This window comes from Martinezella sp. CNPSo 3957 (assembly GCF_057784395.1).
In genome coordinates, this window is sequence record NZ_JBXSOU010000004.1 from 56,520 (window position 1) to 113,314 (window position 56,795).

A 56,795-nucleotide genomic window follows, 5' to 3' on the forward strand; every position below is an offset into this window, starting at 1 on the left:
CATCGTCACCGGTCTTGCCGCCGTCATTATCGGCGAGACAATCGTCGGCACCGGGTCGGTTGCACGCGCCACTCTGGGCTGCATCCTCGGCGCATTGATCTATCGGCTGGTCATCGCCCTGGCACTCGATGGGGGCGTGATCGGGATCCAGGCGCAGGATCTCAATCTGGTAACCGCACTGGTGGTCGCCGTTGCCGTGATGATTTCAAAAACGCGGCTGAAGAAGCTGCCCACCATCAGGCGTACCCGGCTGTCGGAGCCGTCGAAAGCAGAAGGAGCAGCCTCATGATGCTGAAACTCGATACGATCTCGGTCACGTTCAATCCTGGTACCGCTCTCGAAGTAGCCGCGCTCCGTGGCGCTTCGCTGGCTATTCCCCATGGCCAGTTCGTAACCGTGATCGGCAGCAATGGTGCAGGAAAATCCACGCTGCTTTCGGCCATTGCCGGCGCAATTTCGCCCGACAAAGGCCGGATCGTGATTGATGGCGTAGACGTCACACGACTGTCTGCACAGGCCCGGGCGCGATTCATCGGCCGCGTATTTCAGGACCCACGGATCGGAACCTGTGAGGCTCTGACCGTCGAGGAAAATCTTGCGCTTGCCTCCGCACGCGCCGGGCGACGTGGATTTTCCCTTGCGCTTGGCGGGAGACGTGGCCGCTCGCGATTTGAGGAACAGCTCGCCAGCCTTGGGCTCGGACTTGAAACGAAGCTTAGAGCGCGAATTGGCACACTTTCCGGCGGTCAGCGACAGGCGGTAAGCCTGCTGATGGCAACGTTGCTGCCAATGAAGATACTTCTTCTCGACGAACATACAGCCGCGCTGGACCCCAAGGCGGCAGCGCGCATCCTGGCACTTTCGGCGAAGATCAGCGAGCGCCAGCATCTCACCACGCTGATGGTGACGCATAGCATGCGACATGCTCTCGATTATGGCCAGCGCACCATCATGATGAGTGGCGGACGCATCGTGCTTGATGTTGCAGGCGATGAACGGGCAGGTTACGACGTTCCCGACCTGATCGCCCTGTTCGGGGCAGTGAGCGGCGGCGAGATCGCCGAGGACAGGCTTCTGCTTGCTTGATCGCTGCGCGGAGTGGCCGCTTGTTTTCACAGTTGCGCTGGAATATATCTGCAATATGCAATTAAAAAATGATCAACCTGAAAATGGGCTGGTGGAGGAACGCGAGGATGGGACGGCATTAAAGCCGGCCTTCCGGCTCGATCGCTGGATACCCTATCGAATGTTTCTGGTCGCAAGCAGCACCGCTGAGCTGCTCGCGTCCTATTACGGACCAAGATACGGTCTGTCGCAAGCCTCGTGGCGAATTCTCGCCATCGCCGGTGGCCGCCCCGGGCTTTCGAGCAAGGAAATCTGCCACGCAGGCGCGCTCGATCAATTTGCCGTCAGCCGCGGTATCGCGCAACTGGTTTCGCTGGGCTTTGCCCGACGCAACGCCGGCGCAGGCGACCGACGGTTTTCGGCCGTCGAACTCACATCCGAGGGCTACAAGGTGCTCGACGAGATCGTGTCGATCGGTCAGGCGATGGAGGCACGCATCCTCGAAAGCCTGTCTGAACACGAGCGCGAGATGCTCCATGCCATGCTCGATCGCATCGAGGATGCTTGCGCCGGAGCTGTCGCTCGTGGGTGGCAGGCCGTGGTTGGCGACGTCAGATCTGGAGGCTGATCCAATTCGGCATGCAAGCGGCCCGGCACATGGCTGAAACCAGCCGCTTGTTCTTCCCGACGTTTGCGGCATGCGCCGATGGCGAGTTCAGCCTTAGTTCGAGACTCGATCGGCTCCTTTTTCCACGTCCTCTACCGCTAACCTGGCGAGAGCAAGTATAGCTTCTCGCGTTTTGGCGGCGGCAATAAAACGGCCGTTATGGCAGAAGCTGGCTCCCTGGACCCCCGTTGCCACTTCCAAATCGCGCCCGCTCAACCCCGCCCAAGCCGCCGGAAGGTCTGCGCGCAGCTCGAACCCTTCCTCCGCGCGGCGAATTCCCGTCAGGCACCAATCGGCCTCGCGCGGATGGACCACGAACAGGAGGTGATCGGCACCTGCCTTCATGATGGCCGGACGAAACGGCATGCCCATCGGCAGCTCGAGAACACGGCCCTCCCCCGCGGACGCAATCGCCTTCAGAACCAGGGTTTCAGCGCGCAGTTTCGCGTGGATCCCGGCAATCTTTGCTTCGACAAAACTGCGGGCGATCGCAACCGCAGCATGGAAGGCCCGATCGGTCGCCTCCGGATCCGGATCGTCGAAGACGGGCTTCAATGTTTCGAGCAGGGACGGCAGGGTCAATCCCGCCAGCAGACCGACGCTATCCGGGCTGAGGGCGCCATTGTCGACCAGGTCGATCGGCAAGACGAAGCTGGCATCGAAGGCGGCATGCATCGTCTCGACGAAGGCGCCCGGAACAGAGAGAGCGGCCAGATAATCACGACCGAAATGTTTCCAGATCAAGCCGAACGAGCTGAAGGGCTGACCATCGTTGCGCTGCGGGGCGCCGCGCTGGTGATGATCGAAAATCCCGGCAGCGGCATCATAGGCGCCGCCGACATCATAGACGATGCGATCGGCGCCGGGGGTGATCCATTCCGGCGCCCTGCTGCGAACAAGCCGTGCTTCAGGGAAAATCTGCGTGAGAATGACGCTGGACAACACTTCGTCGGCATGAAAGCCGCCGGAATGCGTGACGAGGAAATTTGGAGCCATACGGCCATAGCCTTACTGTTCGCGAATTGGACAGCCCGGCAGATAACCAGTTCCGGCCGTTATCTCAACTGCTTATCGCGAAAGTGAAGGGATACCGGCAGGTGCTGCCATGTTGAACCGCAGAACCATGTGCAAGCGTGGATCGACACTTCAGGCAGCGCGAACCCGGTCGCGGCCGCTGAGCTTGGCAGCGTAGAGAGCCTGATCGGCGCGCCGATACAAATCTGGCGCACTGTCGGTTTCCAGGCAGGCAGCAATGCCGGCCGAGCAAGTGTAACCGAAATCCGGCGAGGCTGTGAGCGGTCGGGAAAACCGGATCGTCGTCAACATCCGTTCGATGAGCTCGATCGCATCTTGTTGCGCTGTTCCCGGCATCACGAGCACGAACTCCTCGCCGCCAACGCGCCCGAAACAGTCGGTCCGCCGCACATATTGATGAAGCCTATGCGCAAAATCCCGCAGGACGAGATCTCCGGCGTCGTGACCGTGCTTATCGTTGATCAGTTTGAAATTGTCGATATCGAATACGGCAAGGCATCCGATATCGCCACCCCTGGCGCCGGCCAGCATATCGTCTATTCGCGCCATGACGAAACGGCGATTGGCGATCCCTGTGAGCTCGTCTGTTTGAGAAGCTTTGATGGCCTGGTCGCGATCTTGCCGGACGCTTCGGCCTTCGGCACGCAATGTTGTTATATCGCTCGCAATACACAGCATCCAGCCATTCTTCTGCATGGTTTCGGTCATCCAAAGCCAGCGACCGTCCACCAAATCCGTCTCGAAGGCTCGATAGCCGATCTTGCCGCGACGTGACTGCGTCGACCGTAGCCATCCGTCGAAGTCGACTGTGCGAATGACCGTACCGCGCCCAAGTGTGAAGTTGCGCCGCATCAGATCCGGCCATAGCGGTGCTTCATCGGGATCGATAAAATAGGCTGATCGAAAGGCAGGGTTCGCATATCGCAACCGATCCTCGGCGTCATAAACCGCCATAAGCGTCGAACTGGTCGCACAAAGGTGCAGAAGCTGTTCGATCATTTCATCCATATCGGTTCCCGCTAATTCAGTAGCACAATACTTACCGCAGAATTGCCACGAGAAAAGGGGGAGACAGCTGGACGGAATTGGCTTGCCCTTCCATTGCTTTAGCACGCCGATCGATTGGTTGCTCGAAATCGCCGAATCATTGGAAGTACTTATGCGATTTCCGCACCAAGCATCTTTAAACCTATAGGCGCAATCCCTACGTGGTCTACCGTTATGTCTATCAAGGCAACACCGATGTGAGATTACTCACGACCACGCAGTTCCCCAGTGGGGACTGGCGATGCGTGGTCATTTTTCCAGACAATAAGCAGCCCAAACCTTCGACACGCCCTTGGCGCGTCGAGTGCTTAGGCGCGCAATCTCCCCGTCTTATCAATCAATACCAACCGGGCGGCTGTCGGGTGGATGAACCCGTGCGCCCATAGGAGAGAAGAGATGGAAGCCCTCACCAATCTCAGTCCGATGGAATGGCTGGCGATCGAGATCGCCGGCGCAGCAATCGTGCTCGCGATAGTTTTCCGATGGAGCGGCGTGATCCGCTATATTCCCAACGATAGGCTCGGCATCCTCGAAAAGCTGTGGAGTTTTCGCGGTTCCGTGAAGAACGGTTTCATTGCTTTGAATGGCGAGGCCGGTTTCCAGCCTGACGTCGTGCGCGGCGGCCTGCATTTTTTCATGCCGTTTCAGTATTCCCTGCATCGCGCCAATCTCGTGACCATTCCACAGGGTCAGATCGGTTACGTCTTTGCCCGTGACGGCAAGCCGCTGCCGCCCACCCAGACGCTTGCCTCAAACATGGAAGCCGATGACTTCCAGGACGTGCGCGACTTTCTCCTCAAAGGTGGACAGAAAGGCCCGCAGCGTAAAATCCTGCGCGAAGGCACCTATGCCATCAATCTTGCGCAGTTCATCGTGCTGACCGCACAATCGATCTATGCCGTCAACCTCAGTTCGTCGGAACAGAAACTGTTTGCCGACATGTCGACACAGATCACCGAGCGAGAGGGCTTCGAGCCCGTCGTCATTCATGACGCAGAGGACATGATCGGCATCGTGACCATCCATGACGGTCCGGCCCTGCCCGACGGCGAGATCATCGCACCGACGGTTGCCAACGATCCGACGGATGCGAACTTCCATAACAATTTCCAGGATCCGGAGAAATTTCTCAATGCCGGCGGCTATCGCGGCCGTCAATTGCAGGTGCTTGCCGACGGCAGCTACTTCCTAAACCGCATTTTCGCGACCGTCGAACTGGTCGACAAGACGATTATAGATGTTGGCACGGTCGGTGTTGTTGTCTCTTATACCGGCCGCCGCGGCGCGGACATTTCCGGCCAGTCCTATCGCCATGGCGAACTGGTGGAGACCGGCGCGCGCGGCGTCTGGTCGGCACCGCTTCTGCCCGGCAAATATGCATTCAACACCTATGCCGGTAGTATCGTCATCGTACCGACCACCAACTTCGTACTCAAATGGACAAAGGAACAATTCGGCGAGCACAGGCTGGATGAGAATCTGTCCGAAGTATCGCTGATCACCAAGGACGCGTTCGAACCCGTGCTGCCGCTCTCGGTCGTCGTACATATCGACTATATGAAGGCACCGCTCGTCGTGCAGCGCTTCGGCGATATCAAGCGCCTGGTGGAGCAGACGCTCGATCCCATGGTCTCGGCCTATTTCAAGAATATTGCCCAGACCAAGACCCTGATCGAGCTCCTGCAGGAACGCAGCGAAATCCAGCGCAAATCCGGGGAGGAAATGCGCGAGAAGTTCGCCTCCTACAGTCTCGAGCTGCAGGAAGTTCTGATCGGCACCCCGCGCGCCAGCAACGGCCAGAACAGCATAGAGCAAATCCTGATCCAGCTGCGCGAACGCCAGATCGCCGTTGAAAAGGTCGAGACCTATAAGCTGCAAGAAGTCGCGGCCGTCCAGGAGCGCACATTGCGCGAGAAGGAAGCGCTTGCCGAACAACAGGCTAAGATCACCACTTCTGCACTGACCATCGAGATCAGTGAAAACGAAGGTAAGGCGCAGCTCGCCCGCACCCGCCAGCAGGCGGAAACCATCCAGGTCACTGCCAAGGCTGAGGCCGAGAAGGTACGCCTTGCGGGCCTCGGCGAGGCCGACCGCATCAAGGCGATTGCGCTTGCCGATGCCGAGCGCATTAAGGCCACAGGCCTTGCCGATGCCGAAAAGGTGCGCGCCGTCGGTCTGGCGGAAGCAGAAGCCACCGAAAAGAAGGTCGCAGCCTTCGGCGGGCCGGATTATCAGCTGAATTCGCAGGTTCTTATGCGCTTCGCTGAAGCGATCGAGAACGGCAGGCTGCCTCTCGTGCCGCAGATCCAGGTCGGTGGTGGCGCCGGGGAAAAGGGTGCCGCCAACGGTCTTGTCGAAATGATGTTGTCGATGCTGGTCGCCGACCGGCTTGGGCGGCAGGAAGCGCCGGCTGCTGCCCCCACAGCGATCGCCCATGATTGATTGCGGATGGGCCGGCTATGCCGGCCCATCTTGTCCAGTGGCTTGCTCCCAGCCGCAACTCACTGCGGCTCGACCTCGCGTTAGCCGATTTCCCGGAAGGTAATCGAATAGCGAAGCCGATCAACCGGCGGGATGGAATGCTCCCATTCGCTTCGCGCAGGACCGGACAGCACGTAAGCGGAACCGGGTTCGCAGATTAGCGTGGCGCGCTGCCATTTATCCCCGGCACGGCGCCTCAGCCTGAACGTACAAGGCGATAGCAGGGAAATGCCGACAACCCGCCCGAACACCTTCTTGTCCCTATGCCAGCCGATCGGCGCACCCGGCGCGTATTCGCTGACAAGGGCTTGCTGCAGATCATCAGGCTCTATTCCCGCAAACTCAGCCGCGATGCTGCGCACGGGCAGAAGGAACGACGGAATTTCGCCGGTGCGCCTCGCACGCTGCGCCTCGTAATCGTATTTCCAGCCATAGGAGACGACGCGTCGTCTACCTTCGAAGCCATGAAAGTCGAACGGCTTCAGCGGCAATTGCGGTATCTCGCGAAGCAGATCCAACTGGATAGACTCCGGAACGATATCGGCTTGGTAGCGGAAACCCTCCGGCAACGGCGGTTCTACTGCCGCAAAAAGGTCTCCTTGCGCTGAAATGCCCATGGCCGCTCCTTCTGTTTAATGGACACTTGGAACTTTCGCGACCGCGGCGAAATCCTCCGCGACCAGTTCGCTGATCGCAATCAGGACCTCTTCGGCCGAGAAACCGGAGACAATCGTGCTCCGGATCAGCTCCTGCAGATCGAACTCGATAGCATCGCGGCAGTCTTCCAGCCGCTGCTCCGAAACCGTAATACTGTGCAGTTCTTCCATCATGTGATCCTTTCCTAGATGCTTGCGGTTGCTGCCGATGATTTACCGAGCAGCCGCCCGGCGCCTGGTGGAAGGAAGAAGCCCTTCGCGCTGCATCCTCTTGCGGACCGCCTTGCGCTGGCGGGCAATCGCTTGCGCCCTTTCGCGTACACGCCGCTCGGACGGCTTTTCGTAGGCTCGATGTTCCTTCATTTCCCGGAACAGACCTTCACGCTGCATCTTCTTTTTCAGTACCCGAATGGCCTGTTCGACATTGTTGTCTCTGACGATGACTTGCATTCTCATTCTCCTTGTTTTCGTTGATAATTTCGCTCAACCGAGCTGCTCGGCTATGATCGCCTTCAATTCGGCGCGCGTGAGCAGGCAGGGATATGGCTTCTGGTTTTTGTCCGGTCGTTCGATGCGTTCGCCGCGGTCGCGCGGCTCCATCGCCGCCGGAGCGACGGGGATATTTGCTTTGTTCAATTGAAATTCCTTACCGACCATTCGGCGAAATGACGGTCCGGCGCTATTGCGCACGGGAGCGCCGACGACTTCAGCCGTCCGCTGTGGCCAATTATGTGAGTGATGTCGGAAATATAAGGAGTGGCATATCGCATTACAAGGCGATATCCAGGCTGTGAAAGGCCTGGATCCAACACCATTGGAGCCGGAACATCGCACGCCGGGTCGAAGGGTGGATTAATCAGCTATTGACGTGCTTGATCGAGCCCGGTGTGAGAGGCCTGAATTTCGCCGGCTCGGCAACGAGGACGCAAACCTAGGTTGGTAGCCGAGAAAGCAAGAAGGCATGACCAAGTTCTGAAGACCGCCCTTCTATCGCTCACCAAGTGAAACGAGGACCGAAAGAGCCGTAGTAGCCCGGTGTCGAGCCGCTTGGAGCAAGCTCATTATCTCGTTGGACTCTCTCTGCCCATCGCCGACGCTCAGCCGCTTTTTTGGCAGCGGCAGGATCTGTCGATTTGCTTGCGGCTACGGAACCCGATTGACCGCCACTTTTATCTCCCGTCGAGCAGGACGCACAGAAAACAGCCGGAAAAATAATCAGAATGCCTAGGGCTATTGCCCTTTTGAGCCTGTAGTAGATCGGCTGCATAGACATTCTCAATACTCTCTGACCATTCGCGATAAGAAGAGACATTATTCGATTCCACATTGCATGGGAACTAAAGGCTATTCGCGTTTCCGCTACGACGATAACGGCCGTTCCTCCATCCGCGCATGGGAAAACGCCGAGTAACCTCAACTGTATCGGCGGATTTTCAGTCTTGCCATGCTGGTGCCGGATTCTTCTGATGTTTGGCTGCGCCGACATTAGAAGGGCTCACCATGGAATTGCTCAATCGCTACATCGATCTTCCGCTGCTTCGCGGCGGATCGGCAGCCATGCGGCTGTGGCACAAACAAACCGGTCTTTCTCCGCAGACGCTAAGCCCGTCATGGAGCCTTATCGTTGTTCTCGCCCTTATGGCGGCAAGCGGCCTGTTGCTGAATGGCCCGATTTACTCCTTCTCCATCGGCACGCTCTTCATGCTTTCCGTTCCGTCACTGCGATTTTTGATGCCTGGTCGAATGGGGCGCAATTACGATATACGATCCTATCAAGCGCTGGCGGCTACAGCCACGCGCAAGCGTGAGAGCGAATGGGCGACCCGACTGACCGTTTTGCTTACCGGCGTCATTTTCCCCTTCTGTGTCTACGCCGGCGACGAGGCAGCGGGCACCTTCCTGCTTGGCGCCAGCCTGTGGTTTGTGCTCACGGCTCCGGTAAAGATGTATCTGGATGCCGCCGAACCGCCGCCGCCGGACGCCGGCGGTAAGCAGGTTTGGTTGAAACAAGCCGTGACAACGGAGTAACGCCAGCCCTCATTCAAGGAACAAAGTGCACTTTGCTCCGTTCTTCATCCAGCAACCAATGGAGAGCGAAATGCTTTATTATGCACTGGTATTTCTCGTCGTAGCCTTGATTGCAGGAGCCCTCGGCTTCGGCGGCATAGCAGGCGCCTCTGCGTCTATCGCACAGGTCCTGTTCTTTATCTTTCTTATCTTCTTCGTCGTTTCGCTCGTCATGAATGTGATGAGACGCTGAAGGCGAAGATGAATGAGACCACGATCCGGATGCCGGCCCACCCGATCAACCATGACGGTGGGTCGGGCCGGCGCTCTTCCTTAATCAATTACGACAAATACTTTCCGTGACGGTCTCTTCCCGTTAGAGTTCGTAGCTGCGGCGAGAACTCGGAAGAGGTTCATTGGCAGGAGCGGCCTCAACCCTTTAGCACCCCTATTTCTCAGATCGCTGGAGAAGAATTCGCATCTCCTCGAAATGTCGCTTGCGATCTGCATCCCCGTCATTGGGCACATAGCATGTGCTGGAGACGCAAAACTTGACGAGGTTGTGAGGCTTGTCCGCCTTTTCGAACTCGCATTCGAAAGTGTCGCTCATCTCGGCTGCCGCAGTGCCGGGCCGGGTGGAGTAGGTCATACGAACGCCAGGCGGCTTGAGCTCCGGAAAGGACTGCACCGTTCCAATCGCAAGCCCGTCCGATAAAAAGAAATTCTTGGCGACGGTCTTGCATGTTGCTTCCAGATCGGGGGACTGGGCAAGAACGGCTGTTGGAAAGAGGATAATGCTGAATAAAACAGGAAATTTAAACACGATAGCCTCCTGTAAAGATCTCCCAGATCGAAGAGATCGCGATCAGCAAACGTCGGTGGAAACATAGAGTTCCATGAAGCTATGCCACGCCGTTCCCACGACTGGCATCAATGCGGGAAAGCCTTTCACTTCAACAGCACGGACGACGCGGGTGTACTGTTTTCCGTCGCTATATATCTACTCCGCGAACCTGATCTTCTGCCCATCAAGATAGCCATGCTCGTAAGCTTTCGCCTGTTCGCTATCCTCGGAATAGGGGTTCTTTTTATTTTCGGCATCGCATTTTCCATCCTTCACCCCCTTCTCGTAAGCCTCCTTTTCGCTCTCCGAAGCCGGAAGGCGAGGCGATGGCTCGGGGAAATATTGTATGGGGTTCGGGAGTCCAAGCGCAGGTGCGAAGACTGAGGCCGTAATCGGCGTTTGCGGGCACATAGTGAATTCCTCCTCTCATTGAAACGTCCTTTGCGATCGACGGTTCCCTCAAGCCTTTGAACCCTCGCGCTGCTTCTGTGGAGCATGTCCTCCAGGCGGCTGCATGCATGCTCATGATCAAGGGTGAAACTTTTTGAATTTTCGGCCGTTGTCCCGCTTATGACCGACGCAAAATCCAGTCCGAAATCGGTCGATGATGCCGGGCCGGCTGACGCCGAAAAATTGCATCAAGGGAAGAGTTCGACTGTCGAGGCCGAGCAGCCGCCTGATTTAGTAGAACCCGATCCGGATTTGACCCCCGAGCAAACAGAGCAGGCACGAAAGCGTTATCTACTTAGCCGTTTCTGGATCAGCGCCCGCGGTTATTGGAGCCGTCGCGGAGACCGTTTTGCCTGGCCATGCTCGATTGGCCTCCTTGCCCTGATTGGCCTGAATGTCTGTTTCCAGTATGGGATCAATATCTGGAACCGGTCGATTTTTGACGCGATCGAGCAACGCAACGCTCATGCCGTCTACGTCCTGACCGCGGTGTTTCCCCCGCTCGTGCTCGGCAGCGTCGCCCTCGTCACCATACAAGTCTATGTTCGTATGATGATCCAAAGACGCTGGCGCTTCTGGCTCACAACCGCTTTGATCGCCCGGTGGCTCGCCAACGGCCGCTATTATCAACTAAATCTGATCGGCGGCGACGACCACAAAAACCCCGAGGCCCGTCTCTCGGAGGATTTGCGGATCGCCACGGAATCCCCGGTCGATTTCATCGCTGGCGTCATTTCAGCATTTCTCTCGGCCTCGACCTTCATCGTGGTCCTCTGGACGATCGGCGGCGCCCTGACTTTCGAGATCGCCGGTTCAATCATTACGATTCCCGGCTTTCTCGTCGTCACGGCGGTCCTTTACGCCGTGATCACGTCTACCTCGATGGCGGTCATCGGCCGCCATTTCGTGAGGGTTTCCGAGGTCAAAAACCAGGTGGAAGCGGAGTTTCGCTACACGCTGACGCATGTCCGCGAAAACGGTGAGAGCATCGCATTGCTGGGCGGTGAAGAGGAAGAGCGCAACGACCTCGAGCGGACGTTCGGAAACGTGCTGAAACAGTGGGCGTTGCTTGCCCATCAATATATGCGCACGACCCTCGTGTCACAGGTCTCCATGTTGATTGCGCCTGTCGTGCCGGTCCTGCTTTGTGCGCCGAAATTTCTGGAAGGCAGCATGACGCTCGGTCAGGTCATGCAGGCTGCCTCTGCCTTCGCCATCGTTCAAAGCGCATTCGGATGGCTGGTCGACAACTATCCGCGCCTTGCCGACTGGAACGCCTCGGCGCATCGTGTCGCCTCGCTCATGACCTCGCTTGATGGGCTCGAGCGGGCCGAAAAGAACGATACGCTCGGACGAATCAAGCATGGAGAAACCGAAGACGAGACGATGTTGTCGCTCAACGACCTCTCCGTGACGCTCGACGACGGCACGTCCGTAGTCAAGGAAACGGAGGTGGAAATCGATCCGGGGGAACGCGTCTTGGTCGCCGGCGAATCCGGTTCGGGCAAAAGCACGCTGATACGGGCAATTTCCGGTCTGTGGCCTTGGGGTCATGGCGGTGTCAACGTCCACCCCGATAGCCGGTTGTTCATGTTGCCGCAGCGGCCTTACATACCGTCGGGCACGCTTCGCCGCGCCGTCGCCTATCCCCGCGCGGCCGACGACTGGACGCCGGACGAGATCAAGGCCGCCCTTGAAAAGGTCGGTCTCGGCTATCTCAACGAAAAGATCGAGGAGGACGCACCCTGGGACCAGACGTTGTCAGGCGGCGAAAAGCAGAGGCTCGCCTTCGCGCGTCTTCTGCTGCACGATCCCGATATCATCGTGCTGGATGAGGCAACCTCAGCCCTTGATGAGAAGAGCCAGGACAAGATGATGGAGATGATCATTCGCGAATTGCCGAAGGTCACCATTATCAGCGTCGCGCACAGAGCCGAGCTGGAAGCCTTCCACAGCCGCAAGATTACCCTGGAGCGGCGCCAAGGTGGCGCACGGCTGGTCAGCGACATCGAACTCACTCACCGCCACAGAAAAGGGAATCTGATTTTGCGCCTCTTGGACGACCGAAGACCTATATTCAAAGATAATTCGAACTCGGATCAGGGCGCACGATCCCCGCGCCGATAGCGGTTAGTGCAATTGCCGCGCACGCTTCGAACACACGCAAAGTGAAGCAAAAGCAAATGCACCACGTCTGCGCCATTCGACATTGAGATGTATTCCCTTATGCTGGAACGTGACATACTCAACGATTAGATGCAGTTGGAGCATGTTCGATGCAACGAGAAGCGATCTGGTCGCTGGTCTTGCTTATCCTTCTTGTCCTGGGCGCTTTCGTCGGCTCGATACTGCGCGCCAAATTGCCTGAGCCGCATCGCGGCAACGAGACAATGGACTTTCTTCGGGTGGTAACCGCACTGCTCGTGACTTTTGCAGCCCTTGTCATGAGTTTGTTGCTGGCATCGGAACTCAATGCCTTCACTGCCGCCTCCCACGATCGCAATCGTTATGCTGCGGGTCTCGCCGAGATGGACGGTTGCCTGAAAAATTACGGCTCGGCCCTCGACAATGAGAGGCAGCTATTGCGCAGCTATACCGCAGCCGTCATTGCCAGCACCTGGCCCGATGAAGCGCCTCCGCAGGGCGAGAAATATCCTGACATCTCGGACTTGCCTTTGACCGGCGAGGCGCCGGCCCTAGGATCGATGTTGAATAATGTCGGGCTTAACATTGACCGCCTGCAGCCCGCCGACCCCTTGCATCAGGCCCTTGCGACCCGCTGCAGTCAGCTTTTCAGCAATGTCATGGCCGCGCGATGGACCGTCATCGAAGATGCACATGGCTCGCTTTCTGCGCCATTTCTTGGCGTTCTCATCTTCTGGCTTATGCTGGTATTTTTGAGTTTCGGGCTTCAGGCTCCCAAAAACCCGCTCGCCGGCGCGATTGTCCTTGTGGCCATCGTCTCCGTCGCAAGCGTCATGTTCGTCATCCTGGATCTCGACCTTCCCTATGGCGGCTTTTTCGGTATTTCGAGCACATCCATGCGACACGCGCTGACCGACATGCAGCGCAACTAGAAATCGCAGTCTAGCATATATGTGGATCGTAGCGCTCCTGCGATGACCTCCCCTGGAGCAACACCCTCAGTCGCTTCACCTTCTGCTCAATTGCTGACATGATGGAAGGAGCTGTTTGCTGTCGTGGGCTTATCATGAACGGATCAACACCGGAAGGAAGCGGGATGCGCGCGCCGGCAGGCTCGGTTACCGGGCTTTGCTCGGCATCGGCAACCATGTTCGCAGTTGGGATGGCGTTCCTTGGCTACTGGGGCGTTTATGAGCAAGGGCGCTGGCATGTCTCGGATTATTTTGTGGTAGCCCTGGCACTCAGCGGCTTTGCGGCGCTGGGTTCCGTTCCTTGGATCGTAACGACTCCGGTGGCGCGCGAGGATGAAGAGAAGGTGGTCGGCGCACGGCGAGCGCTGGCGCTTGGAACTGCCTTGCTCTGGCTGTCGGTCTGTATCGCAGTATTTGCCTGAAAGCTCTAAATGCCCTGGTGACAGCCACGGTTGAACGCCCGGCGCGCGCTCAGGCGTTCTACACATTCCACCCTCTGACGTTTTCATTGGAGAAGCATCATGAATCTCGAACTCGACGGCAAATTAGCTCTGGTCACCGGCAGCACCGCCGGCATCGGTCACGCAATCGCGACAACTCTCTTGCGCGAGGGTGCCCACGTTATTGTCAATGGGCGGACCGAAGAAGCGGTCGATCGTGCGGTTGCCGAACTTGCTGCGATTGGAAGCGGCCGCGTGGAGGGATTTGCCGGCGATCTCGCAACCGAGCAGGCCGCTGATGAAATCGTAAGGCGCTTTCCGAATGTCGAGATCCTCGTCAACAATCTTGGGATATTCGAACCCAAGCCGTTCGAAGAGATCCCGGACGCTGACTGGCGTCGGTTCTTCGATGTCAACGTAATTTCTGGCGTTCGTCTTGCCCGCCTTTATCTGCCCTCGATGCGCCAGCGTAACTGGGGTCGTATCATCTTCATTTCGAGCGAAAGCGGCGTGCATATTCCCGCCGAGATGGTGCATTACGGCGTGACCAAGACGGCCCAGATTGCGGTGGCGCGCGGTATTGCGGAATCCGTTGCGGGCACCGGAATCACGGTCAACAGCGTCTTGCCAGGCCCAACGAAATCGCGCGGCGTCGTCGATTTCGTCGCCGCGCTGCCCGGCTCGGAAGGAAAGACTTTCGCGCAATTCGAGACCGAATTCTTCGAGAAAATCCGGCCGACTTCCCTGATCAAGCGCTTCACGCAGCCTGAGGAAATCGCGACCATGGTCGCCTATGTCGCAAGCCCGCTGTCTTCGGCTACCAATGGCGCAGCGCTTCGGGTCGATGGCGGAGTGGTGAAGAGCGCGTTCTGACCAGCGCGACCAAACGAACGAACTCCGGCGGCAAGATGCGCCAAGCGCAACCCATAAATGTCGCCGGATGCCACCAGATTACTCTTTTCCCACGGCGATGAGATGGGCCAGATTAAAATCATCGCCAACTCGCGGATTGAGCTCATGAACACAGAAGCATTCTTCACCAAAATCCGGACCTACACCCCTCTGTCTGAAAAAGCCGAGCTCGCCTGGTCATCACTCCTGCGGCCGAGACAGTACCGTAAGGAGGAGCCCTTCATTCGGGCGGGCGACGTACCGACGACCTATGCCTTCGTCGTCAAAGGCCTGCTGTGTCAGCGCTATGTCGGCCGCGACGGCAACATGATTATTAAATGCTTCTTTCCTGAGAACCGCATTGCCTCTTCGGTCAGCGCGACCCTGCTCGGCGAGCCCAGCCCTTTCGCGATTACGGCGATCGAGAACACCACCGTCCTCGAATATGACTTTGCGGCTTTTAGGTTGCTCGTCAGCGACTTTGCCGACATTGCCGCCTTTTATATCAGGTACATGGAGCGCCATTGGATTATCGACAAAGAACCGGGCGAGATTGCGTTCAGGCATGACGACGCGATGCAGCGCTATATCGATTTCATCCGCAAGGAGCCGGAACTGCATAAGCGTTTGAAGCAGCATCACATCGCCGCCTGGCTGGGCATCACCCCCGAAAGCCTCAGCCGGCTGCGAAAGACAATCGCTATCACAAGGCCAGACAGAGGCTGACGCGATTTCTTACCAAACATCAATTCTTTCACGGCCGGATTGCGGCATTTCTACCGGGCAAGCAACCACCGCAACGGTCACGGCGGGCGTCGACCAGCGGATATCGACCGCGGATGCGACCCTGTCCTGCCGTGAACAAAGGAAACCAAAAATGACCAAGATGATTTTCGTGAACCTGCCGGTGGCCGACCTGGCTCGGTCCAAGGCCTTCTACGAGGCTCTGGGATTTGCCAATAACGCCCAGTTCAGTGACGATAGCTCGGCCTGCATGGTGGTGAGCGAGACGATCAACGTCATGCTCCTCACTCACGAAAAGTGGCGCGGTTTCACCAGCCGCCCGATCCCGCCGGCAACCTCAAGCGAAGTGATGCTGGCTGTATCCTGCGAGAGCCGCAAGGCCGTCGACCAGATGAATGATGCCGCCGCGGCCCATGGCGGGCAAGCCGACATCAATCCAAGGCAGGATCTCGGCTTCCTTTACAATCGCAATCTCGCCGATCCGGACGGTCACGTCTGGGAAGCAGTATGGATGGATCCGAGCGCAATGTCCGCCGGTGACTGAAGCTCGGCAGGTCGCGCGGTAAAGCGGGCGGCTCCGAGCGTACCATTTAAATGACGAGAGCCAAATTGGGGCGCAAAGCTGTCCTTCAGCGATTGCGTCCCAAATATCTGAAAAACCGGGCGAGACCTGGAAAGGATGTGCCGTCGAAGCCGACCACGCGGTTCAGATACCGGCGTACCACTTATATCCGCGGTGGGGAAATGGTGATGAATGCTCGCCTTCCTTCAATTAATACGCTATGCGTAGCATATGACAAATGAAGTCGATCAAGAAGCCCTCTTTCTCCTGCGCGCTGTCCTGGCGCTCGGACGGAGGCTGCGCGGCGAGCGCCCGCAAGGCGCGCCGACGCTTGCTGCTATCAGTCTTCTGGGAACGCTCGGTCGCATTGGACCGATGCCCGCTGTGCAACTGGCGATCGAGGAACGCCTTCAGCCTCAATCTCTGACGCGGATCGTAGCCGGTCTTGAAGGCGACGGACTGATCGAACGCAGGAGAGATCCGGCTGACCAGCGAGCGTTGATCATCGCTCTGACAGAGAAGGGCAAGACGGTACTCGCAAATGATCTGCGCGCGCGACAGGCGTGGTTGCGCGAGGCGATGTTGCGCGTGCTTTCAGAAAGCGAGCGCACGGCTTTGATCGCGGCCACCGACATTATGCTCAAGCTCGCCTTTGATGATCAAGGCAGATTGGAGATCGACGCTCATGACGCATTGGATCGATAGCGCCATCTTCTGGCACATTTATCCCCTCGGTTTCGTCGGCGCCGAGCAGAGGGCTCATGCGGGCATTCATCATCGCCTGAGCCATATCGTCGATTGGCTCGACTATGCCGTCGCGCTGGGGGCATCCGGTCTGCTGTTGGGGCCGATCTTTGCCTCATCGACACACGGCTATGACACGATCGACCATTTTCGCATCGACCCCCGCCTTGGTGACGATTGCGATTTCGACCAGCTCATCATGGAGGCGCGACGACGTGGATTGAAAGTCATCCTTGATGGCGTCTTTAACCATGCCGGAAGGGATTTTCCGCTTTTCCGTGCCGCCATTGAGAATGGAACGGCCTCTCAGGAGGCGAGCTGGTTCCGCTTGCTCGGCGGCAAGGACGACACGGGCGGCCCTGCCTATGCGACGTTCGAGGGACATCATGCGCTGGTGGCGTTCAACCATGATTCTTTGGATGTTACCGCCTATGTGACAAGCGTTATGAACCACTGGCTGGACCGCGGCGCGTCAGGGTGGCGGCTTGACGCAGCCTATGCAGTATCTCGCCCATTCTGGAAAACGGTGTTGATGGATGTCCGCCAGCGCCATCCCCACGCTTACATATTCGGCGAGGTCATCCACGGCGACTACAATGGCTTCGTAGCGGCGACCGGCGTCGACGCAGTGACGCAGTACGAATTGTGGAAGGCGATCTGGAGTGCGATCAATGACTGCAACCTGTTCGAACTTCAGTGGGCGCTGGAGCGGCACAATGGGTTCCTGGAGCGTTTCGTACCACTCACCTTTGTCGGCAATCATGATGTCACGCGGCTGGCAAGCCGGTTGACTGATGAACGGCACATCGCTCACGCTCTTGCCATTCTTATGACAGTCGGCGGCACGCCGGCCATCTATGCCGGTGACGAGCAAGCTTTCCGAGGCGTCAAGGAAAACCGGGCCGGCGGCGATGATGCAATCCGGCCTGCCTTTCCCGCAAGGCCCGAGGAGCTCGCTCCATTCGGCTGGCCGATTTATCGACTTCATCAGCAGCTGATTGGGGTTCGCCGCCATCATCCCTGGCTCGTCAGAGCCAAAAGCCGAAAAATTCACCTCACCGCCCGGCAGGCCGTCTGGGCCATGGAAGCAAACAACCAGACGATCCTCGTCGCCCTTAATCTCCGTGATGGCGACGCTATTCTCCCTGCACCGGGGGCCAAAAACGTGCTTGCGGGAACCGCTGCAGCAATAACGACTGAGCTGGATCGATCGACTTCGATCCGGTTGCCTGGATACGGCTGGGCCGTGCTTTCGACGGAGAAACAATAATCATATCCTGAGTGCATCGGGCACATTTTCGGAACAAGCCACGCTTGGTGGAGAAAGTCGCGTCGGCTCTGTGCGCCGAGCGCTTCCGTGGTCGCTGTAACGACAGAGGCAATGCGTCGAGCGAGGCAATATGGTCGAGAGAGCCTAAGGACGCTTTCGAGATGTTGCGGCATCAATCATTGCCGCGTTTGAGCGCAAACTATCTTAATATACTGCTCGTCCCATTAATATAATCAGCTGTCAATTTGAAGAATTTCTTTCAAATCGGAAAAATTATTACTCCATTTCTGAGGGCGCTTGAGTATGCTAAGAGAGGTACTTTGGGGATGTTGCAGCAACTTGACCAATTAAAGAAGCAAGTTTGCACATTTCTTTTGGAGGAGGCCCGGAGTGTTGGATCCTTTGATACCGACAATATTTCACGAGCACTGGTGGCTCGATGCTGCGACGAAGGGACGAGCCGAGATATCCGAAGTGACCGAAGGCGGGCGGACAGTGGGCCGGCTGCCCTATCTCAAGGAAACGAGACTTGGTCTGCATAGCATCAATATGCCGACCCTCACCCACTTTCTCGGCCCGGGCATCAACGACGGTTCCGGCAGCGAGCCGAACCGCTTCGTGAAGCGTCAGGCGATCACACGTGAGCTCATCCGCAAGCTGCCGCAGTTCTCCTCATTCCGTCAGAAGCTGCACCACAACGTCAGAGACGTGCTTGCTTTTCAGGCCGAGAATTTCGAGGTAACGGCCCAGTTCACCTTCGAAGTCGGCCCGGCCCCTCTGGAAGTCATGTGGAAAGCCATGCGGGACAAGACACGAAATGTCATCCGTCGGGCAGAGGAGCGTTACGGCGTCTCGAACATCATGGACCCGCAGGCATTCTTCCGCTTTTCCATCGCCAATCTTAGGGCCAAAGGTGAGGAACCCAATATCGACTTCATCACCTGCATAGATGTCGTCACCAGGGCACTTGACCGCGGACGTGGTCATTTCTACGTCGCGGTGGACGACAAAGGGGATGTCAGGGCGGCTATATTTTGTGTCTGGGATGCCAGATCCTATTACTACATGTTATCGACCCGCACGGCCGACAGCGGCAATGGCGCGATCCCTCTGTTGATCTGGAGCGCCATCAAAAATGCCGCTTCGATGGGGCTGGTCTTCGACTTTGACGGTGTGGCGAATGCCGGTTCCATCCTGCTCTATTCCGGCTTCGGCGGCACCGTTTCTCCGCGCTACATTGTGATGAAGTCGAACACCCTCTACCAGACTTTGCGCAAGATCCGCCGCATCAACCCAAGAGTTTCGAACCATTTTCTTTGAGCACAGGGACAAGCACGCACCGTTCACGCTGCGTCGACCGAAAAGCACGGCAACAGGTAGGTGGGAACTGCATGGTGTCGTCGCGTCAGCTGGGCCAGTTCCTGCACTGAGGCGGTTGCGAGGATGCCGGTACGCACCAGCACGGAGGCCAGACCCATATCGCCCGCACCCTTGATGTCGTGCTCGATACTGTCCCCGATGCAGACGATCCTGCCGGGTTCGGCATTCATCCAACGGGATATAGCCAGCATGTAGATCTCGCGATATGGCTTGCCGATCCAGTGCACCTTACCGCCAAGCTCCTCATAGATTCTGGCGATCGCACCGGCGCCGGGCGCGGTCCTTCCGCCGGCAAGCTTATGAATATCGGGATTGGTGCAGAAACAGGGCGCGTGACGGCTTGCCGCTGGCGCCAGTTGCCGACGATAATCGTCGAGCTCAATCTTTTCCGCCTCGCTGCCGGAAATGATAATGAGATCGGCTTCATTCGACCGCGACACGTTGGTAAGCCCGAGACGATCAGCAAGGTCGTGATCGCCACCACTGGAAATCGTGAAGGCCTTCATGCCCTGTCCAATTTCAGGCGAGGCCGATAGAATCTCGAAGGCGACGTCGCCCGAGGTCACGAAATGCTCGAAAAGCGAGCGCTCGAAGCCAAGACGGACGAAGCGTTCTGTATTGTATTCGCCGCTTCTGCCCGAATTTGAAAGCACGATGACGTGTTTGCCATGATCCTTCAGCACGCGCAGCGCCGCAATTGCCCCATCATAGGCGCCTTCATCATCGCGCAGCACCCCGAACTGATCGATCAGGAAGTAGTCGTAATTGTCGATCAGTGCTGCAAGGGTGGTATATGGCGCAATTGTCACCGCTGTTTATCCTGCCATTGAAGAATGAGGGAGGCAGTACCGACGGCCGCTTCCGTCGAGTTCGACGTTGCAAAAGGCACGGCAAGGGCCGCCTGCCGCATCCGGGTCCATGCCGGGTTTTTCGCGCCGCCGCCGACAGTTCTGACCGATCGCAGCCGTGCAGCACTAAGTTCAGTCAGTCGTTCATAGCCGAGGCGCTCGATCTCGGTAATGCCCTCAAGCACGGCCTGAAAGAATATCGCCTCATCGGCAGGGCGCGGCTCTAGCCGGGGCGCATAATTCGGGTCGCTGATCGGAAAGCGTTCGCCGGCCTTCGGCAGCGGATAGAAATCGAGCCCCGTCGGCTGATCGGGGTCAACGCGCTTTGTCAATTCCTCGAGCCTGCTATCATCAAACAGCGATCGAATGACGCCGCCGCCGCTGTTGGAGGCGCCGCCGGGCAGCCAGAAATCCAGCACCCGGTGCGAATAGATGCCATATTGCGGCGCATTGATCGGCCGCTCCGACGCGAGTTTGAGAACGAGTGTGGAGCCGAGCGCGGTGACGCCATCGCCGATCTGCGAGGCCCCGGTTGCAAGAAAGGAGGCGCAACCATCCGTCGTCCCGGCGTGAAAGCGGCAGGCTCTGTCGACGCCAAGACTGCGAATAAAACCCGTCGCCACCGATAAAGGGGCTCCCGCCCGCTCAACGGCCGGCAGCAGCCGGCGGTCCAGTCCTGCCCATTCGATCCAGTCGGGCCACTCTTCGGCGACAAGATCGTACCCGGTTTTGAGCGCGTTGTTCTCATCGCTCGCACAGCCATCATGACCGAGCTTCATCAGAATCCAATCAGCCTGATGAACCACTCGCGAGACCTGAGGCTGGCGCGAGAGATGGATCGCCCTTGCGAGGGCGGAACTGGAACCGCGGGCGGGACTGTCGGCTGGCGCATGACGCGAAACGCTCTCGACGATTGATGGATCCGGGCAGGCATCATTGTACATCAGGGGCGCACCGACCGGCTCGCCCGCGCTGTCGATCGCAAGGACCGTTCCGGACGTTCCATCGACACCAATCGCGCGGATGCAGGAGAAACTTGTTTTTGCAGCAAGTTCCATCAAAGCGGCCGATGTCCGAGCCCACCAGCTCGACGGCGTTCGACCTTCATGCGCGTCCAAGAAAGGTGCGCTCGCGATCTCAACCAGATCGCCATTGTCAGCAAGAGCGGCGGCGCGAACGCCAGACGTTCCGATATCGATGCCGATGATGGTCGCAAGGGCAGAGGTTTGCCTGGATGTCACGACTTTGCCGCTCCACGATCGAGCGCCTGACGATATTGCTCGGCCTCCCAATTGGTGAGTTCGTACTCGTCTGCTTGCGAGAGGTAAACGACGTCGGCGCCATCAGGGATGCGGGATACGACCTCCGCCAGGCAGCGGACCATCACCTGGCCACCGGGGGTCAGCGTATTCGACACCAGAACGCCGGAACCGGGAACGATAATCATCTTCGGCGTACCGCCCTCAGTGCCGTCAAAGCCTTCGAGATAGGCCTGTAGCGATTGGCCGGCTTCCAGCAGCCCGATCTTCGTGCCGAGGAAGATCACATGGTCCGGATACATCGACCCGCCCGTGGCAATCCTGATGTTTTCAGGCGAGAGCGCCAGCTGATGGCTGGCTCCATCGGAGGCCGGCGCATAGCTGCTTCCCTCCGCGATGCGCTGCAATGCCCTGATATCCGGCTGGGAAACCTGCCTGACAGGCACCTCCAGCGCCGCGGTCACCCGTTTGATCCGGCCTGACACCTCCCCGACGGTTTCACCGGTGACAATGATACCGTGGTTGTAGAGGATGAGTACGTCAGGCTTGTCGGCAGCTGCATGATCAACTTCCCGCGCCAGCGGCGTTCCGGGACGCCGATAAGACGTCGTTGCCCATTTCATTCCGGTTGTGTCGAGCTTTGTCTTCAGGATCTCGTCACGTTGCGCCAGCACCGAAAGCGCGATCGCGTTGACGCAGTGGTAATGGGCAACGACCCGATTTGTCAGAGCCGCATGAAAACTCGTTTCGATGGAAGGCCGCAGGCCACTCGTATTCAAGGCGCCGATGACAAAATCGGTCGCCTTTTCGGCACGCGGATCCCCCTGCCGCAGCGCCTCGACCAGTGGCGTGACGCGCACGGGAACCATGATGTCACGGTCTCCGGCCTGGGCAAGCCAGGTACCCGAGGCCTTCACCCACATTATGTCGTCATCCTTCAGCGACGTGTTGCCGCCGGCACCCTGCGTCTTGAGAATGTCGGCGCCAATCTCTTTGGACAGAGTCAAAAACCGTTCGAACTCACCATCCGAGCCGCGTGGTGCCACCGTCAAGATCATCCTCCATCCTCATGATGCCCCTCACCCAACGGTGAGCAAACTTTATCTTCATGGTATGTATTAGATTGAATATCGTCAACGATGAAGTTTCTACGTCACGCATGCTTGCGAAATGCCAATCATTGTGATTACATTCAATCATCGGCAGGGAGAAGCCGGGAGGAAATTGCGTGAACGACGCCGACCGGCACAAAATCATCACGGACCTGCTTCGCGAGACGCCGTTTGCCTCGGTTCGAGACCTTCAAGACCGGCTGGGCGTTTCACCGGCGACCATTAGGCGCGATATCGACAAGCTCCACGAAACCGGTCGAGCCAAGAAGGTCTATGGCGGAATATCGGCTTTCGAAGTCGGCGGGCGCCTCGCAGCCCGCCCCTTCGACGAAAACCGCGATATCGCCGTCGAGGCCAAGCGCGCGATCGCCGAAAAGGCTGCATCGCTGGTGCGGGACGGCGATTCCATCATTGTGCATGCCGGGTCGACCTGCTTTGAGCTCGGAATGCGTCTGGCGCGGCGCAACTTGCGCGTCTACACCAACTCCATGCCGCTTGCCGCCTATCTCGGCGAACATGGTAGCTGCCATCTGAGCCTTGCCGGCGGTGAGCTCTATCGTGAACCGGGCATCATTCACGATCCGGCCGCCGGCGCGCCGAACTTTTTCGCCTCGCGCTTTTTCATCGGCACCCAAGGCATCGGCGCGCAAGGTCTTTTTGAATCCCATCCGCTACTCATCAAGGCGATCGGCGAACTCAGTACCTGCGCCGACGAGATCGTGCTTCTCGCCGACAGCCGGAAATTCTCCATCCAGCCGCGCAACCTCGTCCTGCCGCTCGCGCGCGTCGGCACGATCGTCACCGACGACGGCCTGTCCGATGCCAATGCCAACATGCTGGAAAATGCCGGCGTGACAATTCTGATTGCTAATGTCGGGGGTGTCGCGTGAGCACGCATCGGCCCATCGCCGTTTTCGACCTCGGCAAGACGAATTCGAAGCTGTTTGTCATCGACGGAAATGGCCTAGTCCTTGCCGAACGGCGAACGAAGCCGATCTGGCTGGATGATGGCGATCTTCGTGTTCTCGACGACGGCACGCTGTTTGCCTGGATGGAAAGCGAGCTTGCCCGCGCCGTCGAGACACATGGGGTCCGCCACGTCACCTTTTCTGCCCACGGGTGCACTTTTGCTTTGATCGGCGGCAATGCGCTGCGCCATCCGATCCTCGATTACGAGCAGGAGCCGCCGGCGGACATTGCCGCGCGGATCGACCTGTTCATCCCGAGTTTTTCGGAGACCTTTTCCCCTCGCCTGCCGCTCGGTTTCAATTATGGCCGGCATGTGCTCTGGCTTGCCGATCGCGACCCGGAAATGCTGGAAGAGACCGACGCCATCCTGGCCTATCCGCAGTTCTGGTCCTGGCGTTTCTCGGGCAAGGCGGTATCCGAAGTCTCCTATCTCGGCTGCCATTCGCACCTCTGGGCACCGCTTGCCGATGATTTCAGCAGCCTGGTGGATACCAAGGGCTGGCGGGCGAAGATGCCGAGCTTCGCAGTGGCCGGCTCGCGTCTCGGCACCTATCCGGTGACGCTCGGCAGCGGCGAACACGTCGATGTTGCCGTACATAACGGCGTGCACGACAGCAATTCCTCGCTCTTCTACTATCGCTCCCTCGGCTTTGAGGATTTCACGCTGATCTCCACCGGCACCTGGGTGATTATCTTCAATCAAGCCTGCCCGCTCGAAGCGCTGGATCAGCGCCGCGACATGCTTGCCAACGTCACGGTCGATCATGCACCGGCGGCAACCATCCGCTTCATGGGCGGTCGGGAATATGATGTCGCGAGCGAAGGCTGGACGAAGCCGATTTCGGTTGCCGCAATCGAAGCCGTCATCTCCAAAGGCAGCTTCGCCCTCCCCTCGTTTGCCCCCGGTGGTCCCTTCCCGCATTCCGAAGGCCGCTTTGTCGGGCCTGCGGTCTCGGGCGAAGAACAGGCTGCGGTTGCGCTGCTCTACGTGACGTTGATGACGGATCTGTCGCTCGATCTGATCCACTCGGAAAACGCCGTTGTCATCGATGGCGGCCTTGTCAAAGCGGAGCTCTATACACCGATGCTGGCAGCACTGCGCAACCAAATCGTTTTCACCAGCTCCAATCCGGAGGGCAGCGCCTTCGGGGCTGCCGCCCTCGTGTTGCGCCAGGCCGGCCTGCAACCGTTCCGCAACGAGACCGAAAAGGTTTGCCCGGCCCTCATCAACGGTCTCGACGCCTACAGGCGGGAATGGCGACGCCGTGTCGAGGCGATGCGCTCACAAGCGCCGGACGGGGCGGTGTCGAAGGAGATGATGCGATGAGCCCAGCTGCGGTAAGCGATCAGGTCGCCACCCCTGCTCTCGAAATGCAGAACATCAGCAAGACCTTCGGCAATGCGCGGGCGCTGACCAATGTGTCGTTGACCGTCTATCCGGGCGAGGTGCACGCGCTGATGGGCGAGAATGGCGCCGGCAAATCGACGCTGATGAAGGTGCTCTCCGGTGCCTATGTGGCCGATCCCGGCGGCAGCATCCTCGTCAGCGGTCGCCCTGTCATCGCCGGCGACCCGATCAAGGCAAGAGCCAATGGCATTGCCGTCATTTACCAGGAACTGTCGCTCGCACCCAATCTGACGGTGGCCCAGAACATGTTCCTGGGCGCCGAGCCATCGCATGTGGGTTTCGTCGATCGCGGCGATATCAGAAAGCGCGCCGAGCCAATCCTGAAACGTCTCGGCATCGCCTTTTCGCCGAACCAACTGGTTGCCAGTCTGTCGCTAGGCGAACGGCAGATGGTGGAAATCGCCCGGGCGCTGACGACGAATGCGCGCATCATCGTCATGGATGAGCCGACGACCTCGCTGACAAGCCGTGAAACCGAAAAACTCTTCGAGGTCATTGCCGGCCTGAAGGCCCATGGAATTGCGATCATCTATATCAGCCATCGCATGGAAGAGATCTACGCCCTGGCCGACCGGGTGAGCGTGTTGCGCGACAGCGCCTATGTCGGCACGCTGGAGCGCGACGAGCTTTCAGCCGAACGGCTGGTGTCCATGATGGTCGGTCGCGACCTTTCCTCCTTCTATAAGAAGGAGCACCGTGCCGGCGGGAGGGATCGCCAGGTGGTGCTCGCCGTCAAGAACATTGGCGACGGCCGCCGGGTGCATGACTGCTCCTTCGAGGCCTGCGCCGGCGAAGTGCTTGGCATAGCGGGTCTTGTCGGCTCCGGACGCACGGAACTTGCGCGGCTCATCTACGGCGCGGACCATAGGACCTCTGGAAGCGTTTCACTCGATGGCCGCGACCTCTCCTTGCGCGGGCCGCGGGCCGCGCTTGATGCCGGGATTGCCTATCTCACCGAAGACCGCAAGGGCCTCGGCCTGTTTCTGGATATGTCGATCAACGAAAACATCAACATTGGCGTGATTTCCGAGGATTCGCGATCTGGCGGCTTTCTCGATTTCGCCAAGGCGAAGAAGCGCGCCGACAGCGCCGTCTCGTCGTTGTCGATCCGCACCAGGAGCACGGCGATCAATGTCGGTGCGCTCTCGGGCGGCAATCAGCAGAAGGTGCTTCTTGCCCGCCTGCTCGAAACCAAGCCGCGGGTCATCATCCTCGACGAGCCGACACGCGGAGTCGATGTCGGCGCCAAGTCGGAGATCTATCGGATCATAGACGAATTGGCCCAGAGCGGCATCGCGATCGTCGTTATCTCCAGCGATCTGCCCGAAATCATCGGCATCGCCGACCGGGTGCTGGTCATGCGCGAAGGCCGCATTGCCGGCGAGATCGCCGGCTCGGAGGAACGGCCGATCAGCCAGGAGGCCATCATGGCCCTGTCGACCGGCGCCACCAAGCGAGGCGCATAGAGCGCGACAAGAAAGAGAACGGGAAATAAGGGCAATGCAGAGCGAACAGACAGCAACCGACAAGATGAAGCTGCGGTCCACACTGACCGCCCTCGGCATGCTTCCGGTCCTCATTCTTCTGGCGATCGGCTTTCATCTTATCAGTGGCCGCTTCCTCAGCGTCAACAACCTGTCGATCGTCATGCAGCAAGCATCCATCAACACGGTGCTGGCGGCCGGGATGACCTTCGTGATCCTGACTGGTGGCATCGACCTTTCCGTCGGCTCTATCCTTGCGGCATCGGCCATGATCGGCGTCATCGTCTCCCTCGTTCCGGATATCGGCATGCTCGGCATACCCGCGGCAATCGCCGTCGGTCTTGCCTGCGGCGTCATCAACGGCACAATCATCGCCTTCCTGAAGCTGCCCCCGTTTATCGTCACCCTCGGCTCGCTCACCGCCATGCGCGGGATCGCCCGCCTGCTCGGCAATGACACGACGGTCTTCAACCCGGACCTGCCGTTCGACTTCATCGGCAACGGCAACTTCCTCGGCGTGCCGTGGCTTGCGATCATTGCGCTGCTGACGATCCTGATTTCCTGGGTGATCCTGAAGCGCACGGTTCTTGGCACCTGGATCTATGCGGTCGGCGGCAATATGGAGGCAGCGCGCCTGACCGGCATCAAGGTGCCCCTGGTGCTGCTCTTCGTCTATTCGATGTCAGGCCTGCTTTCCGGCTTGGGCGGCGTGATGTCGGCAGCCCGCCTTTATGCGGCCAATGGCCTGCAGCTCGGCCAGGCATATGAGCTTGACGCGATCGCTGCCGTCATTCTCGGCGGCACCAGCTTCGTCGGCGGTGTCGGCTCGATCTGGGGCACATTGATCGGCGCGCTCATTATCGCCGTTCTTTCGAACGGCCTGATCCTCGTCGGGGTATCCGACATCTGGCAGTACATCATCAAGGGGCTTGTCATCATCGTGGCCGTGGCGCTCGACCGCTACCGGCTGAAAGGGCTTAGCCGCACCTGAGGATGTGCGGCTGGAGGAACCGGGATTACCGGACAACGGGGCGCAGGAAGCGCCATAAGGAGGAAAGAATGCGTATGATCACGAAACTGCTCGCCGTCACTGCGCTTGCGGCTGCCATAGCAATGCCGGCTGCCGCCAAAGATCTTCAGAAGATCGGCATTTCTGTCGGCCTACTCGGCAATCCGTTCTTCGTCGCCACCATCAAGGGTATCGAAGACAGCGCCAAGAAGATCAATCCGAACGTCCAGGTCACGTCCGTATCGGCCGACTATGATCTCAACAAGCAGGTCTCGCAGATCGACAGCTTCATCGCCGCCGGCGTCGATATCATCATGCTGAATGCCGTCGACGCCAAGGCGATCGCTCCCGCCGTCAAGAAAGCGCAGGCTGCAGGCGTCATCGTTGCTGCGTTTGACGTATCGGCTCCGGGCGCCGACGTCACCGTCATGACCAACAACATCAAGGCCGGCGAAGAGGCTTGCCAGTACATCGTCGACCAGCTGAAGGGCAAGGGCAACGTCGTCATCATCAACGGCCCGGCCTCCTCGTCGATCCTCGACCGCGTTCAGGGTTGCAAGAACGTCCTGGCGAAGAGCCCGGATATCAAGATCCTGTCCGACGATCAGAATGGCCAGGGTTCGCGCGACGGTGGCCTCGCCGTCATGCAGGGACTTCTGACGCGCTTCGACAAGATCGATGCCGTCTTCGCGATCAACGATCCGACGGGCATTGGCGCGGAACTGGCAGCCAAGCAGCTCAATCGCCATGAGTTCTTCATCACATCGGTCGATGGTGCTCCCGACATCGAAAAGTCGCTCGCAAGCGGCAAGTCGATGATCAAGGCATCGGCTTCGCAGGATCCCTATACGATGGCCGGAGACTCCCTGAAGATGGCGGTCGATGTCCTCAACGGCAAGAAGCCCGCCCAGCCCACCGTCCTCCTCGATCCCAAGCTGATCACGGCTGACAATCTCAAGGACTACAAGGGCTGGACGGCAGCTCGCTAAAATCTCCTCCCGAGCGGCCCGTTCCTTTTTTCTGCGGGGGCGGGCTGCGATCTTTGCCACCAATCGGAAAGCGGCGTCCCATGTCCAAAATCGGTGTTCACTCTTTCGTCTGGAGTGCCGGCTCCTCCAAGGAGGAGCTTGAAAAGGCTCTTACAAGATCGCACGAGCTCGGCTTCCAACTGATCGAGTTCTCCTATCTGGATCCGAAGCTGGTAGACGTGAAATGGCTCGCGTCCCGCATCGAAGAACTCGGCCTCGATGTCGCAATCAGCATGGGATTGCCGGCAGAAGGCGATATTTCCAGCGAGGATCCGACGATCGTTGCCAAGGGCAAGGACATTCTTGACCGGGCCGTAGCGCTGGTGCGCGATCTCGGCGGCACGAAACTAGCCGGTATCCTGAGCTCGGCGCACGGCAAGCAGGAGCATACGCCGACGAAAAGGGGGTGGGATACCAGTGTTTCGACCCTGTCCAAGGTCGCCGACCAGGCAAAGGCTTCCGGCGTCACCCTCAACCTCGAAATCGTCAACCGGTTCGAGAGCAATATGCTGAACACTGCCGCCCAGGGCATGGCCTATATTCGCGATACCGGCGCTTCCAACGTTTTCCTGCATCTCGACACGTTCCATATGAACATCGAGGAGGCCGATGTCGGGCTCGCCATCCGCCATGCTAGCGACAAGATCGGCTACGTCCATATCGGCGAAAGCCATCGCGGCTATCTCGGAACCGGCAATATCGATTTCGCCGCCATTTTCGATGCATTGGTCGCAATCGGCTGGAACGACTACGTAACCTTCGAATCCTTCTCGACCGCCATCGTCGACAAGGACCTATCGCTGAAGACTGCGATCTGGCGCAATCTCTGGGACGACAATGTTGCCCTTGCCAGACATGCACGGCAATTCATCGAGCTGGGATTGGAAACCGCCAGCCGCAAGGCGGATCTGGTGAAGCTGGCCCACCTTTCCCGCTGAGCCATTTCCGCGATAGTGGATCAAAGGTCACCCGACGATCGAGAGACACCAGCCCGGCATCGCGTCGGACGGCAAATTGCCTGGAGATCTACTTTGTCGCTCCAGCCGTGAGGCCTGTGATGAGTTTGCGCTGGAATAGCATGTAAGCGAGAATGAGCGGGCCGATAACGATGACAGCGCCCGCTGTCAGCACGGGCGTATTGACCGTATAACGTCCCTGGAAAAACAGCATGCCGATCGGCAGGGTGCGATAGTTGTCGTCATTGACCAGAACAAGTGGAATAAGAAATTCGTTCCATGTCCAGATAAACAGGAACAATGCCAGCGTCGACATCGACGGCAGCATCAAAGGCACGATAACTTTCGACAGAATATATCGTCTGGATGCTCCATCGAGGACGGCTGCCTCTATGATCTCCGATGGCAACTGCTGCATCGCACTTGCCATGAACATCGTCGCAAAAGGCAGCGACATGGCAATTTGCGGCAGGATCAATGCCGCATAGGTGTTGATGAGACCGACATAGCGCATCTCATAGTAGAGCGGAATGATAAAGGCTTCAGTCGGCACCATCATACCTATAGTCAAGAGAACGAAAATGGTGCGTCTGAAGGGAAAGCTCAGGAATGCGAAACTGAACCCCGTCAATGTCCCGAGTATGATGCTGACAATGACTACAGGGAAAACGATCAGAACCGAATTCAGGAAATAGACGTTAAAATGACCCTCGATCCAAGCATTCGCATAGTTCTCGAAATGCGGATAGGCGGGCAATACGAATGCGCCCTGGATAAGATCGGCACGGCTTTTCAGAGACGTCAGTATCAGAAGCGCGAAGGGAATAACCGTCAGGACGGCAAAGAGCCAAAGAATGATACGCGACGGCAATACGGCACCTGCCCCATGAAAATTTCGGCTCACGATGCACTCCCCTCATTCACTGGCCGCACCAGCCGATGAACGGCATAATTGATTGCGAAGACCAGAATCGCACCGATGATGGCGACGGCCGAGGCATAGCCATAACGGTTCAATTGGAAGCCAAGTTCATACATATAGATATTGGGAACGAGGGTCGCATTGGCCGGACCGCCTCTGGTCATCGTAAAGATCAGGTCAAAACTCTTGATCGAAGCGATGATGGTGAGAAGCAACGCGATGCGTATTTCCGGCAGCAGGAGCGGCAGCGTGATAAAGAAGAAAATCCTGCTTCCTGAAGCACCGTCCACCCTCGCCGCTTCAAACAGCGAGGGGTCAATCCGCTGAATACCGGAAAGAAACAGCACCATACAGAAACCGAAGAAATACCAGCTGGCGACGATGCCCACGGCCGGTAGGACAAAGGTGAAATCGCCAAGCCAGGGTAAAGCGATCGAACCCAGGCCAGCCAGTTTTAACGCCTGATTGATGGGGCCAAAAGCAGGATTGTAGAGCCAGTGCCAGATGATGCCGAGAACGGCGGTCGGCATGATATAGGGCAAAAACAGCAATGTGCGCAGCGCGAACTGCTCTCGCTGCCTGAGCGACCAGACCAATGCAGCAAGCAACAGGCCGACGACGATCGGGATGACACAGTAGAACACCATAAAGAGCGCATTGTTTTTCAATGCGACATAGAAAGTCTCATCCGAAAGCAATTTTGCATAATTGCCAAAGCCAATCCAATCGGGCGAACCGATCCCGTTCCATTCGGTGAAGCTGATACCGATTGCTGCGATAATGGGGCCGAGTACGAGAGCAAAATAGACCAGCAAACCAGGCAGAATATAAAAGAGATTTCTGCTGGCGTTGGCATCAAGTGGTGAACGTTTCATGCACCATCTCATGAATATGCCAGGGGTCGACTGGCGCCTCTCTGGCCGTGATCAGGATTGACGTAGCGAAGTTTCCCGCCGCTGCTTTTCATCAAATGGAGCAGCGGCAGGATTGCTGTGTCTGGCAATCACTTGCTCTTCATATAGGCGGCATAATCGGCATCGAGCTTGCCGATCAGCTCTTCAGGCGTTTGTTTGTTCGCAAACAGCAGGGGCGTATTTTCATCAAACGTCTTGAGCATGGTGGGGCTCGCCCAATCGGGATAATGCCCCAGTGCGTTATCATCGTTCAACGATTTCCAGATCGCGATGCCCTCCTTCAGAAGCGGGGAAGCGTTAACCCCGGCATCTTCCGGAACTGGAGTTGCTGGCAGATAGCCGGCTCGGGCCCAGGTCACGGATGCGTCCTTGGAGACCATGTAATTGATGTATTCGCCCGCGAGATCCTTCATTTTGTCGCTCTTGGCCAGGCTGGTGATCGCCCAGGCAAGGTCGACGCCGCCAACCGAAAGCGGATGCTTGATACCGGCGGGCGCCGGGATCGGCATGAAATGGATATCCGGATTGTTCTGCATATCGCCGAAGTACCAGGTTCCAGAAATCAGAAAGGCCCCTTGGCCGGCGACAAAAAGCTGAACGGCATCATCACCCGAGATGCCCTGGTAACCATCGGAGAAATAGCCGTTTGTTGCCCATTTCTGAGCAAGTCTCACCGATTCCAGATTGCCGGGCGTATTCCAGGTTCCGCCGCGACCGTAGATCAGGTCATCGAGCGCCTTTCGATCGGACGCATCGATATGCGCCTGGCTGATCCCAGCCAGCATATGGAGCGCCAGATGGCCCTTGGCCGTGCCGATCGTCAGCGGTGGGGTGCCTGCCGCCTTGACCTTATCGAGGGCTGCAAGGAAATCGTCGAAGTTCTTGATCGGCAGCTCGACTCCGGCGGCTTTCAAGACCTTTTCGTTGTAATAAAGACCGACGATTTCGGCGAGCGACGAGATACCGTAGGTCTCCCCGACACCGAACTCGCCCTTGCTCGACCAGCGGTCACGCGCAAGCAGGCTATCGGACTGGTTTTTATCCCATCCATATTTCTTGAGATAGGTATCGACAGGAACGAGAAGGTTTTCCTTCACCATCGCGCCCATGTCGCCGGCGCCCTGGTTGACCTTGGTCACTACTGGACCATCGCCGGATGAAACCGCAAGCTTTAGCGTAAGATTGAGATCCTGGAAGTCGCGCACGGTATGGTCGAGCTTAACCTCAGGATGCGCCTTCTGGAAATTGGCGTTGAGCTCAGTCATCACTGCAGCCCGCGACTCCGAGTCATGGTCGTCCCAGACGGTAAGCGTCTCGGCAAAGACGGCCGTCGACATGCCGAGCCCGACGAACGTGACGCCCGCCAAAACTCCTGCTTTCTTCAGCATTGATGCCATGTTGATGGAGATGAAATTGCTAAACATTGATTGGTTCCCTCTAGCTGCGTTTTGGCAGTTCCTATCGTTTCCAACCGGCCGGTCCTGCTGAGACGAGCCGAATGTCTTGCATCGTCAGGCCTTTACTGACCTGATGAATTTCCTTATCCTTTTCAAAAGATCAGCGGGCCTTCATCCCGCAGATGCAGTGCCTCAACCTTCCCAGTTTTACCGCTGCCTGATGTCAGCTCGCACCGTGCAGCGGCCAGCAAATCGATGGTGCGATGCCTCCCAAGATCGACAATTATCTCATCCGTCCGGCAACCGAGAACGACGTTGACGCCCTCTTCCATATTTGTCTGGTGACGGCTGACGCAGGAGCCGATGCGAGTGCGCTTTACAGCAATCCGCGCCTTCCCGGTTACGTATGGGCGGTGCCCTATCTCAAATTCGCTCCGGAATTCGCGTTCGTTCTTGCCAGCCATGACCGGGTCGTCGGCTATGTTGTCGGTACGCCGGATACCGCCAGCTTTGAGAAAACGCTCGGCAGAGATTGGTGGCCGCTTGTCCGCCGCGAGATCGCCGGTCTGATGCCCAGCACCGAAAAAGACGCTGATGTTCTGGAGCGAATAGCCAATCCTCACAGCGGCACGCCGGGCCTTGAAGAAACCTACCCCGCGCATCTCCACATCAATATTCTGCCCGAAGCGCAATCGGGCGGATGGGGACGCGTGATGATTAAGACCATGCTCAACAAGCTTTCGAGCCACGGCGTGCCCGCGGTCCATCTTGGCGTCAGTCCCGCAAACGAACGTGCCAAGGGTTTCTACAGGCATCTCGGCTTCGAAGAACTCAGCCATGACGGGCACCTTGCCTTCGTTATGAAATTGGACAAGCCGGCAATCTGAACAGAGATCTTGCCGGCCTCCCTTCATTATCTATTCTCCGCGTTGGCCGCTTCCAGGCCATATTTGAGGACAACAGCCGCCGGCATCGCGCTCCATCCCTGCAGCAGGGAACCGCGTCCATAGGGTGGCGAGAAATATTCGACAGCCCCGGCCCAACCATTTGCCAGGCAGGTTTCCCACCAGCGTATGAGGGCATAGCGTGCGCCACCGAGACCGTGGCGTATTCTCTCTTCCGCATAGACGCCATCCCAATAGGGCCAATCGGATCCATTATGATAGCGAAAGGGGAAAGCGGTTTTCGATCTCACGTCACTTGCCCGCTTGAACGGCGGATAGGCGCACAACATACCCCAATCGCCATAGGGCTGTCTGGTATTGTTTCGAGCTTCTAAGACCTCTTCCATGGCCTTGAGCAGGCCAGAGGCTCGTGTCTGCGAAATCGCCCCATAACGGGAGAGCGTCAGACTATCGAGGACAAGATGATCCTCGACAAATCCATCAGGAGTGACGAAATCGGCGTAACCATTTCTGCTGGGGACAAAAAGCCTATCCTCGATTTCGGCACGAGCGGTGGCCGCCACCTCGCGTGCCTTCTGCGCCAATGCGGGGTCATGTCCGGTTCCCAGCTTGGCCACGCCATCCAATGCGCCGACGAAAAGGCCGAGATTGTAGGAGACGAGGCCCTCCCGGTAGACATTGTCCGCCCAATCCCTGTCGTTTCGCGGCTTCAGCGGCAATACGCTGCCGGGGCCTGCAAGAGCCAGATATCGTTCAACGATAGCGGTCACAAGCGGCCAGTGCCGCACCGCCTCCGCCACATCCCCCGTCGTTTCCACATAGTCGGCGAGAAAGAGGATGAAGAAAAGCGGGCTGTCAAAATGATCGCTCCACCAATCATCGGGACGATTGTGATGCTCCGGAGCAGCCTTCCCGCGATATTTCTCGGGATTTCGTGTGGCATCAAGAACGAAGTTCTGCCAGGCGCGCGATTGCGCCGGTCCGGTCAAAATCACACCGCTCGGCGCCTCCCCGTCGGACTGGACTCCCTTGGCCAAGAGTCGAATTTCATCGCGTACCGCTTCCGGGGCAAGCTTCAACAGCATTTGCATCGTCCAGTAGCCATCGCGATAATAGGTGCGAGCAGGCGCACTGTAAGCCTGCCCCGCGGCCAGACCGGCAAACCTGCCATTCTCATCCAGGCGGATGCTGGAAAGTGCGGCGTGTGCTCCCTGCATCACCATGCTGCGCATTACGGGATCGGCCTTTGGCGTGAGGTCGCAGCGGGCTATATAACTCGCGGCTTCTGCGACGATAGCGTCGTTTGCAAGACCGAATGCAGCTTCTGCTTCCTCTTTCGAGGCTCCGGCAGCGATACGGATATCGCCATCATCGATCTCGATGATCATCGCACCCCAACCGGTCATGACGATACGGCGATTATTGCGTTTGGTGAGCTTGGGCTTCGGACTATCCTTGTCAATCTCATGCCACCAAGCGCAGCGACGAGCCGGATAAACGCCCTCCAGGTGGGCATTGCGGATCAGAAGGATGGGCCTTGATTGGGCGACAAAGATGCCACCCGCTTCGGCAATAATCCTGTTTGGCCCATAAATGTAAGGTCCGGCAAGCCTGGAAAAACGTATGCGCCCCAGACGACCACTTCCCCAAAGAGCGAGATCAAGATAGCCGTCGGGATGCGCATCCGCCTGCAGCCGAGGCGCCATGATCGGCAGAATGACCGGGTGGCTGGTTGTGATTTCGCCGTGGGACGTGGGAGTCATCATGGCAAATCAAGCACCTTTCACCGCGCGGTGTCGGACATGGGATGACGTATGAAAATCAGGCGGCAATACCAAGCAATCTTGCCGAAATGGAGCGCTATAAAGTCCGCGGCATAGGCGAAACGAGCTCTCTCATCCGTTGGCCTCGCTTTCATGACCCCTCCGCAATTTGCTTAGTCACTAGCACTGGGGAAGTCTACAAATCACGCGTCGAATTTGTCAATGACATGGACAAATTAAATGATTTCGCCCAGCCAACCGACTGAGATTTACTTGCTTTTTGTTCATTTTCCCTGGAAGCTGGCATTGCCGCAGCACGACATGGATGAATTAGGAAAAGGTCCCGAACTAATTAGAGGTAGAATGCGAGACCGCCCTCATGCCTAACGCGACACAGACACCGATCGCGCGAAAAATCTCGACGAACTCTGTCATTCGGACCATCCTTGCCAAAGGCCCCATTTCCCGCGCGGATATTGCCAAGCAAACCGGCTTATCCAAGCAAACCATTTCCGACGTCGTTCGCAGTTTGGAGAGCAAGGGGTGGCTGAAGCCGACCGGACATACCGATGGGCGTTTGGGGCGAACGGCGATAACCTATGAGCTCGATGCGAGCGCGGGCTTTGCCGCCTCTATCGATCTTGGCGGAACCAAAATTGCCGCCATCATCTGCGATCTCGTCGGAAATGTCGTGGCCGAAATCAAGGTGCCGACGAACGCGCGCGGCGGGCTCCATCTGGTCGATCAATTCCAGGCCATTATTGAGGATCTTGCCCATAGCGCCGGTATTGATCTTTCCAAATTGCGCCTCATCGTGCTGGCGACTCCGGGCATACTTGACCCGGCCACCGGACATATCAACGTTGCACCGAACATCCCGGGTGTGGAAACGATCGACTTGCGCCGGCTCCTGAGTGACAGGATGGCAACCCCGGTCATCATCGAAAATGACGTCAATCTTGCTGCGCAAGGAGAACGATGGCGAGGGCACGGCTCCACGTCGGATAATTTTGCCTTCGTGGCACTCGGAACCGGTATCGGCATGGGCATCATTGCCAATGGTCGCCTCATGCGCGGCGCGCGCGGCGGCGCCGGCGAGATAGCCTATCTGCCCCTCGGCGGGGAGCCATTTGATCCAGACGGCTTTACGCTTGGCACGCTGGAAAGCGCCGTCGGCAGTGCGGCAATGGTGCGGCGCTATTGCGGATATGGTGGGCAAGGCAAGGCAACGGTGGCAGATCTTTTTTCGGCGCTGGTGGCCGGCGAGCCCGCCGCTGTTGCAGTGATCGAAGAAACGGCGCGATTGATTGCGCTTGCCATTGCCGCAATCGGCGCAACGCTCGACCCCGAATTGGTGATCATGGGCGGCAGTATCGGCGCGCGGCCCGAACTTGTCGAAGCTATCAGCAGATATCTACCACGTTGCACGCCCTACCCGCCGCGAATCGAAATCAGTCAGTTTGGTAATCGGGCGGCACTCATCGGTGGCATCAGCATTGCCGTGGAGCACATGCACCACGAGCTGTTCGGTGTCGATTTGCAAGATGCGTGAAATAGACATCTTATAACACGGGTGACGCGGAAAAGCTGTCGATAGCAACCGTGTCTACGGATCGCTGACGACCGCTCAAACCTCGGCAGACGAGACACCTCCGGAGATGATCGCCGGTTTGCCGCTTTGCAATCTCGATTTCCCTATGCCACCGGGCTATCTTCCAAAGCCAGAAAGCCTCCCGATTGCCGTCGCCACAACCTTGCATAAAGGCCATCTTTGGCGATCAGCTCCTCATGCCTCCCCTCCTCGACGATCCGGCCCTCGTCGAGCACGATGAGCCGGTCGAGTTCGGCGATCGTTGAAAGGCGATGCGCGATGGCAAGCACTGTCTTGTCGCGCATCAGGCGATGAAGTTGGCCCTGGATCACCGCCTCCACCTCTGAATCGAGGGCTGAGGTGGCTTCGTCAAGCACGAGGATGGGAGCATCCTTGAGCAACACGCGAGCAATGGTGATGCGCTGGCGCTGGCCGCCGGAGAGCTTGACGCCGCGCTCGCCTACGCGCGAGTCATAGCCGGCGCGACCCTCCTGGTCGGAAAGTCCTATGATGAAATCATGGGCGGCCGCCTGCTGGGCCGCGGTCTCGATTTCTTCTCGGCCGACCCCCGTGCGGCCATAAGCGATGTTTTCATGGATTGAGCGATGAAGCAGCGAACTATCCTGCGTTACCACGCCGATATGCCGCCGCAGGCTGTCCTGGGTAACGCCTGCGATGTCCTGACCATCGATGAGGATTCGGCCTGACTGGATCGGATAGAGACGCAGCAACAGATTGACCAACGTCGATTTGCCCGCGCCGGAGGGACCGACAATACCGATCTTTTCACCGGGACGAATGACGAGCGACAGATCGGTAAAGACGGGCCTGGCGCCGCCATAGCGGAAATGGACGTGATCGAAAACGATCTCGCCTCTGGGAACCGCCAATGTGCCGGCGTCGGGCGCATCAAGGAGATCATGCGGCTTTGCAATGGTCAGCATGCTCTCCTGCACGGTACCGATATTGTCGAAAACATCGCGTATCAGGTACATCAGCCAGCCCGACATCTGGACAAGCCGCAACACCAAGGTGATGGCTGCCGCCCCGGCGCCGGCGGTCATGGCCCCGTGGCTCCACAAATAAAGTGTCAAACCGGCGGTGATGACGATCAGAACGCTATTGAGGATCTGAAGCACCAGGCTGGCACCGAGGATCAACCGCATCAGGTCGAGGAAACTATCGTTCCAGCGTTTCAGAGAGTCCCGAACGGCGGTACGCTCGAGATCGCCGCGGGCAAAGAGCTTCACGGTGAGAATATTCGTATAGGAATCGACGATACGGCCGGTGGTCGACGAGCGGCCAAGGGAATTGGCCTCCGAACGTTTCAGAGCCCGCGGCACGAAATATCTGAGAAGCACCGCATAGGCTACCAGCCAGATGATAACCGGCAGCATCAACCAGACATTGACGGAGCCGAAGAAGCCGATCGTGACCGAGGCGAAGATCAGAGCGTACCATAGGTCGCCAATCACGGCGATGACAGCCGAACGGATGGATTGTCCCGCCTGAATGACGCGTGCCGAGAGCCTGCCGGCGAAATCATTCTGAAAATAGCTCAGCGAATGGCCGAGCGTATAGATGTGATTGCGCCAGCGGATCTGATTGGTAAGCGGCGGCACCACGATCTGGTTGGTAACCACCTGCGTCACGAAAAACAGGATCGGCCGCAGCACCAGAATGACGAAGGCAGCGCCCGCAAGCGGCCAGCCATAATCCTGAAACACGGTCTGTGGCGAGTGCTTGTTGAGCAGGTCGACAAACCAGCCGACCATCAAATAAATAGCCGCTTCTATACCGCTGAAGGCGAGCTCGATCAGCATGATGGCGACGAGCCATCCTTTGACCACCTTGAGATGATGCCACATGAAGCGCCATACGCCCGTCGGCGGCGTCTCGTCCTCGTTGAACGGGGCGAAAATATCGATGCGGCTTTCCAGGAAGTGAAACAGGCGAGCAAACATCAAAATAAGACCTTGGCTGAAGACATCATCGGCTGAAAGCCGGCGAATTTGGGGAGAAGGTCTGGCACGGGCCGGTTTATGGCACGCCAACCGACAGGAACATCCCGTTCGTTGTCCGCGCTGGGCGTCCGCATGTAGGCATCGATCATCTCATTCGGTGACGTTTTCTTAAAGTCGACGATAAGACGCCGCGTGCCTATAGCATTCGCAGGCACCGGGAAATTTCTGCCAACAGGCGCAAACCGCCGGTCAGAACTCTCTACGATATTTGATAATTCAGGCAAACGACAACAGAGCGAAAGACGGTTGGGGCTATTTATACGCTGATTGCCGTACCGCGATTCGCGCTTCACTTGTGATAAAGACCTAGCCGGACGATCGGCCAGAAGCAAGTTACAAATCCCATAGCCGAGCAGTAACGGCCGAAGCCGCATCGTGCTCGGGCTTACGCTGCACACGCAAAGACGCGTCTACAGCTGACAGCGAATAGGACAGGCTTCTAAATGGCGTCAATTCAGCGCGAAGACATCGGCAAATAACCGAATGGGTGCGGAGCAGGCCTCAGCCAGCTTGCGACTTAGCATGCAAGCAGAGGCGCTCCCATTACCCATTCGCTTCCGGCCTAGTCAGCCACGGCGTTGACGACGCGGCAGAGATTGTCGCTCATGTTGGGGGCAACCTGCCCCTGCGGCACCATGAAAACCGCATCGACGCGACTGCCCTTGCCGGTTTTGCGGACGACGACGCGCAATGTCTGCGGGCGACCTGAGCCGGACGTCTCCTGCTGTGCCGTCAGCGTGCCGAGTTGCTTCTCGACATTCACATCCACAAAGCCTTCCGCAAGAACGGCTCTCGATACCTTGTCGAAGGCCGCGGCAGGGCTGATGGAGGGAAACTCCATCCAAGTCTTGTAGGTCACACCGGTGACGAGAGGAACGCCGCTGCTTTGATAATGCTGCGAACATACGCTGGCAGCTGCGGGTGTGAATGAAAGGGCGACGAAGGCAGAAGCACAGATGACCTTACGCAAGGTGAGTTTCCTCTTTTGACGAATATACTGATAGATACTTCGATGATGACTCAAGCCGCGGCAACGACTGAGTTTTGCGACTGCGCAGTGATCTGTCAGTCGATTCCGGATAGCGTTGGAAAGGCATGTCTTTCATCCAAATATGAAACCGGTCTTTCTCGGTAAAATTACGTGTCGAGGAATTGTAGATGAATTCGGATGATGTGTGCGCCATAAATGCAACCCTGGCCCTTCTGGCTGCAAGCATAGATAGACGAACCACAGCTTGTGGCAACAGGTTGGCTTGACGGAATAAGTGTTTATTTTGCGCGCCGTTCCTCCTGAGAAAACATCAGTTCAATGTAGGGGGCGGCAACCGTCAAACATGTATGGCCTGGCCGAGGGCAGCGAAGCTTGCCTCCTGCAGGGCTTCGCCGAGGCTCGGATGGGCATGGATCGTGCCGGCAACATCCTCAAGCAGAGCCCCCATCTCGACGGCAAGCCCGAAGGAAGCCGCGAGTTCCGATACGCCCGCACCTACCGCCTGAATACCCAGCACGATATTATTTTCTGCCCGGGCGACGATGCGGATAAAACCGTCTTCTCGCCCGAGCGTCATCGCTCGGCCGTTGGCACGGAAGGGGAATGTGCCGACCTTGTACTCGACACCAGACGAGCGCGCCTGATCCGGCGATTGGCCGACGCTGACAATTTCCGGATCTGTGAAGCAGATCGCAGCAATTGCGCGCTTATCCCATGTGCGGGATCGTCCGGCGACGATTTCGGCCACCATCTCGCCATGTGCCATGGCTCGATGCGCGAGCATCGGCTCGCCGGTAACGTCGCCGATGGCATAGACGCCGCGCATCGAAGTCCGGCAGCGGTCGTCGATGCGAAGATAGGGACCGTCCATCGCAAGCCCGAGTTCCTCGATCCCCCAGCCGGCAAGCGCCGGCCTGCGGCCGACCGTGACCAGAATCTTATCCGCAGGGATGACGCTTTCCGGCCCGGACGCGCTTTCCACGATCACACCGGGCCTATCCTTCGATTGCCCCCTGGCGACCGTTCCGGTGCGGACCTCGATGCCCAAATGCTTGAGCCGTGCGGCGACCGGCCGTGTCAGCTCTTCATCATACTGCGGTAGGATCCGTTCGGCCGCCTCGACCACAGTGACGGTGCTGCCAAGCTTGGCAAGCGCCGTGCCGATTTCCAGGCCGATATAACCGCCGCCGAGGATGGCGATACTTTTCGGTACCTCGCTCAATGCCAGCGTCTGCGTGGATGAGAGGACATCGCCGCCGAAAGGCAGGAAGGGAAGTTCTATCGGGGTTGAACCGCTGGCAATGACCATCGTTTCCGCAGTGATTATCTGTCTTTGCAGGCCTTCTCCGACCGCGACAGACTTGCCGTCGATGATGCGCGCAGTCCCGAAAACGACCTTGACACCCGCCTTCTTCAGCAGCGTTCCGACACCCCCCGTCAGCCGATTGACGATGCGATCCTTCCAGGCGACGGTCGCCGCGAGATCGATGGAAACGCCTTGGGAACGAATGCCGGTGTTCGACACGCCGGCAGCCGCGCGCGAAAGGGTATGAAACTCCTCGGCGGCATGGATCAAGGCCTTGGATGGGATACACCCGACATTGAGGCAAGTGCCGCCAAGCGCGTCCTTCTCGACGAGGATCGTGTCGATGCCAAACTGGCCGGCGCGGATGGCCGCGACATAGCCGCCAGGGCCACCGCCAATGATCAGCAGCCTTGTCTTCAGATCGGACATATCATCTCTCCACGAAGATCAGCGACGGCGTTTCGATGAGGCTCTTCAGCCGGTTGATGAAGACGGCGGCATCCCAACCGTCGATCACGCGATGATCGAAGCTTGACGACAGATTCATCATCTTGCGCGGGATGAAATCGGTGCCATTCCACTTTGGCCTGACGTCCATGCGGTTGACGCCGATGATGGCGACTTCCGGCCGGTTGATGATCGGCGTCGTCGCGACCGCACCGAGTGGTCCCAACGAGGAGATCGAGATGGTCGATCCTGTCAGCTGCTCGCGCGTGGCCGTGCCGTTCCGCGCTGCCTCGGCAACGCGGCCGAGTTCCTCCGCCGATTGCCACAGCGTGCGGCGCTCGCAATGCCTGATGACCGGAACTATCAGACCCGATTTCGTCTGCGTCGCGATGCCGATATGCACGGCTGAATGTTCACGGATCACCTCCGCCTCGTCATCGAAATGGGCGTTGACCGCGGGATGCTCGCCGACGGCCCTGACGATCGCTGCCATCAAGAACGGCAGGATAGTGAGTTTCGGCTGCTCTTCCCGACGCTCCGCATTGAGCTTCTCACGCAGATCTTCAAGTGCGGTGACGTCAACTTCCTCAATGATGGTAATATGCGGTATGTGCCGTTTGGCCTCGGCCATACGTTCCGCGATCTTGCGGCGCAGACCGATAACCTTGATCTCGCGCACCGCATCAACGGGCTCGAGGTGGGCAGTTTTGTGCTGAGCGGCGCCGGTCATATAGGCGTCGAGATCCTCATGGGTAATGCGCCCACCCGGCCCCGAACCCCGCACGAAGGCGAGCTTGATGCCGGCGTTGCTGGCGCGCAGCCTGACCGCGGGCGAGGCCAGCGGCACTTCACTGCGGGCGTGATCCGCCACGGGACCGGCGCGTCTCGGCGAGGCTGGCGGCGGGGTCGGGGATTGGTCCACCTGTGCTGGTGGAGCGGCAGTTGTCCCCTCCAAAGAAAACTCGGGCACGGAATCAACCGTAATTCCAGCTGCGCTTCCGGCTTCCGCATCGCGATCAACTATGTCGGCACCTGCGGCATCTTCTACGAGAATGCGCATCAACGGGCCGCCGACGGCCAGATGCTGGCCGATCTCCCCACCCAGCCAGGCGATTGTGCCATTCACGGGCGATGGAATTTCAACCGTCGCCTTGTCGGTCATGACGGCCGCCACAATCTGGTCTTCGCGAACGGCTTCACCAATCCGGACATTCCACTCGACGAGCTCCGCTTCGGCAACGCCTTCGCCGACATCCGGCAATTTTATAGTCACCTCGGCCATTCACGCCTCCATGACAGCGGCGATCGCATCTGCGACGCGGCGCGGTCCGGGGAAATACTCCCATTCGGCGGCATGCGGATACGGCGTGTCCCAGCCCGTCACACGCTCGACGGGTGCCTCAAGATGATAGAAGCATTCCTTTTGGATCAAGGCGGCGAGTTCGGCGCCGAAGCCTGAGGTCAGTGTCGCCTCATGGACGATGATGCAGCGGCCGGTCATCCTGACCGAATTCATGATCGTCGGTTTATCCAGCGGCACGAGGGTTCTAAGATCGATGACTTCGGCATCGACCCCAAGCTCTGCAACGGCCGCCAGGCTTACATGAACCATCGTACCATATGTGACAATGGTGAGGTCGGCCCCCTTTCGCCGTACCGCCGCCTTGCCCAGAGGTATTGTGTAATAGCCGTCGGGCACCTCTCCATGCTCGGTTTTCTTCCAGGATTCGACCGGACGGTCATGATGGCCGTCGAACGGACCGTTGTAGAGGCGCTTCGGTTCGAGAAAGATGACCGGATCCGGATCCTCGATCGCCGCCAGAAGCAGGCCCTTGGCATCGGCCGGCGTCGAAGGGATCACCGTCTTGAGACCCGCCACATGGGTGAATAGCGCCTCCGGGCTCTGGCTGTGCGTCTGGGCGCCATAAATGCCGCCGCCGGTCGGCATGCGCACCACGAGTGGGCAGGAGAATTGCCCGGCCGACCGGTATCGCAGCCGTGCTGCCTCCGACACGATCTGGTCGTAGGCCGGATACATATAATCGGCGAACTGGATCTCGACACAGGGGCGCAGTCCATAGACGGCCATGCCGACAGCCGCACCGACGATGCCAAGTTCGCTGATCGGCGCATCGAAGCATCGCGTCTTGCCATATTTCTTCTGCAATCCGGCGGTGCAGCGGAAGACGCCGCCGAAATAGCCAACATCCTGCCCCATCACGACCACACGATCGTCCGCAGCCATGGCGACGTCATGGGCATTTTGAAGAGCCTCGATCATGGTCATTCTCGTCATGCTCAATACCCTGCCTGCTGACGCTGTTCTGCAAGATGCGGCGGCATCTCGGCATAGACATCTTCGAACATGTATTTCGGCGAGGGATGGCGCCCGTCGTGCAGCGTGCCGATCGCCTCGGCCTGCTTTTGGGCGGCAATCACATACTCGGCGATCTCGGCCTCGGCCTGTTCGTGGCGCTCCTCGGACCATTCGCCGATGGCGATCAGATGCGCCTTGAGCCGCTTCAATGGATCGCCGAGCGGCCAGACGTCGCCTTCCTGCCGTGGCCTGTAACCGGCGGGATCGTCCGATGTCGAATGGCCGGCCGCACGGTAAGTCACATATTCGATGATCGACGGCCCGAGATTGCGGCGCGCCCTCTCCGCCGCCCAGGCAGCGACGGCGTATACGGCAAGATAATCATTGCCATCGACGCGAAGAGCGGGAATACCGAATCCGTGGCCACGCGCCGCAAACGTGCTTGCCGCACCGCGCGCAATGCCTTGGAAGGTCGAGATCGCCCACTGATTGTTGACGATATTCAGGACGACAGGCGCCTTGTAGGTGGAGGCGAAGACAAGTGCTGCATGGAAATCACTCTCTGCCGTCGAGCCGTCGCCGATCCATGCCGCTGAAATTTTCGTGTCGCCGTTGATCGCCGATGCCATGGCCCAGCCGACCGCCTGAATATACTGCGTTGCGAGATTGCCGGAAATCGAGAAGAAACCGTGCGCCCGTGATTGATAGAAGACCGGCAGTTGCCGGCCGCGAGCACTGTCGCCCTCGTTCGAATAGACCTGGCACATCATATCGACGATCGGATAGCCGGCGGCGATGAGAAGCCCAGCCTGCCGGTAGGTCGGGAAGTTCATGTCGCCCTGATCCAGCACGCGCTGGAAGGCGCAGCTGATCGCTTCCTCGCCTGCATGCTGCATATAAAAAGATGTCTTGCCCTGACGCTGCGCTATCATCATGCGGCCGTCATAGGCGCGTAGCGTCATCATGTGGCGCAACCCCTCACGCATCTGCTCGGGCGTCAGAGTGCCGGCCCAGGGACCGCGGGCCTGCCCGTCGTCATCAAGCACGCGGATGATGCCGAAAGCGAGATCACGCATGTTTTCCGGCGCTTCATCCACCGGGGGTCGCCGGAGGTCGCCAGCGCGTGGAACATCGAAGTGGGAAAAATCCGGCTGGTCGCCGGGACGGAACTCCGGCTCCGGAATGGTCAGTGAGAGCTTGTTCCCAGTCATCGGTTCTCCTCAACGTCCGACAAAATTCCCGCGCCGTTTTTCCAGAAAGCTATCTTCCCGATAGAGAATTTCGGTCCCGATGAGGCCGGCATCCCGTATCCGCATCAATCGAAAATATGACGGGCAATGATCAGCCTCATAATCTCGTTGGTGCCTTCCAGGATCTGGTGCACACGCAGGTCGCGGACGATCTTCTCGATGCCGTAATCTTCCAGGTAGCCGTAGCCCCCGTGCAATTGCAGCGCCGCATTGGCCACATCGAAGCTGGTATCCGTCACAAACCGTTTGGCCATGGCACAGAATTTGGATGCGTCGGGGGAATTGCCGTCGAGCTTCCAGGCCGCCTGATACAACAGCGTCCTTGCCGCCTGGAGCTCAGTTTCCATGTCCGCCACCTTGAACTGAAGCGCTTGAAAACTGCTCAGTGCGGCACCGAACGCTCGGCGCTCACGCATATGGGTGACCGCTTTTTCGAGGGCGAACTGAGCTCCGCCGAGCGCGCAGGCGGCAATGTTCAACCGTCCCCCGTCCAGGGCTTTCATCGCATAGCGGAACCCGGCTCCGATCTCGCCCAGCCGATTTTCGAGCGGAACTTCGCAAGCATCGAAATGAACCTGCGCCGTCGGTTGGGCGCGCCAGCCCATCTTTCGCTCGAAGGCGCCGAAGCTCATGCCCTCGCTGCCGCTCGGCACGACGAGTGCTGAAATACCCTTGGCACCCTCGCCGCCTGTCCTGCACATGACGATATAAAGATCGGAATAATTGCCGCCGGAAATGAAGGCCTTCGTACCGTCAAGGACATAGTGATCGTCGATAAGGCGCGCGGTCGTGCGCAACGCTGCGGCATCGGAACCCGAACCGGGCTCCGTAAGGCAGTAGGATGCCACCTTGCGAAAAGCGCAGAGATCGGGAAGCCATGCCGATCTCATCGTGTCCGATCCGAACGTATCGATCATCCAGGCGCACATATTGTGGATCGAGACGAAGGCCGCCACTGACGGGCACGCATGCGACAGCGCTTCGAAGATCAGCACCGCATCCTGCCGGGACAGGCCCGAGCCGCCGAACTCCTCCGAAACGTAAATTCCGCCAAATCCCAAGGCGCCGATCTCTTCCAGCATATCCCTTGGAATCGTGCCCTCATGTTCCCAGGCCGCGGCGTGCGGCGCGATGCGTTCTGCGGCGAAGGACGCCGCCAAGTCGAAAATAGCTTGTTGTTCGGCAGTTAGAGAGAAGTCCACGATACGCTCCGCAATTCAGCAGGAATGAAATCGTGCCGAGCATGCATCGCTTCTTCGGTTCCGACAACGGTAAGATCGACGATGTAGCTCAGGCGAAGGCGTTCAACGAAAGTGTGTGCCGGCAGGTTTCCGCAAACCTCGAACTGAAACTCCATCGTATAGAGCGGGGCGGATTGCGTGACATTCAGGGCCAGCAACCGAAAACCCATCTTCCGCAAGAGATCGAGCGCACGCAGAAGCGGATCATAGGGATCGAATGTCGAAAATTTCATTGTGTGCATGATGCCTCCCAGCCATCCTGCCTGCGTGCAAGAACGCTATTGCCGAACCGCCCAAATTGCTTATCGAATATGGCGGGAAACACGCCATTGTTAAAAACAAGATTTTGCTCAATAATTATTTTTCGAAATATTCGTTTGAGGATCGCATGAGCAAGCCATTGGACCGTATCGATCGCAAAATCATGCGTGCGCTCGTCGAGGATGGTCGCCTCACCAATACCCAGCTTGCCGAAATCGTCGGCCTGTCGCCCGCGCCGTGCTGGCAGCGAGTTCGCCGTCTCGAAAGCGACGGATACATTGCCGGCTACACCGCTGTTCTGGACCAAAGCATGTTGGGGGTCAAAGAAACCGTCCTCCTGGAAGTGACGCTCGATCGCCATGACGACGAAGCCGTGGCCAATTTCGGCAAAGCGATGGCTGCCCTTCCCGAAGTGATGGAGGTCTACCTGACCACGGGCGAATATGACTACTTCATCAAAGTCGCCGTGGAGGGCACGCAGGGCTATGCGGACTTTCTCGGAAAGAAGCTCTACAAGATCCCCGGTGTGCGCCATTCACGCTCGAGCTTCACGCTCGGCTGCCTGAAGCGCTCGCTTTCCGTCTCCCCGCTTTCGGATTGATCCTTGCGCGCGAGCGCAGTCGAAAGCCTGTCCGACGCTCGGACCTGAACAGCGTTTCAGAAAACGAAATTGCTCAAGCAACATTCAAGGAAGATGGTTGTTACCGGAGGCTCGGCCGGCAACCGGCTGAGAGCGGAGGATCTAGGACCAGACGAGGAACGATCTCGCGCTCGAGGGGTGGCATATGGTGAGCGGCAGCAAGAGCGCCGGCACGACGAACGGCGGTACGCTCAAGAGGCCTATCAAGCTGAGCCAGGAGGCCGTTGTCGTCGGCATTTCAGCCCTATTGTTTTTGATCTTCTCCATCAGCCTCAACAATTTTCTGTCGGAAGGCAACATCATTGCCCTCCTGAAAAATGTGTCCATCCTCGGCACTTTGGCGGTGGGCATGGGCTTCGTCGTCATTTCCTCCTACCTGCCGGAAATCATGGCCGTTTCCGATCGTATTCTCGTGGTTAAGCGCGGCCGTGTTGCCGAAGAGATGATGGCATAGGATGCGTCCGAAGAGAAAATCATGTTTGCCGCCTTTCATTAATCCCCTCCCAAATTGACCTTCAGGCCGCTTGCACCGTCATTGCAAGCGGCTTTTTTCTGCGGGCTGCCTTGTCATGATCAGACGGCGGAATATGCTCGGGCTCGGAGGGGTCGATCGGCATCGATCGGCGCAAATGAGACCATAACAATCATGCCAAATATCAATCTGAAATTGCTGCAAACCTTTCTTCTTGCAGCGGAATCCGGAAGTTTTCGTAAGGCCGCGGAAGAAAGCAACCGGTCGCCCTCCGCAGTGAGCATGCAGATCAAGGACCTTGAGGAGCAGATCGGCATCAGCCTGTTCACGCGCACGCCGCAGCGGGTCAATCTCACCAACGAGGGCCAGGCGCTGTTCGAGGAGATCGGGCGCGCCATGGCCGATGTGCAGGCAAGCCTCGACAAGTTGACGGAACTGGCCGCGCGCCGCAAAGGGAAAATCCAGATCGCTTGCGCCCCGACGCTTGCCACCAGCCGGCTCGGGGACATCCTATCGACCTTCAAGCTGCGCTATCCGCGCAGCGTCGTCGAGGTGCAGGAAACGCCGCCGCAGGCAGCACTCGTCATGCTGCAGCAGCAGGAGGTGGAGTTCTATATCGGCCCGGAGGTACCCAATCTCAACGACTTCCATTTCGAATCGATCATCGACGATCCGCTGGTCGCCTGCATTCCCGAAGAGCTATACACCGGTGAAAAGACAATCCGGCTGGACGCCATCGCCCAGTTCCCGTTGATCATGCTCAATCGCAAGACCGCCGTTCGCGGCCTCGTCGATCGGCTGACGCGCGAGGAAGGCATCGAACTCAATGTCCAATACGAGGTCGAGAGCGCCCAGACCGCGTTGGCGCTTGCCTCGTCCGGGCTTGGCGTATCGATCGTGCCGGGCATCGCACTCGGGCGGAATGTCGATAGCCGCGTCCGCGTCGTGCCGCTCGACAATCCCAATGCCCGCCGAGCTGTCGGCATCATTACGAGCCGTGGCTATGTGCAGCAGCGCTACGCCGAGCAACTTATCGCGCTCATCCGCACCGATTTGCGCGGTGAATGCTGAGCACTAGTCCGTCTGTATCCAAATGGCCTTGGTTTCGAGATATTCGTGCAGGTGCTCAATGCCGCCTTCGCGACCGTAGCCGGACATCTTCATGCCGCCGAACGGCACGGCCGGGTCGAGCGCATGATACATGTTCACCCAGACCGAGCCCGCCTTGATGCGGCGCACCAGCTTGTGCGCCATTCCGAGATTTTGGGTGAAGACGCCAGCCGCAAGTCCATAGGGCGATGCATTGGCGCGCTCGACGGCTTCCTCGATCGTGTCGAAGGGCATCGCCGAAATGACCGGCCCGAAGATCTCCTCGCGGGCGATCCTCATCTCGTCCTTGACGTTACCGAATACAGTCGGGGCGATAAAGTTTCCCTTGTCGTAGAGCGCGCCCGAAAGGCGCGTGCCACCCGCGACCAACGCGGCGCCTTCGCTCTGCCCGGATGCGATGAAGCTCTCGACGACCTGCGCCTGGCGAGCCGAAATCAGCGGTCCGATATCGGTGTCGGCTTCGATCCCGTCGCCGATCCGCAGCGAACGGGCAAATTCGCCGACCTTGGCGACGAATTCTTCGTGGATCTCGCGCGCCACGAACAAGCGCGAGCCGGCGATGCAGATCTGCCCCGAATGCGCAAAGACTGCCATGGCGGCGAGGGGCACGGCCCGGTCTATGTCCGCATCACGGCAGACAATCACCGGCGACTTACCGCCGAGCTCGAGCGAAACCCGTTTCAGATTACCGACCGCGGCACGAGCGATCGATTGCCCGGTGGCGGTGGACCCCGTGAAGACGATCTTGTTGACGTCGGGATGTTCGGCCAGCCGGGCGCCGGCGACCGATCCCTTGCCGGTGACGATATTGACCACGCCGTCCGGCACGCCGGCCTCTTGCATGAGTTTGGCGATCAGCAACGGAGTGAGCGGTGCCTCTTCCGAAGGTTTCAGCACCACCGTACAGCCTGTCGCCAGCGCCGGAGCGATCTTCCAGATCGATGCGGCGGTGGGTGCATTCCAGGGGATGATCGCGCCAACGACCCCGATCGGCTCCCGACGGGTGAAGGTGACGATCTCGCCGGGTATCGAATTGTCGATCACCTCGCCATGAAGGGCTGTCGCCATGCCGGCATAAAACCGCAGCATGCCAATGACCCGCCGCTTGTTGGCGAGCGTGCGGGTGATCGGCATGCCCATGTTCAGCGTGTCGGAAACCGAAAGACGCTCCCAGTTTTCTTCGAACAAGTCGGCGATTTTCAGGAGCAGCGTCTGGCGCTCATAGGGCGAGAACCTCGACCACGGCCCCTCCAGAGCCCTTCGCGCCGCGGCAACGGCGCGGTCGACATCGGCGGGTGCGGCCAGCGGAACCGTCGCAAGGACCGCGCCGGTAGCCGGATTGTAGGTCTCGCTGACTTCGCCGGATTGGGCGGCAACCCATTGGCCGCCGATGAACATTGGCCGAAAGCCGCCGTCGTAAAGCTCGGCCGCCATTTGCTTGGCGTCGAAAGTCAATGTCATGGCGCGGCCTCCCAGCTTCATTCTGTCGTCGATATTCACTATCAGACGGCTACAATACAAATAAAGAAAGCTAAAAAGGCGTTCAGATAATCGGACTGTGAAATCGCTCCGAGTTATCCGATGCTGGAGCAAATGGAGGAGCTTGATATGCGTCTTGTGGGAAAAGTGGCGATCGTCACGGGTGGCGGGTCGGGTTTCGGCGAAGGGATCGTCCGGAAATTCATCGAGGAAGGCGCGCGGGTCGTGCTCGTCGATCGTGACCTTGCGGCAGCAGAGCGGGTGGCGGCGCAGCACGAAGGATCTGTCGCACCGCTTGCCGGTGATGTCGCCACGCTCGACAGCCTCGCCGCCGCAAGGGATCTTGCGCTGGAGCGGTTCGGCGGCCTGCACATCCTCGTCAACAATGCCGGTGTCGGACAGCCGCCGATGCCGATGGAGGATATGGATGAAGGCCTGTTCGAGCGCATCTTCGATGTCAACATCCGCTCGATCTACAATGGTGCGCGCGCGGTGCTGCCGCATTTCAAGGCCGAGCGCCATGGCGCCATTTTGAACATTGCCTCGACCGGTGGCGTCTCCCCTCGCCCCAATCTCACCTGGTACAATGCATCGAAGGGGTGGGGCATCGCCGCCACCCGCGCCATGGCCGTGGAGCTTGCGCCCTTCGGAATTCGCGTCAACGCCATCAATCCCGTCGCCGGCGATACGCCACTGCTCTCGACGTTCATCGGCTCCGACAGCGACGAAAGCCGGGCACGGATCGTCGCCACCATTCCGATCGGACGGCTTTCGACACCCGCGGACATGGGCAACGCTGCCGCTTTCCTCTGCTCGGACGAAGCGAGCATGATCACCGGCGTCGATCTCAATGTCGATGGCGGCAAGTGCATCTGAAGAGGCCGACGATTCTATGCGAGCGGCTTGCCCGATTGCATTGAACCGCTATCGGCAGTCGATGAAATTCATCTGGCGTTTTGTGGTGCGAGAACGAACCGTGCTCGCATTCGGTGCTTATTCCGCCCTGCCAAGCCGCGTCAGGTACCGCCGCAGGTGGTCTTGCCCGCCGAAAAAGATGGCAAGCACTCGGAGAACTTGCCTCTCTTCGTCGAGGTCGCAATAAAAGATGGCTCGGTTCTTGGTAACCTGCCGCAAGCCCGGGGCCACGGAGGACAGAAGCGTTCCCTGGTATGGCGCTTGGGCAAGTGCTTCCATGTCGGCTTCGATCGCGTGAAGGCGCGCTGCAGCACGATCGAAGGCGTCAGTCAGCGGATCGCCAAGCGCAATATAGGATTCGATCAGATGGTCGAAGATCAGGCCGAAGTCCCCGTCGCTGTCGGCGGAACGCCCGACCTTAAAGACCATGAGATGCCTTCTTGGAGGAGATCAACTCCTGGGTCCGCCGGCGACTTTCCTCCAACGTCAGAAAATCACCTGCCTGACGCTCGGACATCAGAGCTTTCAAGGCCGCAAGCTCGGCTTCTTCGCGAACGAGTTCAACTCCATGCTGCACGACGGCGCTCAGGCTTGAAAAGCGCCCCTCTTCGACCAGCTTTCTCGCAAAGGCATCCTGCTGGTCGGAAATTGAGACCGATGCTTTTACCGACACCTCATTTCACTCCTTATTGCTGGGCAATATACAACTCAGTAGCAGCGCAACCGTCAATCAAACCCGAGAGGACGAAAGTAAACCCATCACCATGGTGACTTGCTGGAAACAAAGCTCCTCCCGCCGAGCGAATTGAGTTTGTTCTTGCGCTGTCCCTTGGATGGTCTAAGTCATGTGGTCGTGGCGGCGAGCGGCGTCGGCCTAATCGAATTCGACTATCGAAGGTAATTCAATGAGCGGACAACTTTCTCTTCCTCGTGATCGGATTTCAGTCCTTCTGCTGGAAGGGATCAGTCAGAGCGCGGTGGACTATTTTGCCTCGTCGGGCTACGTCAATCTCACGCATTTGCCGAAGGCCCTCGACGACAAGGATCTCAAGAACCATATCGCCGAAGCACACATCATCGGCATTCGTTCACGTACACAGCTGACAGAAGAGATTTTCAGCTCCGCCAAGAAGCTCATGGCGGTCGGCTGCTTTTCCGTGGGGACGAATCAGGTCGATCTGGATGCGGCTCGTCGGCGCGGGATCCCGGTGTTCAACGCTCCTTATTCGAATACGCGCTCGGTCGCCGAACTCGTCATCGGTGAAATCATCATGCTGACCAGGCGGATCTTCCCGCGTTCGACTTCCGCTCATGCGGGCGGATGGGACAAATCCGCCGAAGGCAGTCGCGAGACGCGTGGGAAAACGCTTGGCATCGTCGGCTACGGCAATATCGGCTCACAGCTGAGCGTCCTTGCCGAAAGCATGGGTATGAACGTTCGCTACTTCGATCCGTCGGACAAGCTTCGCCACGGCAATTCGGAATCCATGGCTTCGCTCGGCGAGCTGCTCGAAATCTCGGATTTCGTAACAATGCATGTTCCCGAAACCAGCTCGACCCAGAACATGATCACTGAGGCCGAGCTGCGCAGGATGAAAAAGGGCGCCTTCTTCATCAACAACTCCCGCGGCACCGTGGTCGATCTTGAGGCTCTTGCAAAGGTCTTGAAAGAGGGGCATCTCGCAGGCGCAGCAGTCGACGTGTTCCCCAAGGAGCCGGCATCGAACAAGGAACGCTTCGAAACGCCGCTGCAAGGGCTGGATAATGTGATCCTGACGCCGCATATCGGCGGATCGACCGAAGAAGCCCAGGAGCGGATCGGAAGGGAAGTTTCCAGGAAGCTTGTGGAATATTCCGATATCGGCTCGACGCTGGGCGCGGTCAATTTCCCCCAAGTTCAATTGCCGCCACGTCCAAACGGCACGCGTTTCATCCATGTTCACGAAAACCGCCCGGGGATTCTGAACAGCCTGAATACGATCTTTTCATCGCGTGGGTTGAATATCGTCGGCGAGTTCCTGCAGACCCACGGCGACACGGGCTACGTGGTTATCGAAGTGGAAGGCGTCGGCCAAACGGCGAATGAAATACTCGACATACTCCGCCAGATCCCCGGAACGATAAGAGCGCGATTGGTTTACTGACACCTTTTATTGACACCTATGGGCGATTGGCATTCTCCAGCTATCCCTCGCTTGATCGCCAGATGGCGCCGCTAACTGCCCTAGCCCACACGCTGTGCGAGCATAGGCAGGCGACGCCATGGGACTTGAACAGCTCGTCTTGACAAAGCTGCACTTTGAAATACTTCCCTTGCGTTCATCCGTACAGGCTATACAACGCAAGCGAGGAATTTTAATGAAAAGTGCAGTTTTGTTCGCCACCGCATTCATCGGTGCCCTCATCACAGGCGCTGCCTCACATGCAGGCGAACCTTCCGGTAAGGGATCTTTCGAGATGCTGGTCGCGCCGGAGCAGGTTTTCAACTTGAAAGCAAAGGCTTGGAAACCGGTCCCAAACGAAGATAGTTTTGCGCTGACGCACGATGGCGAATTCTATCTCACCGTCGCAAAACGCAAAGACGGCATGCTGATGTTGCTTGTACGCCAGCCCAGCACCGAAAAGCAGGGGCAGCCCTTCTACGCGGGATATTATCTTAAATGCGGTGTGATGGCTGATGTGCCGATCTTCCCGCAAAATGCGTCTGAGCTGAAGAGCGAGCTCGCCAATCCGCAAGCAGATAATGAGGAGGCTCGAATCGGCTTTGGCTCAGGCAGCGGCATGCATGACCTTTACGCTCTCGTCTGCCGGTCTTGAGAGCATTTGCAGGGCTGCCGCAACATCGGCAGTCCTGGCCTCTGCCAGCTAGCGCAGCAGACCCTGCCCCCCATCCACCCAGATGGGCGAGCCGGTTATATGACGGGCTTTATCGGACGCCAGGAAAGCGATCACCTCGGCCACATCTTCGCTTCGGCCCGGCCGACCACCGGTAATCGGCACCTGGCCCTCGGGCCAGATGACGGGGATCGATGTTTCGTCGCGTTTGCGCAGGCTAGTATTCGCATCGATATTGGTTTCGATTTCACCGGGACAGACCGCATTGATGCGTATGTGATGCCGGGCCAGTTCGAGAGCCAGCTGCTGCACCATGGCGACCTGCCCCGCTTTGGTGGCGGTATAGGCCGTCGCGCCTGGGGTCGTGAACGTCCTGGTTCCGTTGATGGAGGAGACGACGATGATCGAGCCGCCGCCCCAGCGTTTCAGCTCCGGCACCGTTGCGCGGATGGTCAGGAAAGTCCCGGTCAGATTGATCGAAATGGTGTCATTCCATTCCGAAAGACTCAGATCGTCGATCGGTGCCCAGACTCCGTTGATGCCGGCATTGGCAACTACGACATCCAGCCGGCCGAAGCGCACGACAAGCTCTTTCACGGCTGCCGATAGCTGATGTTCATCCGAAATGTCGGCGAGGAGGGTGGCCGCCTCCCCGCCCCTGGCGGAAATCTCATCAAATGTAGAGGAAATCTCTTCCTGCGTGCGTCCCAGCACACCAATTGCAAAACCATCCTCCGCAAGCGCCAATGCGGTCGCTCTTCCAATCCCCGAGCCAGCTCCAGTGACGAGGGCAACGGCAGAACTCATTGACGAACCTCCAGCTGGCTTAGCATTGACGGCGAGGAACGGGAGCACGGGAGGGTGAGCCTTTGCGCTCGTATCGGCTCTCGCCATTGAGCTATTCGAAACTCGTGGATATGGGAAATGTTCCGGAATAATGCATCCCCACGGCAGCAGCCGCGCCTGCAACTTCCGACACCCGCACTTTCCTTTAGGCATCTTGGGGGATGTCGGCTTCAGAACGTCTGACCCTATGACGAAGCTCGACGAGTGTATCTGACATGCAAAGTCCATCTGGAATTTTGTTCGGCATTCCATCTCGCAATTTTCCAATCGAGAGCCGCTGGAAACAAAACAGAGGCACAACTACAGAGTAATTTAGAATTATATATTCTATATCTGTGGCAGTATTTTCGTTCAACTGGACCAATATCGAACAGGATTAACCGTTTTGTCAGCTTGGTTATAGATTTTGAAAGAACAGCGCCGAGATGCGACGAGCAGGATGCTCCCTCTCTGTAATGCCCCCATTATCCAGAGCAGGTCATTCGCTGGCACTTGCCCTTCTTCAATCGTCCTAGCGTTGCCGACCCTTTCGAGAGCGAAACAAGCCATGTCATTTCTCCAGAACGCCAAGATCAAGACGAAAGTCCTCACGATCTTAATCCCGATCTGCCTGATCGGGATCGCAGGTGTCCTCGTCGTCTCGAACCAGTTCAGGGACACGGTTGGCACCTACTCGAATTTTATCGCCAAGGACGAAACGGCAGCGGTGGAGATGTCCAGAGCCAGCCAGCGCGTGACCGCCATGAGTTACAACGCCTACCAGATTCTACAATATCAAGCGGGGGATCCGCAAATGGCGGCGTTCTCCAGGGACTATCAGGAGAACAAGCAAGTACTTCTGCAGCGTTTCGCAAACGCCAGGCAAATGGTTCCGACAGAAGCAGATACAATCGACAAGCTCGTCGCAAGGGCGAATGACATCATCGCTCTTACAGACCAAGCCGTGAAAGCCGGCCTGATAGACGATAACAACAGCGCCTCCACGCTCTTGAAGCAGGTGGATCCGATGATCAATGACGAGGTCGTTTCTATTCGTCAGTGGCTCGACGCGTTCAACAAATCCCTCAACAACAAGAGCAACATGTTGGCGGAACAAGCAAGCAGCACCATCGACGACGCGTTGATCGCGCTCGGCCTTCTCTTTGCTGCCGCCATTGCAATCGCCATCCTCGTTTCGGCACGCGGCATTGCCGCTCCCATCGAACGGCTGCGAACGCGTATGGTATCGCTCGCGGACGGCAATACCGCCGAGCCTGTTTCAGGGATCGAGCGCAAGGACGAGGTCGGTCATATGGCGGCGGCCGTTGCCGTCTTTCGCGACAGTGCCATCGAGCGTCTGCGCCTGGAGCAGGAAGCCGCCGATGGCCGCAGCCTCTCCGAACGGGAAAGGCTGGAACGCGAGGCGCAGAAGGCCAAGGATGCCGCCGAGGCGCAGTTTGCAGTCGACAGTCTGGCACAGGGCCTGGGAGAGCTCTCGAACGGCAACCTGACCTATCGCCTGGAGAAGCCCTTCGTCGCCCATCTCGATCGTCTAAGGATGGATTTCAACGCCTCGATGGAGAAGGTCGAGGAGACCCTTGTCGCGGTCGGCCAAGGTGGCCAGGCCATTGCCGCCGGCGCCAATCAGATCCGGTCGGCAGCCGACGACCTCTCCAAACGCACCGAGCAGCAGGCGGCCTCAATCGAAGAGACGGCGG

At 58.3% G+C, this 56,795-nt stretch carries 56 protein-coding genes (2 of these 56 cut by a window edge); 30 read left to right on the forward strand and 26 right to left on the reverse strand.

Going from position 1 to position 56,795, the window contains the following annotated elements:
- The 3 genes in view from AC13QE_RS11675 to AC13QE_RS11685 are tightly spaced (at most 55 nt apart) and all read left to right on the forward strand, a layout consistent with a single transcriptional unit that may run on beyond the window.
- Positions 1-289 carry the 3' portion of an ABC transporter permease gene (locus AC13QE_RS11675; protein WP_488483788.1) on the forward strand. It extends 644 nt beyond the left edge of the window, so the window shows 289 of its 933 coding nt (coding positions 645-933); the start codon falls outside the window, past its left edge; its stop codon occupies positions 287-289.
- Complete coding sequence (locus AC13QE_RS11680) at positions 289-1,086, forward strand: ABC transporter ATP-binding protein (protein WP_488484095.1); 798 nt, start codon at positions 289-291, stop codon at positions 1,084-1,086. Before AC13QE_RS11675 ends, AC13QE_RS11680 begins: the two co-directional genes overlap by 1 nt.
- A gap of 55 nt (positions 1,087-1,141) precedes the next feature.
- Entirely contained in the window at positions 1,142-1,693 is a 552-nt protein-coding gene (locus AC13QE_RS11685; RefSeq protein WP_488483789.1) for a MarR family winged helix-turn-helix transcriptional regulator, read from the forward strand.
- Positions 1,694-1,786: 93 nt separating this feature from the next.
- Here AC13QE_RS11685 and AC13QE_RS11690 read toward each other — a convergent pair whose 3' ends face one another.
- Positions 1,787-2,728 carry an MYG1 family protein gene (locus AC13QE_RS11690; RefSeq protein WP_488483790.1) on the reverse strand — a complete coding sequence of 314 codons (942 nt, stop codon included), beginning with the start codon at positions 2,726-2,728 and terminating at the stop codon, positions 1,787-1,789.
- 150 nt (positions 2,729-2,878) lie between these two features.
- A complete protein-coding gene (locus AC13QE_RS11695; RefSeq protein WP_132720205.1) occupies positions 2,879-3,775 on the reverse strand; it encodes a GGDEF domain-containing protein in 897 nt (298 codons plus the stop codon).
- Positions 3,776-4,210: 435 nt separating this feature from the next.
- On the opposite strand from AC13QE_RS11695, the gene AC13QE_RS11700 reads away from it, so the two are divergent.
- Positions 4,211-6,256 (forward strand): flotillin family protein, encoded by a 2,046-nt coding sequence (locus tag AC13QE_RS11700; RefSeq protein WP_112399968.1) that lies wholly within the window; start codon positions 4,211-4,213, stop codon positions 6,254-6,256.
- Between the two features lie 80 nt (positions 6,257-6,336).
- On the opposite strand, the gene AC13QE_RS11705 is transcribed toward AC13QE_RS11700, so the two are convergent.
- The 4 genes from AC13QE_RS11705 to AC13QE_RS11720 are packed head-to-tail and all read right to left on the reverse strand — an operon-like array spanning position 6,337 to position 7,587.
- The gene (locus AC13QE_RS11705; protein ID WP_488483791.1) at positions 6,337-6,912 is read right to left on the reverse strand and encodes an alpha-ketoglutarate-dependent dioxygenase AlkB; all 576 of its coding nucleotides are present in this window, start codon (positions 6,910-6,912) and stop codon (positions 6,337-6,339) included.
- Positions 6,913-6,927: 15 nt separating this feature from the next.
- Positions 6,928-7,122, reverse strand: coding sequence for a hypothetical protein (locus AC13QE_RS11710; RefSeq protein WP_015343205.1), 195 nt, complete (start codon positions 7,120-7,122; stop codon positions 6,928-6,930).
- Between the two features lie 42 nt (positions 7,123-7,164).
- Positions 7,165-7,401 (reverse strand): 30S ribosomal protein S21, encoded by a 237-nt coding sequence (gene rpsU / locus AC13QE_RS11715; protein ID WP_488483792.1) that lies wholly within the window; start codon positions 7,399-7,401, stop codon positions 7,165-7,167.
- A 33-nt stretch (positions 7,402-7,434) separates the two neighbouring features.
- Complete coding sequence (locus AC13QE_RS11720; protein WP_488483793.1) at positions 7,435-7,587, reverse strand: hypothetical protein; 153 nt, start codon at positions 7,585-7,587, stop codon at positions 7,435-7,437.
- 864 nt (positions 7,588-8,451) lie between these two features.
- On the opposite strand from AC13QE_RS11720, the gene AC13QE_RS11725 reads away from it, so the two are divergent.
- Together AC13QE_RS11725 and AC13QE_RS11730 are read left to right on the forward strand one after the other, a co-directional pair.
- Positions 8,452-8,979, forward strand: a complete 528-nt coding sequence (locus tag AC13QE_RS11725; RefSeq protein ID WP_488483794.1) for a hypothetical protein — start codon at positions 8,452-8,454, stop codon at positions 8,977-8,979.
- Between the two features lie 70 nt (positions 8,980-9,049).
- Positions 9,050-9,211, forward strand: coding sequence for a DUF1328 domain-containing protein (locus AC13QE_RS11730; protein ID WP_015343210.1), 162 nt, complete (start codon positions 9,050-9,052; stop codon positions 9,209-9,211).
- 195 nt (positions 9,212-9,406) lie between these two features.
- On the opposite strand, the gene AC13QE_RS11735 is transcribed toward AC13QE_RS11730, so the two are convergent.
- Positions 9,407-9,781 carry a hypothetical protein gene (locus AC13QE_RS11735; RefSeq protein WP_112609014.1) on the reverse strand — a complete coding sequence of 125 codons (375 nt, stop codon included), beginning with the start codon at positions 9,779-9,781 and terminating at the stop codon, positions 9,407-9,409.
- A 591-nt stretch (positions 9,782-10,372) separates the two neighbouring features.
- Here AC13QE_RS11735 and AC13QE_RS11740 point away from each other — a divergent pair.
- The 9 genes from AC13QE_RS11740 (at position 10,373) to AC13QE_RS11780 (ending at position 19,339) form a co-directional block, all read left to right on the forward strand.
- On the forward strand, positions 10,373-12,379 hold the full coding sequence (locus AC13QE_RS11740; RefSeq protein ID WP_488483795.1) for an ABC transporter ATP-binding protein/permease: 2,007 nt from the start codon (positions 10,373-10,375) through the stop codon (positions 12,377-12,379).
- A gap of 149 nt (positions 12,380-12,528) precedes the next feature.
- Positions 12,529-13,329, forward strand: a complete 801-nt coding sequence (locus tag AC13QE_RS11745; RefSeq protein ID WP_488483796.1) for a bestrophin-like domain — start codon at positions 12,529-12,531, stop codon at positions 13,327-13,329.
- 164 nt (positions 13,330-13,493) lie between these two features.
- Positions 13,494-13,790: a hypothetical protein gene (locus AC13QE_RS11750; RefSeq protein WP_488483797.1), complete on the forward strand. Its 297-nt coding sequence runs from the start codon at positions 13,494-13,496 to the stop codon at positions 13,788-13,790.
- A gap of 99 nt (positions 13,791-13,889) precedes the next feature.
- Positions 13,890-14,681 carry an SDR family NAD(P)-dependent oxidoreductase gene (locus tag AC13QE_RS11755; RefSeq protein ID WP_488483798.1) on the forward strand — a complete coding sequence of 264 codons (792 nt, stop codon included), beginning with the start codon at positions 13,890-13,892 and terminating at the stop codon, positions 14,679-14,681.
- A 57-nt stretch (positions 14,682-14,738) separates the two neighbouring features.
- Positions 14,739-15,425 (forward strand): Crp/Fnr family transcriptional regulator, encoded by a 687-nt coding sequence (locus tag AC13QE_RS11760; protein ID WP_488483799.1) that lies wholly within the window; start codon positions 14,739-14,741, stop codon positions 15,423-15,425.
- 151 nt (positions 15,426-15,576) lie between these two features.
- Positions 15,577-15,987, forward strand: a complete 411-nt coding sequence (locus AC13QE_RS11765) for a VOC family protein (protein WP_488483800.1) — start codon at positions 15,577-15,579, stop codon at positions 15,985-15,987.
- A 249-nt stretch (positions 15,988-16,236) separates the two neighbouring features.
- Positions 16,237-16,710, forward strand: coding sequence for a MarR family winged helix-turn-helix transcriptional regulator (locus AC13QE_RS11770; RefSeq protein ID WP_488483801.1), 474 nt, complete (start codon positions 16,237-16,239; stop codon positions 16,708-16,710).
- The gene (locus tag AC13QE_RS11775; RefSeq protein WP_488483802.1) at positions 16,691-18,019 is read left to right on the forward strand and encodes an alpha-amylase family protein; all 1,329 of its coding nucleotides are present in this window, start codon (positions 16,691-16,693) and stop codon (positions 18,017-18,019) included. Before AC13QE_RS11770 ends, AC13QE_RS11775 begins: the two co-directional genes overlap by 20 nt.
- 390 nt (positions 18,020-18,409) lie before the next feature.
- Positions 18,410-19,339: a GNAT family N-acetyltransferase gene (locus AC13QE_RS11780; protein ID WP_488483803.1), complete on the forward strand. Its 930-nt coding sequence runs from the start codon at positions 18,410-18,412 to the stop codon at positions 19,337-19,339.
- Between the two features lie 23 nt (positions 19,340-19,362).
- Here AC13QE_RS11780 and AC13QE_RS11785 read toward each other — a convergent pair whose 3' ends face one another.
- Genes AC13QE_RS11785 through AC13QE_RS11795 form a run of 3 tightly spaced genes read right to left on the reverse strand, consistent with a single transcriptional unit; the run spans position 19,363 to position 22,564 of the window.
- Positions 19,363-20,208: a TIGR01459 family HAD-type hydrolase gene (locus AC13QE_RS11785; protein WP_488483804.1), complete on the reverse strand. Its 846-nt coding sequence runs from the start codon at positions 20,206-20,208 to the stop codon at positions 19,363-19,365.
- Positions 20,205-21,488: an FGGY-family carbohydrate kinase gene (locus AC13QE_RS11790; RefSeq protein WP_488483805.1), complete on the reverse strand. Its 1,284-nt coding sequence runs from the start codon at positions 21,486-21,488 to the stop codon at positions 20,205-20,207. Before AC13QE_RS11790 ends, AC13QE_RS11785 begins: the two co-directional genes overlap by 4 nt.
- Positions 21,485-22,564 carry a class II aldolase/adducin family protein gene (locus AC13QE_RS11795; RefSeq protein WP_488483806.1) on the reverse strand — a complete coding sequence of 360 codons (1,080 nt, stop codon included), beginning with the start codon at positions 22,562-22,564 and terminating at the stop codon, positions 21,485-21,487. The genes AC13QE_RS11790 and AC13QE_RS11795 overlap by 4 nt, the downstream gene beginning before the upstream one ends.
- Before the next feature lie 170 nt (positions 22,565-22,734).
- On the opposite strand from AC13QE_RS11795, the gene AC13QE_RS11800 reads away from it, so the two are divergent.
- From AC13QE_RS11800 to AC13QE_RS11825, 6 genes are all read left to right on the forward strand, one after another.
- Positions 22,735-23,508 carry a DeoR/GlpR family DNA-binding transcription regulator gene (locus AC13QE_RS11800; RefSeq protein ID WP_488483807.1) on the forward strand — a complete coding sequence of 258 codons (774 nt, stop codon included), beginning with the start codon at positions 22,735-22,737 and terminating at the stop codon, positions 23,506-23,508.
- On the forward strand, positions 23,505-24,914 hold the full coding sequence (locus AC13QE_RS11805) for an FGGY-family carbohydrate kinase (protein WP_488483808.1): 1,410 nt from the start codon (positions 23,505-23,507) through the stop codon (positions 24,912-24,914). The genes AC13QE_RS11800 and AC13QE_RS11805 overlap by 4 nt, the downstream gene beginning before the upstream one ends.
- On the forward strand, positions 24,911-26,461 hold the full coding sequence (locus tag AC13QE_RS11810; protein WP_488483809.1) for a sugar ABC transporter ATP-binding protein: 1,551 nt from the start codon (positions 24,911-24,913) through the stop codon (positions 26,459-26,461). Before AC13QE_RS11805 ends, AC13QE_RS11810 begins: the two co-directional genes overlap by 4 nt.
- 34 nt (positions 26,462-26,495) lie before the next feature.
- On the forward strand, positions 26,496-27,470 hold the full coding sequence (locus tag AC13QE_RS11815; protein ID WP_015343233.1) for an ABC transporter permease subunit: 975 nt from the start codon (positions 26,496-26,498) through the stop codon (positions 27,468-27,470).
- Between the two features lie 68 nt (positions 27,471-27,538).
- Positions 27,539-28,477, forward strand: coding sequence for an ABC transporter substrate-binding protein (locus AC13QE_RS11820; RefSeq protein ID WP_488483810.1), 939 nt, complete (start codon positions 27,539-27,541; stop codon positions 28,475-28,477).
- Between the two features lie 80 nt (positions 28,478-28,557).
- Positions 28,558-29,454, forward strand: a complete 897-nt coding sequence (locus AC13QE_RS11825; protein ID WP_488483811.1) for a TIM barrel protein — start codon at positions 28,558-28,560, stop codon at positions 29,452-29,454.
- An 88-nt stretch (positions 29,455-29,542) separates the two neighbouring features.
- Here the strand turns inward: AC13QE_RS11825 and AC13QE_RS11830 are convergent, their stop codons facing one another.
- The 3 genes from AC13QE_RS11830 to AC13QE_RS11840 all read right to left on the reverse strand — a co-directional run bounded on the left by AC13QE_RS11830 (position 29,543) and on the right by AC13QE_RS11840 (position 32,732).
- Positions 29,543-30,376: a carbohydrate ABC transporter permease gene (locus AC13QE_RS11830; RefSeq protein ID WP_488483812.1), complete on the reverse strand. Its 834-nt coding sequence runs from the start codon at positions 30,374-30,376 to the stop codon at positions 29,543-29,545.
- Complete coding sequence (locus AC13QE_RS11835; protein WP_488483813.1) at positions 30,373-31,269, reverse strand: carbohydrate ABC transporter permease; 897 nt, start codon at positions 31,267-31,269, stop codon at positions 30,373-30,375. Before AC13QE_RS11835 ends, AC13QE_RS11830 begins: the two co-directional genes overlap by 4 nt.
- A gap of 128 nt (positions 31,270-31,397) precedes the next feature.
- Positions 31,398-32,732 (reverse strand): extracellular solute-binding protein, encoded by a 1,335-nt coding sequence (locus tag AC13QE_RS11840; RefSeq protein WP_488483814.1) that lies wholly within the window; start codon positions 32,730-32,732, stop codon positions 31,398-31,400.
- A gap of 236 nt (positions 32,733-32,968) precedes the next feature.
- On the opposite strand from AC13QE_RS11840, the gene AC13QE_RS11845 reads away from it, so the two are divergent.
- Positions 32,969-33,592: a GNAT family N-acetyltransferase gene (locus AC13QE_RS11845; RefSeq protein ID WP_488483815.1), complete on the forward strand. Its 624-nt coding sequence runs from the start codon at positions 32,969-32,971 to the stop codon at positions 33,590-33,592.
- A gap of 26 nt (positions 33,593-33,618) precedes the next feature.
- On the opposite strand, the gene AC13QE_RS11850 is transcribed toward AC13QE_RS11845, so the two are convergent.
- Positions 33,619-35,376 (reverse strand): glucosidase family protein, encoded by a 1,758-nt coding sequence (locus AC13QE_RS11850; RefSeq protein ID WP_488483816.1) that lies wholly within the window; start codon positions 35,374-35,376, stop codon positions 33,619-33,621.
- A 376-nt stretch (positions 35,377-35,752) separates the two neighbouring features.
- Between AC13QE_RS11850 and AC13QE_RS11855 the strand changes: the two genes are divergently transcribed.
- Positions 35,753-36,925, forward strand: a complete 1,173-nt coding sequence (locus AC13QE_RS11855) for an ROK family transcriptional regulator (protein WP_488483817.1) — start codon at positions 35,753-35,755, stop codon at positions 36,923-36,925.
- A gap of 143 nt (positions 36,926-37,068) precedes the next feature.
- Here AC13QE_RS11855 and AC13QE_RS11860 read toward each other — a convergent pair whose 3' ends face one another.
- From AC13QE_RS11860 to AC13QE_RS11895, 8 genes are all read right to left on the reverse strand, one after another.
- Entirely contained in the window at positions 37,069-38,928 is a 1,860-nt protein-coding gene (locus tag AC13QE_RS11860) for an ABC transporter ATP-binding protein (protein ID WP_488483818.1), read from the reverse strand.
- Between the two features lie 622 nt (positions 38,929-39,550).
- Positions 39,551-39,958 (reverse strand): hypothetical protein, encoded by a 408-nt coding sequence (locus AC13QE_RS11865; protein ID WP_184369952.1) that lies wholly within the window; start codon positions 39,956-39,958, stop codon positions 39,551-39,553.
- 358 nt (positions 39,959-40,316) lie between these two features.
- Positions 40,317-41,714 carry a dihydrolipoyl dehydrogenase gene (gene lpdA / locus AC13QE_RS11870; RefSeq protein WP_488483819.1) on the reverse strand — a complete coding sequence of 466 codons (1,398 nt, stop codon included), beginning with the start codon at positions 41,712-41,714 and terminating at the stop codon, positions 40,317-40,319.
- Position 41,715: 1 nt separating this feature from the next.
- A complete protein-coding gene (locus AC13QE_RS11875) occupies positions 41,716-43,014 on the reverse strand; it encodes a dihydrolipoamide acetyltransferase family protein (RefSeq protein WP_488483820.1) in 1,299 nt (432 codons plus the stop codon).
- A complete protein-coding gene (locus tag AC13QE_RS11880) occupies positions 43,015-44,028 on the reverse strand; it encodes an alpha-ketoacid dehydrogenase subunit beta (RefSeq protein ID WP_488483821.1) in 1,014 nt (337 codons plus the stop codon).
- A 2-nt stretch (positions 44,029-44,030) separates the two neighbouring features.
- Complete coding sequence (locus tag AC13QE_RS11885) at positions 44,031-45,260, reverse strand: thiamine pyrophosphate-dependent enzyme (protein ID WP_488483822.1); 1,230 nt, start codon at positions 45,258-45,260, stop codon at positions 44,031-44,033.
- 104 nt (positions 45,261-45,364) lie between these two features.
- Positions 45,365-46,501 (reverse strand): acyl-CoA dehydrogenase family protein, encoded by a 1,137-nt coding sequence (locus tag AC13QE_RS11890; protein WP_488483823.1) that lies wholly within the window; start codon positions 46,499-46,501, stop codon positions 45,365-45,367.
- The gene (locus AC13QE_RS11895; protein WP_488483824.1) at positions 46,486-46,782 is read right to left on the reverse strand and encodes a hypothetical protein; all 297 of its coding nucleotides are present in this window, start codon (positions 46,780-46,782) and stop codon (positions 46,486-46,488) included. The genes AC13QE_RS11890 and AC13QE_RS11895 overlap by 16 nt, the downstream gene beginning before the upstream one ends.
- A 146-nt stretch (positions 46,783-46,928) precedes the next feature.
- Between AC13QE_RS11895 and AC13QE_RS11900 the strand changes: the two genes are divergently transcribed.
- From AC13QE_RS11900 to AC13QE_RS11910, 3 genes are all read left to right on the forward strand, one after another.
- Positions 46,929-47,402 (forward strand): Lrp/AsnC family transcriptional regulator, encoded by a 474-nt coding sequence (locus tag AC13QE_RS11900; protein WP_132720243.1) that lies wholly within the window; start codon positions 46,929-46,931, stop codon positions 47,400-47,402.
- Between the two features lie 184 nt (positions 47,403-47,586).
- On the forward strand, positions 47,587-47,895 hold the full coding sequence (locus AC13QE_RS11905) for a hypothetical protein (protein WP_488484104.1): 309 nt from the start codon (positions 47,587-47,589) through the stop codon (positions 47,893-47,895).
- Positions 47,896-48,087: 192 nt separating this feature from the next.
- Positions 48,088-48,984, forward strand: coding sequence for a LysR family transcriptional regulator (locus AC13QE_RS11910; RefSeq protein ID WP_488483825.1), 897 nt, complete (start codon positions 48,088-48,090; stop codon positions 48,982-48,984).
- A 3-nt stretch (positions 48,985-48,987) separates the two neighbouring features.
- Here the strand turns inward: AC13QE_RS11910 and AC13QE_RS11915 are convergent, their stop codons facing one another.
- Entirely contained in the window at positions 48,988-50,484 is a 1,497-nt protein-coding gene (locus AC13QE_RS11915; protein ID WP_488483826.1) for an aldehyde dehydrogenase family protein, read from the reverse strand.
- A gap of 147 nt (positions 50,485-50,631) precedes the next feature.
- Between AC13QE_RS11915 and AC13QE_RS11920 the strand changes: the two genes are divergently transcribed.
- Positions 50,632-51,378 carry a glucose 1-dehydrogenase gene (locus AC13QE_RS11920; protein WP_488483827.1) on the forward strand — a complete coding sequence of 249 codons (747 nt, stop codon included), beginning with the start codon at positions 50,632-50,634 and terminating at the stop codon, positions 51,376-51,378.
- Positions 51,379-51,495: 117 nt separating this feature from the next.
- On the opposite strand, the gene AC13QE_RS11925 is transcribed toward AC13QE_RS11920, so the two are convergent.
- The gene (locus AC13QE_RS11925; protein ID WP_488483828.1) at positions 51,496-51,846 is read right to left on the reverse strand and encodes a type II toxin-antitoxin system RelE/ParE family toxin; all 351 of its coding nucleotides are present in this window, start codon (positions 51,844-51,846) and stop codon (positions 51,496-51,498) included.
- The gene (locus AC13QE_RS11930; protein WP_132720249.1) at positions 51,836-52,090 is read right to left on the reverse strand and encodes a type II toxin-antitoxin system ParD family antitoxin; all 255 of its coding nucleotides are present in this window, start codon (positions 52,088-52,090) and stop codon (positions 51,836-51,838) included. The genes AC13QE_RS11925 and AC13QE_RS11930 overlap by 11 nt, the downstream gene beginning before the upstream one ends.
- A gap of 232 nt (positions 52,091-52,322) precedes the next feature.
- Here AC13QE_RS11930 and serA point away from each other — a divergent pair, with 232 nt between their 5' ends.
- Together serA and AC13QE_RS11940 are read left to right on the forward strand one after the other, a co-directional pair.
- On the forward strand, positions 52,323-53,561 hold the full coding sequence (gene serA, locus AC13QE_RS11935; protein ID WP_488483829.1) for a phosphoglycerate dehydrogenase: 1,239 nt from the start codon (positions 52,323-52,325) through the stop codon (positions 53,559-53,561).
- Positions 53,562-53,679: 118 nt separating this feature from the next.
- The gene (locus tag AC13QE_RS11940; RefSeq protein WP_488483830.1) at positions 53,680-54,234 is read left to right on the forward strand and encodes a hypothetical protein; all 555 of its coding nucleotides are present in this window, start codon (positions 53,680-53,682) and stop codon (positions 54,232-54,234) included.
- Positions 54,235-54,282: 48 nt separating this feature from the next.
- Here AC13QE_RS11940 and AC13QE_RS11945 read toward each other — a convergent pair whose 3' ends face one another.
- Positions 54,283-55,059: an SDR family oxidoreductase gene (locus tag AC13QE_RS11945; protein ID WP_488483831.1), complete on the reverse strand. Its 777-nt coding sequence runs from the start codon at positions 55,057-55,059 to the stop codon at positions 54,283-54,285.
- A gap of 586 nt (positions 55,060-55,645) precedes the next feature.
- Here AC13QE_RS11945 and AC13QE_RS11950 point away from each other — a divergent pair.
- Positions 55,646-56,795, forward strand: partial view of a methyl-accepting chemotaxis protein gene (locus AC13QE_RS11950; RefSeq protein WP_488483832.1) — the 5' portion only. 785 nt of this gene lie beyond the right edge of the window; the window shows 1,150 of its 1,935 coding nt (coding positions 1-1,150); the start codon lies at positions 55,646-55,648; its stop codon lies off the right edge, out of view.

Excerpts from the sequence above, each read along its gene's own strand:
- AC13QE_RS11695 (WP_132720205.1), bottom strand. The coding sequence starts at position 3,775 with ATGGATGAAATGATCGAACAGCTTCTGCACCTTTGTGCGACCAGTTCG.
- AC13QE_RS11840 (WP_488483814.1), bottom strand. The coding sequence starts at position 32,732 with ATGTTTAGCAATTTCATCTCCATCAACATGGCATCAATGCTGAAGAAA.
- AC13QE_RS11875 (WP_488483820.1), bottom strand. The coding sequence starts at position 43,014 with ATGGCCGAGGTGACTATAAAATTGCCGGATGTCGGCGAAGGCGTTGCC.
- AC13QE_RS11745 (WP_488483796.1), top strand. The coding sequence starts at position 12,529 with ATGCAACGAGAAGCGATCTGGTCGCTGGTCTTGCTTATCCTTCTTGTC.
- AC13QE_RS11795 (WP_488483806.1), bottom strand. The coding sequence starts at position 22,564 with ATGATCTTGACGGTGGCACCACGCGGCTCGGATGGTGAGTTCGAACGG.
- AC13QE_RS11880 (WP_488483821.1), bottom strand. The coding sequence starts at position 44,028 with ATGACGAGAATGACCATGATCGAGGCTCTTCAAAATGCCCATGACGTC.
- lpdA (WP_488483819.1), bottom strand. The coding sequence starts at position 41,714 with ATGTCCGATCTGAAGACAAGGCTGCTGATCATTGGCGGTGGCCCTGGC.
- AC13QE_RS11680 (WP_488484095.1), top strand. The coding sequence starts at position 289 with ATGCTGAAACTCGATACGATCTCGGTCACGTTCAATCCTGGTACCGCT.
- AC13QE_RS11945 (WP_488483831.1), bottom strand. The coding sequence starts at position 55,059 with ATGAGTTCTGCCGTTGCCCTCGTCACTGGAGCTGGCTCGGGGATTGGA.
- AC13QE_RS11920 (WP_488483827.1), top strand. The coding sequence starts at position 50,632 with ATGCGTCTTGTGGGAAAAGTGGCGATCGTCACGGGTGGCGGGTCGGGT.
- AC13QE_RS11705 (WP_488483791.1), bottom strand. The coding sequence starts at position 6,912 with ATGGGCATTTCAGCGCAAGGAGACCTTTTTGCGGCAGTAGAACCGCCG.
- AC13QE_RS11885 (WP_488483822.1), bottom strand. The coding sequence starts at position 45,260 with ATGACTGGGAACAAGCTCTCACTGACCATTCCGGAGCCGGAGTTCCGT.
- AC13QE_RS11895 (WP_488483824.1), bottom strand. The coding sequence starts at position 46,782 with ATGCACACAATGAAATTTTCGACATTCGATCCCTATGATCCGCTTCTG.
- AC13QE_RS11925 (WP_488483828.1), bottom strand. The coding sequence starts at position 51,846 with ATGGTCTTTAAGGTCGGGCGTTCCGCCGACAGCGACGGGGACTTCGGC.
- AC13QE_RS11710 (WP_015343205.1), bottom strand. The coding sequence starts at position 7,122 with ATGGAAGAACTGCACAGTATTACGGTTTCGGAGCAGCGGCTGGAAGAC.
- AC13QE_RS11835 (WP_488483813.1), bottom strand. The coding sequence starts at position 31,269 with ATGAAACGTTCACCACTTGATGCCAACGCCAGCAGAAATCTCTTTTAT.
- AC13QE_RS11915 (WP_488483826.1), bottom strand. The coding sequence starts at position 50,484 with ATGACATTGACTTTCGACGCCAAGCAAATGGCGGCCGAGCTTTACGAC.
- rpsU (WP_488483792.1), bottom strand. The coding sequence starts at position 7,401 with ATGCAAGTCATCGTCAGAGACAACAATGTCGAACAGGCCATTCGGGTA.
- AC13QE_RS11690 (WP_488483790.1), bottom strand. The coding sequence starts at position 2,728 with ATGGCTCCAAATTTCCTCGTCACGCATTCCGGCGGCTTTCATGCCGAC.
- AC13QE_RS11700 (WP_112399968.1), top strand. The coding sequence starts at position 4,211 with ATGGAAGCCCTCACCAATCTCAGTCCGATGGAATGGCTGGCGATCGAG.
- AC13QE_RS11685 (WP_488483789.1), top strand. The coding sequence starts at position 1,142 with ATGCAATTAAAAAATGATCAACCTGAAAATGGGCTGGTGGAGGAACGC.
- AC13QE_RS11770 (WP_488483801.1), top strand. The coding sequence starts at position 16,237 with ATGACAAATGAAGTCGATCAAGAAGCCCTCTTTCTCCTGCGCGCTGTC.
- AC13QE_RS11760 (WP_488483799.1), top strand. The coding sequence starts at position 14,739 with ATGTCGCCGGATGCCACCAGATTACTCTTTTCCCACGGCGATGAGATG.
- AC13QE_RS11900 (WP_132720243.1), top strand. The coding sequence starts at position 46,929 with ATGAGCAAGCCATTGGACCGTATCGATCGCAAAATCATGCGTGCGCTC.
- AC13QE_RS11740 (WP_488483795.1), top strand. The coding sequence starts at position 10,373 with ATGACCGACGCAAAATCCAGTCCGAAATCGGTCGATGATGCCGGGCCG.
- serA (WP_488483829.1), top strand. The coding sequence starts at position 52,323 with ATGAGCGGACAACTTTCTCTTCCTCGTGATCGGATTTCAGTCCTTCTG.
- AC13QE_RS11855 (WP_488483817.1), top strand. The coding sequence starts at position 35,753 with ATGCCTAACGCGACACAGACACCGATCGCGCGAAAAATCTCGACGAAC.
- AC13QE_RS11765 (WP_488483800.1), top strand. The coding sequence starts at position 15,577 with ATGACCAAGATGATTTTCGTGAACCTGCCGGTGGCCGACCTGGCTCGG.
- AC13QE_RS11850 (WP_488483816.1), bottom strand. The coding sequence starts at position 35,376 with ATGATGACTCCCACGTCCCACGGCGAAATCACAACCAGCCACCCGGTC.
- AC13QE_RS11775 (WP_488483802.1), top strand. The coding sequence starts at position 16,691 with ATGACGCATTGGATCGATAGCGCCATCTTCTGGCACATTTATCCCCTC.
- AC13QE_RS11815 (WP_015343233.1), top strand. The coding sequence starts at position 26,496 with ATGCAGAGCGAACAGACAGCAACCGACAAGATGAAGCTGCGGTCCACA.
- AC13QE_RS11860 (WP_488483818.1), bottom strand. The coding sequence starts at position 38,928 with ATGTTTGCTCGCCTGTTTCACTTCCTGGAAAGCCGCATCGATATTTTC.
- AC13QE_RS11730 (WP_015343210.1), top strand. The coding sequence starts at position 9,050 with ATGCTTTATTATGCACTGGTATTTCTCGTCGTAGCCTTGATTGCAGGA.
- AC13QE_RS11810 (WP_488483809.1), top strand. The coding sequence starts at position 24,911 with ATGAGCCCAGCTGCGGTAAGCGATCAGGTCGCCACCCCTGCTCTCGAA.
- AC13QE_RS11725 (WP_488483794.1), top strand. The coding sequence starts at position 8,452 with ATGGAATTGCTCAATCGCTACATCGATCTTCCGCTGCTTCGCGGCGGA.
- AC13QE_RS11750 (WP_488483797.1), top strand. The coding sequence starts at position 13,494 with ATGCGCGCGCCGGCAGGCTCGGTTACCGGGCTTTGCTCGGCATCGGCA.
- AC13QE_RS11825 (WP_488483811.1), top strand. The coding sequence starts at position 28,558 with ATGTCCAAAATCGGTGTTCACTCTTTCGTCTGGAGTGCCGGCTCCTCC.
- AC13QE_RS11940 (WP_488483830.1), top strand. The coding sequence starts at position 53,680 with ATGGGACTTGAACAGCTCGTCTTGACAAAGCTGCACTTTGAAATACTT.
- AC13QE_RS11755 (WP_488483798.1), top strand. The coding sequence starts at position 13,890 with ATGAATCTCGAACTCGACGGCAAATTAGCTCTGGTCACCGGCAGCACC.
- AC13QE_RS11845 (WP_488483815.1), top strand. The coding sequence starts at position 32,969 with ATGCCTCCCAAGATCGACAATTATCTCATCCGTCCGGCAACCGAGAAC.
- AC13QE_RS11905 (WP_488484104.1), top strand. The coding sequence starts at position 47,587 with ATGGTGAGCGGCAGCAAGAGCGCCGGCACGACGAACGGCGGTACGCTC.
- AC13QE_RS11820 (WP_488483810.1), top strand. The coding sequence starts at position 27,539 with ATGCGTATGATCACGAAACTGCTCGCCGTCACTGCGCTTGCGGCTGCC.
- AC13QE_RS11910 (WP_488483825.1), top strand. The coding sequence starts at position 48,088 with ATGCCAAATATCAATCTGAAATTGCTGCAAACCTTTCTTCTTGCAGCG.